General features: G+C 47.2%; 45 protein-coding genes, 1 other RNA gene and 2 pseudogenes. 33 read left to right on the top strand and 15 right to left on the bottom strand.

All coding sequences use genetic code 11. From position 1 onward, the window contains the following. Nucleotides 1-216: 216 nt before the first annotated feature. From ahpC to QOS07_RS04185, 5 genes and pseudogenes are all read left to right on the top strand, one after another. The gene (gene ahpC, locus QOS07_RS04205) at nucleotides 217-780 is read left to right on the top strand and encodes an alkyl hydroperoxide reductase subunit C (RefSeq protein WP_283587755.1); all 564 of its coding nucleotides are present in this window, start codon (nucleotides 217-219) and stop codon (nucleotides 778-780) included. 18 nt (nucleotides 781-798) lie between these two features. Further along, on the top strand, nucleotides 799-2,454 hold the full coding sequence (locus tag QOS07_RS04200; protein ID WP_283587754.1) for an FAD-dependent oxidoreductase: 1,656 nt from the start codon (nucleotides 799-801) through the stop codon (nucleotides 2,452-2,454). Nucleotides 2,455-2,636: 182 nt separating this feature from the next. Continuing rightward, nucleotides 2,637-3,506: pseudogene (locus QOS07_RS04195) on the top strand (glycosyltransferase family 2 protein). Nucleotides 3,507-3,589: 83 nt separating this feature from the next. Continuing rightward, nucleotides 3,590-4,066 (top strand): annotated as a pseudogene (locus QOS07_RS04190) (glycosyltransferase family 2 protein). 35 nt (nucleotides 4,067-4,101) lie between these two features. After that, complete coding sequence (locus QOS07_RS04185) at nucleotides 4,102-4,461, top strand: hypothetical protein (protein ID WP_283587753.1); 360 nt, start codon at nucleotides 4,102-4,104, stop codon at nucleotides 4,459-4,461. A 154-nt stretch (nucleotides 4,462-4,615) separates the two neighbouring features. On the opposite strand, the gene QOS07_RS04180 is transcribed toward QOS07_RS04185, so the two are convergent. Further along, entirely contained in the window at nucleotides 4,616-6,022 is a 1,407-nt protein-coding gene (locus QOS07_RS04180; protein WP_283587752.1) for a C69 family dipeptidase, read from the bottom strand. Between the two features lie 170 nt (nucleotides 6,023-6,192). On the opposite strand from QOS07_RS04180, the gene QOS07_RS04175 reads away from it, so the two are divergent. The 4 genes from QOS07_RS04175 to QOS07_RS04160 all read left to right on the top strand — a co-directional run bounded on the left by QOS07_RS04175 (nucleotide 6,193) and on the right by QOS07_RS04160 (nucleotide 10,392). Next, a complete protein-coding gene (locus QOS07_RS04175; RefSeq protein ID WP_283587751.1) occupies nucleotides 6,193-8,022 on the top strand; it encodes a monovalent cation:proton antiporter family protein in 1,830 nt (609 codons plus the stop codon). 58 nt (nucleotides 8,023-8,080) lie between these two features. Continuing rightward, the gene (locus QOS07_RS04170; protein ID WP_326521326.1) at nucleotides 8,081-8,284 is read left to right on the top strand and encodes a 2-hydroxymuconate tautomerase; all 204 of its coding nucleotides are present in this window, start codon (nucleotides 8,081-8,083) and stop codon (nucleotides 8,282-8,284) included. A gap of 64 nt (nucleotides 8,285-8,348) precedes the next feature. Then, on the top strand, nucleotides 8,349-9,854 hold the full coding sequence (glpK, locus tag QOS07_RS04165; RefSeq protein WP_283587749.1) for a glycerol kinase GlpK: 1,506 nt from the start codon (nucleotides 8,349-8,351) through the stop codon (nucleotides 9,852-9,854). Between the two features lie 19 nt (nucleotides 9,855-9,873). Further along, on the top strand, nucleotides 9,874-10,392 hold the full coding sequence (locus tag QOS07_RS04160) for a hypothetical protein (RefSeq protein WP_283587748.1): 519 nt from the start codon (nucleotides 9,874-9,876) through the stop codon (nucleotides 10,390-10,392). A gap of 191 nt (nucleotides 10,393-10,583) precedes the next feature. Here the strand turns inward: QOS07_RS04160 and QOS07_RS04155 are convergent, their stop codons facing one another. Next, nucleotides 10,584-10,826 carry a hypothetical protein gene (locus tag QOS07_RS04155; RefSeq protein ID WP_283587747.1) on the bottom strand — a complete coding sequence of 81 codons (243 nt, stop codon included), beginning with the start codon at nucleotides 10,824-10,826 and terminating at the stop codon, nucleotides 10,584-10,586. Nucleotides 10,827-10,846: 20 nt separating this feature from the next. Beyond that, nucleotides 10,847-11,380, bottom strand: a complete 534-nt coding sequence (locus tag QOS07_RS04150) for a sigma-70 family RNA polymerase sigma factor (protein ID WP_283587746.1) — start codon at nucleotides 11,378-11,380, stop codon at nucleotides 10,847-10,849. A 216-nt stretch (nucleotides 11,381-11,596) separates the two neighbouring features. Between QOS07_RS04150 and QOS07_RS04145 the strand changes: the two genes are divergently transcribed. From QOS07_RS04145 to QOS07_RS04135, 3 genes are all read left to right on the top strand, one after another. Beyond that, on the top strand, nucleotides 11,597-12,307 hold the full coding sequence (locus tag QOS07_RS04145) for a hypothetical protein (protein WP_283587745.1): 711 nt from the start codon (nucleotides 11,597-11,599) through the stop codon (nucleotides 12,305-12,307). A gap of 102 nt (nucleotides 12,308-12,409) precedes the next feature. Further along, nucleotides 12,410-12,808: a winged helix-turn-helix transcriptional regulator gene (locus tag QOS07_RS04140; protein WP_283587744.1), complete on the top strand. Its 399-nt coding sequence runs from the start codon at nucleotides 12,410-12,412 to the stop codon at nucleotides 12,806-12,808. A gap of 131 nt (nucleotides 12,809-12,939) precedes the next feature. After that, nucleotides 12,940-13,209, top strand: coding sequence for a hypothetical protein (locus QOS07_RS04135; protein WP_283587743.1), 270 nt, complete (start codon nucleotides 12,940-12,942; stop codon nucleotides 13,207-13,209). A 108-nt stretch (nucleotides 13,210-13,317) separates the two neighbouring features. On the opposite strand, the gene QOS07_RS04130 is transcribed toward QOS07_RS04135, so the two are convergent. The 5 genes from QOS07_RS04130 to QOS07_RS04110 form a co-directional block, all read right to left on the bottom strand. Next, nucleotides 13,318-15,510 carry a KxYKxGKxW signal peptide domain-containing protein gene (locus QOS07_RS04130; RefSeq protein ID WP_283587742.1) on the bottom strand — a complete coding sequence of 731 codons (2,193 nt, stop codon included), beginning with the start codon at nucleotides 15,508-15,510 and terminating at the stop codon, nucleotides 13,318-13,320. Nucleotides 15,511-15,883: 373 nt separating this feature from the next. Further along, a complete protein-coding gene (locus QOS07_RS04125; RefSeq protein ID WP_283587741.1) occupies nucleotides 15,884-16,744 on the bottom strand; it encodes a transporter substrate-binding domain-containing protein in 861 nt (286 codons plus the stop codon). 18 nt (nucleotides 16,745-16,762) lie between these two features. After that, complete coding sequence (locus tag QOS07_RS04120) at nucleotides 16,763-17,503, bottom strand: amino acid ABC transporter ATP-binding protein (protein WP_283587740.1); 741 nt, start codon at nucleotides 17,501-17,503, stop codon at nucleotides 16,763-16,765. An 18-nt stretch (nucleotides 17,504-17,521) separates the two neighbouring features. Continuing rightward, on the bottom strand, nucleotides 17,522-18,199 hold the full coding sequence (locus tag QOS07_RS04115) for an amino acid ABC transporter permease (RefSeq protein ID WP_283587739.1): 678 nt from the start codon (nucleotides 18,197-18,199) through the stop codon (nucleotides 17,522-17,524). Next, complete coding sequence (locus QOS07_RS04110; protein WP_283587738.1) at nucleotides 18,180-18,839, bottom strand: amino acid ABC transporter permease; 660 nt, start codon at nucleotides 18,837-18,839, stop codon at nucleotides 18,180-18,182. Before QOS07_RS04110 ends, QOS07_RS04115 begins: the two co-directional genes overlap by 20 nt. A gap of 540 nt (nucleotides 18,840-19,379) precedes the next feature. On the opposite strand from QOS07_RS04110, the gene QOS07_RS04105 reads away from it, so the two are divergent. Next, complete coding sequence (locus QOS07_RS04105; protein WP_283587737.1) at nucleotides 19,380-19,619, top strand: hypothetical protein; 240 nt, start codon at nucleotides 19,380-19,382, stop codon at nucleotides 19,617-19,619. An 85-nt stretch (nucleotides 19,620-19,704) separates the two neighbouring features. Here QOS07_RS04105 and QOS07_RS04100 read toward each other — a convergent pair whose 3' ends face one another. Continuing rightward, entirely contained in the window at nucleotides 19,705-20,517 is an 813-nt protein-coding gene (locus tag QOS07_RS04100) for a Cof-type HAD-IIB family hydrolase (RefSeq protein ID WP_283587736.1), read from the bottom strand. 137 nt (nucleotides 20,518-20,654) lie between these two features. Here QOS07_RS04100 and QOS07_RS04095 point away from each other — a divergent pair, with 137 nt between their 5' ends. Beyond that, nucleotides 20,655-22,025 (top strand): RsmB/NOP family class I SAM-dependent RNA methyltransferase, encoded by a 1,371-nt coding sequence (locus tag QOS07_RS04095; protein WP_283587735.1) that lies wholly within the window; start codon nucleotides 20,655-20,657, stop codon nucleotides 22,023-22,025. A 15-nt stretch (nucleotides 22,026-22,040) separates the two neighbouring features. Next, nucleotides 22,041-22,907, top strand: coding sequence for an SPFH domain-containing protein (locus QOS07_RS04090; RefSeq protein WP_283587759.1), 867 nt, complete (start codon nucleotides 22,041-22,043; stop codon nucleotides 22,905-22,907). A gap of 268 nt (nucleotides 22,908-23,175) precedes the next feature. Here the strand turns inward: QOS07_RS04090 and fni are convergent, their stop codons facing one another. The 4 genes from fni to mvk form a co-directional block, all read right to left on the bottom strand. Continuing rightward, on the bottom strand, nucleotides 23,176-24,219 hold the full coding sequence (fni, locus tag QOS07_RS04085; RefSeq protein ID WP_283587758.1) for a type 2 isopentenyl-diphosphate Delta-isomerase: 1,044 nt from the start codon (nucleotides 24,217-24,219) through the stop codon (nucleotides 23,176-23,178). Between the two features lie 206 nt (nucleotides 24,220-24,425). Further along, the gene (locus tag QOS07_RS04080) at nucleotides 24,426-25,538 is read right to left on the bottom strand and encodes a phosphomevalonate kinase (protein ID WP_283587757.1); all 1,113 of its coding nucleotides are present in this window, start codon (nucleotides 25,536-25,538) and stop codon (nucleotides 24,426-24,428) included. A gap of 25 nt (nucleotides 25,539-25,563) precedes the next feature. Next, entirely contained in the window at nucleotides 25,564-26,535 is a 972-nt protein-coding gene (gene mvaD / locus QOS07_RS04075; protein ID WP_283587734.1) for a diphosphomevalonate decarboxylase, read from the bottom strand. Beyond that, a complete protein-coding gene (gene mvk / locus QOS07_RS04070; RefSeq protein ID WP_283587733.1) occupies nucleotides 26,535-27,485 on the bottom strand; it encodes a mevalonate kinase in 951 nt (316 codons plus the stop codon). The genes mvaD and mvk overlap by 1 nt, the downstream gene beginning before the upstream one ends. 183 nt (nucleotides 27,486-27,668) lie before the next feature. Between mvk and QOS07_RS04065 the strand changes: the two genes are divergently transcribed. From QOS07_RS04065 to QOS07_RS04045, 5 genes are all read left to right on the top strand, one after another. Beyond that, nucleotides 27,669-30,518: a helicase C-terminal domain-containing protein gene (locus QOS07_RS04065; RefSeq protein WP_283587732.1), complete on the top strand. Its 2,850-nt coding sequence runs from the start codon at nucleotides 27,669-27,671 to the stop codon at nucleotides 30,516-30,518. Between the two features lie 67 nt (nucleotides 30,519-30,585). After that, the gene (locus QOS07_RS04060; RefSeq protein ID WP_283587731.1) at nucleotides 30,586-31,104 is read left to right on the top strand and encodes a cell wall elongation regulator TseB-like domain-containing protein; all 519 of its coding nucleotides are present in this window, start codon (nucleotides 30,586-30,588) and stop codon (nucleotides 31,102-31,104) included. A gap of 55 nt (nucleotides 31,105-31,159) precedes the next feature. Continuing rightward, the gene (locus tag QOS07_RS04055; protein ID WP_283587730.1) at nucleotides 31,160-31,870 is read left to right on the top strand and encodes a DnaD domain-containing protein; all 711 of its coding nucleotides are present in this window, start codon (nucleotides 31,160-31,162) and stop codon (nucleotides 31,868-31,870) included. Nucleotides 31,871-31,896: 26 nt separating this feature from the next. Beyond that, on the top strand, nucleotides 31,897-32,814 hold the full coding sequence (locus QOS07_RS04050) for a DMT family transporter (protein WP_283587729.1): 918 nt from the start codon (nucleotides 31,897-31,899) through the stop codon (nucleotides 32,812-32,814). A 178-nt stretch (nucleotides 32,815-32,992) separates the two neighbouring features. After that, nucleotides 32,993-33,481 carry an NUDIX domain-containing protein gene (locus QOS07_RS04045; protein WP_283587728.1) on the top strand — a complete coding sequence of 163 codons (489 nt, stop codon included), beginning with the start codon at nucleotides 32,993-32,995 and terminating at the stop codon, nucleotides 33,479-33,481. A gap of 231 nt (nucleotides 33,482-33,712) precedes the next feature. Here QOS07_RS04045 and QOS07_RS04040 read toward each other — a convergent pair whose 3' ends face one another. Both QOS07_RS04040 and recU read right to left on the bottom strand, forming a co-directional pair. Next, entirely contained in the window at nucleotides 33,713-35,983 is a 2,271-nt protein-coding gene (locus QOS07_RS04040; protein WP_283587727.1) for a PBP1A family penicillin-binding protein, read from the bottom strand. After that, nucleotides 35,970-36,608 carry a Holliday junction resolvase RecU gene (recU, locus tag QOS07_RS04035; protein WP_283587726.1) on the bottom strand — a complete coding sequence of 213 codons (639 nt, stop codon included), beginning with the start codon at nucleotides 36,606-36,608 and terminating at the stop codon, nucleotides 35,970-35,972. Before recU ends, QOS07_RS04040 begins: the two co-directional genes overlap by 14 nt. Nucleotides 36,609-36,691: 83 nt before the next feature. Here recU and QOS07_RS04030 point away from each other — a divergent pair, with 83 nt between their 5' ends. The 13 genes from QOS07_RS04030 (at nucleotide 36,692) to QOS07_RS03970 (ending at nucleotide 50,560) form a co-directional block, all read left to right on the top strand. After that, nucleotides 36,692-37,276 carry a DUF1273 domain-containing protein gene (locus QOS07_RS04030; protein ID WP_283587725.1) on the top strand — a complete coding sequence of 195 codons (585 nt, stop codon included), beginning with the start codon at nucleotides 36,692-36,694 and terminating at the stop codon, nucleotides 37,274-37,276. Between the two features lie 76 nt (nucleotides 37,277-37,352). Then, nucleotides 37,353-37,718: a cell division regulator GpsB gene (gpsB, locus tag QOS07_RS04025; protein ID WP_283587724.1), complete on the top strand. Its 366-nt coding sequence runs from the start codon at nucleotides 37,353-37,355 to the stop codon at nucleotides 37,716-37,718. Nucleotides 37,719-37,749: 31 nt separating this feature from the next. Next, nucleotides 37,750-38,123: RNase P RNA component class B (gene rnpB / locus QOS07_RS04020), an RNA gene on the top strand. 256 nt (nucleotides 38,124-38,379) lie between these two features. After that, complete coding sequence (gene pyrR / locus QOS07_RS04015) at nucleotides 38,380-38,910, top strand: bifunctional pyr operon transcriptional regulator/uracil phosphoribosyltransferase PyrR (RefSeq protein ID WP_283587723.1); 531 nt, start codon at nucleotides 38,380-38,382, stop codon at nucleotides 38,908-38,910. A 118-nt stretch (nucleotides 38,911-39,028) separates the two neighbouring features. Beyond that, a complete protein-coding gene (locus tag QOS07_RS04010) occupies nucleotides 39,029-39,979 on the top strand; it encodes an aspartate carbamoyltransferase catalytic subunit (RefSeq protein WP_283587722.1) in 951 nt (316 codons plus the stop codon). Next, entirely contained in the window at nucleotides 39,979-41,265 is a 1,287-nt protein-coding gene (locus QOS07_RS04005; protein WP_283587721.1) for a dihydroorotase, read from the top strand. Before QOS07_RS04010 ends, QOS07_RS04005 begins: the two co-directional genes overlap by 1 nt. A gap of 2 nt (nucleotides 41,266-41,267) precedes the next feature. Further along, nucleotides 41,268-42,356 (top strand): glutamine-hydrolyzing carbamoyl-phosphate synthase small subunit, encoded by a 1,089-nt coding sequence (gene carA / locus QOS07_RS04000; RefSeq protein ID WP_283587756.1) that lies wholly within the window; start codon nucleotides 41,268-41,270, stop codon nucleotides 42,354-42,356. Beyond that, the gene (carB, locus tag QOS07_RS03995; protein WP_283587720.1) at nucleotides 42,349-45,531 is read left to right on the top strand and encodes a carbamoyl-phosphate synthase large subunit; all 3,183 of its coding nucleotides are present in this window, start codon (nucleotides 42,349-42,351) and stop codon (nucleotides 45,529-45,531) included. The genes carA and carB overlap by 8 nt, the downstream gene beginning before the upstream one ends. Nucleotides 45,532-45,884: 353 nt before the next feature. After that, a complete protein-coding gene (locus QOS07_RS03990; protein WP_283587719.1) occupies nucleotides 45,885-46,256 on the top strand; it encodes a hypothetical protein in 372 nt (123 codons plus the stop codon). Nucleotides 46,257-46,283: 27 nt separating this feature from the next. Further along, the gene (locus QOS07_RS03985; protein ID WP_283587718.1) at nucleotides 46,284-47,102 is read left to right on the top strand and encodes an aldo/keto reductase; all 819 of its coding nucleotides are present in this window, start codon (nucleotides 46,284-46,286) and stop codon (nucleotides 47,100-47,102) included. 65 nt (nucleotides 47,103-47,167) lie between these two features. Next, nucleotides 47,168-48,301, top strand: coding sequence for a THUMP domain-containing class I SAM-dependent RNA methyltransferase (locus QOS07_RS03980; RefSeq protein WP_283587717.1), 1,134 nt, complete (start codon nucleotides 47,168-47,170; stop codon nucleotides 48,299-48,301). A gap of 263 nt (nucleotides 48,302-48,564) precedes the next feature. Then, nucleotides 48,565-49,416: a zinc ribbon domain-containing protein gene (locus QOS07_RS03975; RefSeq protein ID WP_283587716.1), complete on the top strand. Its 852-nt coding sequence runs from the start codon at nucleotides 48,565-48,567 to the stop codon at nucleotides 49,414-49,416. Nucleotide 49,417: 1 nt separating this feature from the next. Then, nucleotides 49,418-50,560, top strand: a complete 1,143-nt coding sequence (locus QOS07_RS03970) for a PrsW family intramembrane metalloprotease (protein ID WP_283587715.1) — start codon at nucleotides 49,418-49,420, stop codon at nucleotides 50,558-50,560. Nucleotides 50,561-50,735: the final 175 nt, after the last annotated feature.

Below are 50,735 nucleotides of genomic sequence, written 5' to 3'. Positions count from 1 at the left end.
CTTTTGTTTGTGGTTATTCAAAAGTCTATCACAAATGACTTTTTTATTTTTCTAACTTAATTTTACAAACCGCGATTTTAAAGGCATTAATCCGCCTTAATGTTTGCTACTCCTAAAAAATGCTTAGAATTATTCTAAGAAGGGTTGATTAATCAAAAAAGTGGGTTATACTAGTAATTGTAATTAAGAATCATTCTAATTAAGGAGAGGATATCTATGAATTTTGTTGGACACGAAATTGAAGACTTCAAGGTAAACGCATACCAAGACGGTGAAACTAAGGAAGTTACTAAGAAGGATGTTCTTGGTAAGTGGAGCATTTTCTTCTTCTACCCAGCAGACTTTTCATTTGTTTGCCCAACTGAACTAGAAGCCTTACAAGACAAGTACGAAGACTTCAAGAAGGCTAACGCTGAAATCTACTCCGTTTCTGAAGATACTGAATTCGTTCACAAGGCATGGGCTGAAGCATCTGACAAGATTGGTAAGATCAAGTACCACATGCTTGCCGACCCTGCTGGTAAGTTAGCCCGGATGTTTGACGTACTGGACGAAGATGATGGTCAAGCATACCGTGGTGTCTTCATCGTTGACCCTGATGGCAAGATCCAATCCTACACTATTAACAACATGGGTATTGGCCGGAGCGCTGAAGAAATTCTGCGGACGCTTCAAGCTGCTCAATTTGTTCGTGAACATGGTGACCGTGTTTGCCCTGCAAACTGGAAGCCAGGTCAAGACTCAATCAAGCCAAGCTTAGACCTTGTTGGTAAGCTTTAATCCAAATTGGTGATCGATATGGCAGATGAACACTTATACGACCTGATCATTGTTGGTGCCGGGCCGGCGGGACTATCTGCCGGGCTTTACGCTGGTCGTGCAACACTGGATACCTTGATTTTGGAAGGTGACACGGTTGGCGGTCAAGTAACCACAACGTCGGTAGTTTATAACTACCCCGCGGTGGAAAAGGTTGACGGCACGCAACTGATGAACCAGATGCAAAAGCAGGTTGCCGACTTCGGTGTGACGATTGCACATGATGAAGTGGAGAAGTACCAAGTTAATGACGAGGTAAAGGTCCTGGTAGGCAAGAGCGGTAAAGAGTACCATGCCCGGAGCGTGATCATCGCTACTGGTGCCCAGCCACGGAAGGTTGGTTTCCCTGGTGAAGATGAATTCCGTGGTCGGGGAGTAGCTTACTGTTCGACTTGTGATGGTGAACTCTTCACTGGCTTACAAATCTTTGTGGTCGGTGGTGGCTACGCAGCCGCTGAAGAAGCTGACTACCTGAGTCGCTTTGGTAAGCACGTCACTGTCCTGGTTCGTAAAGACCACTTCAAGTGTCCACCGTTGATGGCTGCCCGTGCTTTGAATAACCCGAAAGTTTCAGTTGAATATAATACTGAAATTAAGAAGGTTACTGGTGACGACTACGTTACTGAAGCAGTCCTGGTAAACAATAAGACTGGTAAAGAGACGGTTTACCATGTTGACAAGGGTGACAACACCTTTGGCATCTTCATTTACGTTGGTACCCAGCCTGCCACTAAGAACCTAAAGGGCATCATCGAACTTGATGACCGTGGCTACATTAAGGCCGACGAAAATGGAGCAACTAATGTCGATGGTGTTTATGCAGCAGGGGATGTTATTGTTAAGAACCTGCGGCAGATCATCACGGCAGCATCAGATGGTGCGGTTGCCGCTACTTCAGCTGAGCAATATATCACGGCACAAAAGCAAAAGCAAGGAATCCCAATCCATGCGGATACAGCAAAGAAGGCGGCCAAGACGGTTGGTCAAACAACGAACCTTGACCAGCAAGAACAAGTAGCACCGCATGAAGGTAACTGGCTCAGTGCTGATATTGATAGTCAGTTGAAGCCAATTTTTGAACGGTTAACCAAGAATGTTACCTTTGAAGTAGACCTTAATGGTAGTGACCTTGGCCAGCAGCTGCTCGGCTTTGTTACCGAATTTGCCGGACTTGATGACCACTTTACGGTTACCAGCAAAGAAGAGAGTGACGAAAAGCTTCCGTTATTACGGCTACTTGATGAAAATGGCAATGATACTGGCTTACACTATGCTGGTATCCCAACTGGCCATGAACTGAACTCACTTGTACTTGGTGTCTACAATGTTGCAGGACCCGGTCAAACTATTGATCCGGCGATGGAAGAACGGATTAAGAAGTTGCCAGCTGCTAACATTCACATTGGTGTTTCACTGACCTGCCACTTCTGCCCTGATGTAGTGGCCGCTTGCCAACGGATGGCATCGCTGAATCCAAACATCACGGCAACAATGATTGACCTTCAGCATGATCCTGAATTACGAAAGGATAAGAAGATCATGTCAGTTCCCGCAACGATGATTGATGATTCACCGGTTATCTTTGGTAGCCAATCACTTGAACAGTTAGTTGCGGCGGTTGAAAAGTACCAATAAAATAACATGCGATTAAAAAGCCAAGGACATAAATCCTTGGCTTTTTTTGTTATTAAAAAACTTATTTTTCAATAATTGTGAAAGGTGTATAATACTGGTGTATATTTATAGGTAGATATATTGTAAATAGAACCTAAGCTTAAGACTTGCTATTAAGACATTATTAGAAATGGAAGATTCATATGGATAAAATTAGTATCATCGTGCCTGTTTATAATGGTGGTGCAACCTTACTAAGATGTGTTAATTCAATTGTTAACCAATTATATACTAATTTAGAAATTATCTTGGTTAATGATGGATCAACTGATAGCTCATTTGCAATGTGTGAGGATTTTTCAAAACAGGACCAGCGAATTAGGGTAATTAACTAAGATAATACAGGACGAAACATTGCACGCAATCACGGGATGGAAGCCTCAACTGGGGATTTTATTTCCTTTATGGATCAGGATGACTTCCTTGATCCTAACTATTTTAAGGACTTACACAAACAGGTTGAGGAATATAATAGCGATATTGCAATCTGTGATTATAAGTTCTTTGATCAAAAGACGCCCCAAAACTTAGCCGTAATTACGAATGAGGCAAAGACTAAATCAACTGGCGTTTATAGTACTGATGAGTGGATGACTAGACTAGGTGACTTTTATCAAACAATCGAAATCCCAGTGATTGTCCCTTGGGCTAAAATTATCCGTCGTTCCTGCATAAAGGACGTATCTTTCCCACATGACCGCTCACTGGCAGAAGACATTAAGACAATGTGGAAATTTTACTTGAATGCTAAGCGAATTTCTTTTAAAACCAATCCTGATTACATTAATCAGCAACATCCAGATCCGGCTAAAAAATTAGCCGCAATGATGTATGGATCAGTCAATGCACTTGAAGAGCAGATCGCCTTCTTGGGAACAAGAGGGTTTGATGTTACGAGTTACTTTCCTGTCTACATTCATTACTTGAAGATGGCACTTAACTTTTCTAAGCAACTAGGCGATGTTGATATTTATGACCAAGTGTCGTTTAAGCTCAATCATTTGGAACATTAATAATTAAATTGGCATAGGCTAGGTAGTACCTACTTCTATGGAAAAAACCGCCAGGAATAATAAAGGTTATTTGGGGAGATTTTATGGATAAAATAAGCGTGATTTTACCAATTTATAATGTTGGCAAGGACCTAGAGCGCTGCCTTAATTCTATCGTGAGTCAAACTTACACCAATTTGGAAATAATTCTAGTAAATGATGGCTCCACCGATTCATCTTTTGCAATTTGCCGTGCTTTTGCGGACCAGGATTCACGGATAAAGTTGATCAATGAAAAGAACGCGTAACGTGGAATTGCTCGTAATCGGGGGATGGAGGCTGCAACTGGTGACTTCATTTCTTTTGTTGACCCTGATGATATTTTGAATCCGATTTACTTTGAACATCTTCACCAGCAGATTGAAAAGTACGATAGTGATATTGCAGTTTGCGGGTATAATATTATTTTAAACGACGATCCGAGCCAACTTCATTCACAACGTTTTCCCGACCAGGAAAAGCTGTGGGAGTATATACTTGGCAAGAGTGGTTTACCCAGTATGGAAGCTTATACAATCTGATTTGGCTATCGTTAACTGGTCCATGGGCAAAATTGATGAAGAAAAAATGCGCTAAAGGAGTCTTTTTTCCGACTGACCGAAAGTATGCTGAAGATACAAAGACAATGTGGAAGTTTTATTTGAATGCCAGCAAAATTTCTTATGAACAATTTGCGGGCTATACGTATAACCAGCCTACAAATTCGGAACGGAAAACAGGAATTCAGTTGTATGAACTGGTTCATGCCCTGGAAGAACAGATGAGTGTCACGTTAGGTCTAGGATTGAATATAGCTTCCACTTGTGATGTTTATTACACGGCGATTAGTACCGCCTGCGATTATACAAAACATGCCGGCTTAACCAAGGAATACCAGGAGCTTTCTTATAAGCTTAATCATCTTGAAAATGGATGATGAGAAAGACGTGGAACTGGTTTTGAGAGTTTCATGAACATAAAGGGAGTCAAGGTTCGACTTAATATGCCAAACCCTGACTCCCTTTATTTACGTTATTGAGTGTACTTTAGAAAATACTCAGGCGGGACTTCCTATTCGTACTTTTTCAACTTTATAAGTTCTCATCAGTATTAAAATTCAATGGCGAGTAATCGGTCATTTTAGTGATCAATTCCATTGCTAACTTTTTGTATTCATTCATTGTATCAACGGCAAAGTTGCTACTCTGACGGGTGAGGAATGTTTCGCGTTCCTTACCAGTATAATTTTTTAACTCAGCATCCGTCGTCCGTACTAAGCGAATTGCGGCAGCACGACGTTCTTTTTGAACATCTTCCAGTAAAGGTAAGAAATCATGTAAGTGGCTATCAACCAGCACACTTGCTTGCTTAAATACCCAGTAGGCAGAGTTGAGCTGGGCAGGTAGCTTTCCCCGCTTATATGGTGCAGGAACAGCAGTGATCCCGTTGAAGAATGGAACATAGGTACTCTGTGCCGCAACCCCCATTGCTAACCAATGGATATTAGCACCAGGCTGGCGGTTCATTTGCAGCACATGTGATTCCTGCGTCTTTGCCAGGCTGATTGGCCGGTACTTATGAGCATTTGGCCCCTTGCCTAGCGGGTCAAATTCGGTCCCCTCGAAGTGGTTGCTCAGAAAATTCTGTGCATCCAGGACGGAAAGCTTTTTTTCTGGCTTCATAATGAAGAGGAGTTCGGTGCTTTCTGGATATTCATCCTTTGCTGCCTGTGGACTGAACATTTGATGACCAGCCCATACCCGCGGTTCACTGTAAATAGCGTCAGACCGGTCTGCGGTTCCGAAGATTTTCCGGAAGTTAAAAGTATTGGCTGACGGATTTAAATGATTCTCGTCAACAAACTGCTTAATCTCTGGATGGTACATAAAGTTATCAGGATCGTTAAAATCGATTTCTTGAATTGCCATTTGGTTAGCAGCAACCGCGTAGCAATCATCCGGTATCCGTTGTGCAACCCAGTAGTGTCCGCTTCCGTTTTCAAAGTACCATGCTTCATCATTATCCGCAAAGAGAACCCCGTTAGTTTCGCCGGTCCCATAATGAGCGATCATGTCACCTAACCGCTGGACCCCTTCACGGGCAGACTTAATGAAGGGGAGAACGACGGTTACCATTGCCTCTTCATTCAGACCGTCATCTACGAGCGGGTCGCACCCGAGGACGAGTGGGTTAGCATAGGTACTTTCAGTTGCACTCATGGCAACGTCATATTCATTGATCCCATCTTCTTCAAATAGTCCATCTTTATCGGCCCATTCAGGAGTGGCGGTGTAACGAGCACTGTCACCCGGGAGGTCAATCTCTAACTTGGTATCTTTGGAAATGAACCGTTTACCGAGTTCACCATGCTGGTGGACAACCATGTGCTTCGGCCAGGCAGCTTTTGCGTCTTCATTCCGGCCAATCATGATTGTGCCATCAATACTAGCCTTTTTTCCAATTAAAATACTGGTACAAGCAGTTAATTTGTTTGTCATCAGTTAGTTGAACTCCTTTATTAGTATAATTTTATCAACGTTTAATAATTGTACCGCGAATTAAATCATAAGTCGAATACTGTGTTTATCCAATTGAAAAATTAATAGTTTGCAGCAAAAATACCTAATAATATAATGGAAAAGAGATATGTGATAAGGGAGAGAGTGTTATGGAGCAAGTCTCTGTATTAATTGTTATGGTCGCGGCCTTGATCATCCCGATCGCGATGGCCCGCCTAAAAGTTTCAACGATTCCCACAGCAGTTGCCGAGATCATTGTCGGTATTCTACTGGGAAAGAGTGCATTTAATATTGTTTCGCCAAATGAAACGTTGAGTATGATGTCGACCTTTGGGGTAATCATGCTGATGTTTCTATCGGGGATGGAAATTGACTTTGACCTGTTTAAACGCCAAACCGGCGAGCAACAGGATAACAAATCACCGGTCAAACTAGCGGCACAAGCTTTTGCTCTGGTAATTATCACGGCCGCCATTCTCGGTGGAATCTTGCATGCCGTTGGTTTATTCTCTGATATATTCCTTGCAACGATTGTTTTCTCGACCGTTGCATTGGGGGTGGTTATCGCAACCTTGAAGGAAAAGGAGATCCTTGGCCGACCGGCTGGCCAAACAATTTTATTGACCGCGGTCCTCGGTGAAGTCGTCCCGATGCTCTCGCTGACAATCTATGCGTCGATCAACGGGGGAAATGCCGGCCGACTCTGGTTAATAATTCTCCTGTTCTTAGCGGCAATTATCTTGCTGCGCCGGTTTAAGCAGCCCTATGTCTGGTTTAGCCGGATTTCAAAATCAACCACCCAGTTAGATGTTCGGTTAGCCTTTTGCCTTATCTTTGTTTTAGTAACAATTGCCGAAACGGTCGGGGCTGAAAACATTCTTGGTGCCTTCCTTGCTGGAATGGTAATGAAATTACTAGAACCAACAGAGGCGACGAAGGATAAGCTAACCTCAATCGGCTACGGTTTCTTAATTCCGTTCTTCTTCATCATGACAGGGGTACGGTTAAACCTCCGCGTCTTGGTTAGTCACCCGCAAGCATTAGCACTGATTCCAGTCCTGGTCCTCTGCTTTATCCTGGCGAAGATGCCAGTGATGCTGATTTACCGGCGTCGTTTTTCAACCCGTAATTCATTTGCCGGAAGCTTCCTGGTTGTAACAACGATCACGCTGGTCCTGCCTTCCTTGACCGTTGCTCGTAACCTCCATGCAATTACCAGCACCCAGTCCGACGCCTTTATTCTGGCGGCAGTGATCGTCTGCATTATCGCACCAATCATCTTTAATTCGGTCTACAAGCTAGATAAGTCCGACCTGATCAAGCAGCGGGTTGTCTTCGTTGGGACTAACACCTTCTCCGTCCCAGTAGCCCAGCAGCTGTCCAAGAACTGGTATGAAGTACGGATGGTAACTGATAATGAAGAAAATTACAAGACATTTAACAGTGAAGTAGTCGACTTGACCTATTTGCCAACGATTGATGAGCAATCATTAGCAGCCGGCAAGTTCTTCGATACCGATATTATGGCACTCTGCTTCCCAAGTGATAATAAGAATGCACGGCTGGCCAAGCTAGCAAAGGAGGAAGAAGTTGCCCGGGTAATTGCCGGTCAAAATGATCCTGGGCGAAACCAGGACAAGGTTGGTGAGCTTTACCAGCTTGGCGTTGAAATCTACAACCGTTTCAATGTTCAGATTTCGGTGTTGCGGTCACTGATTGAAACACCATCGATCCTTGAGATGCTGATGGATACCGATGCCGGCTTGTTTGAAGCCGTCGTTCGTAACCCTAACCTGGTGGGACAAGAGCTGCATACCTTGCCATTTATTGACCAGATTACGGTTAGCCGGATTTACCGGAACCACAAGGCAATTTCACCCCATGGCGATACGGTCCTGGAGGCTGGCGACCACGTCATCTTTACTGGTGAGCAGAGTGCTGCGGCAGAGGTCCGACGTCAGTTTAGGCGGCGGGGATAAAACTCCCGTGAAAGGGATTTCTTCACCGTTGCATTTGTGATAAGATAGAACAAGATTAATTGAGGAGGTTTCAGATATGCCTTTAGTTCATATCGACTTGATTGAGGGACGCACAGACGAACAGCTTAAGGGTCTGGTTAAAGACGTTACCGAAGCCATTTCAAAGAACGCCAATGTTCCAGCAGAACGGGTGCACATTGTCTTAAACGAAATGCGTAAGGACCGTTACAGTGTTGGCGGTAAGATGGTAAGCGACAAGTAATCAAAATTAGCCACCCTTAAAATTACCGGTGGCTTTTTTCTTTGCTGGAAAGGGTGAAGTTAGTTTGAACGAACAACAGTATATTATGGCCATTGATGAGGGGACAACGAGTGCCCGTGCAATCATTTTTGACCATTCAGGCAATAAGGTGGGAATGAGTCAAAAGGAGTTCCCCCAGTATTTCCCTAAACCGGGATGGGTTGAGCATGACGCCATGGAAATCTGGGACAGTGTCCAAGCTGTGATTTCTGACGTGATGATTAAGACCCAGATTAAGCCATACAAGATTGCCGCAATTGGGATCACTAACCAACGTGAAACCACGGTAATCTGGGATAAAAACACTGGTAAGCCGATCTACCATGCTGTTATATGGCAGTCGAAACAAACTAGTGACATTGCAGAACAGCTGATCAAGGACGGCTACAAGGACATGATCCATGCGAAGACCGGACTAGTAATTGATTCTTATTTTGCGGCCACGAAGATTAAGTGGATCCTTGACCGGGTCCCAGGTGCACGTGAAAAAGCAGCAAACGGCGACCTTCTCTTTGGCACGATCGACACGTGGCTATTGTGGAACCTTAGTGGTCGGCGGGTGCACGCTACCGATGTCACTAATGCTAGCCGGACGATGCTTTTTAATATTCATGATCTGGACTGGGATCAGGATATCCTTGACCTGCTAGATATTCCGCGGGCGATGCTGCCAGAAGTAAAACCCAGTTCAGCGATCTTTGGCTATACGGGTGACTACCATTTCTATGGCGTCCAGATTCCGATTGCCGGAATTGCTGGTGACCAACAAGCAGCCCTGTTTGGCCAGGCAGCCTATGATAAGGGTTCGGTGAAGAATACCTATGGGACCGGTGCATTTATCGTGATGAACACCGGGTTAAAGCCAACCTTGTCTGATAATGGCCTCTTAACCACGATTGCATACGGACTTGGCGGGAAGACTTACTACGCTCTGGAAGGTAGTATCTTCGTTGCTGGTTCGGCCGTCCAGTGGCTCCGCGATGGGCTCCGGCTCTTCAAGCACGCCAGCGAATCAGAAAAGATGGCGGTAGATGCTGAGTCAACCGGTGGGGTTTATGTCGTACCTTCATTTACCGGGTTAGGGGCACCATACTGGGACCAAGAAGTTCGTGGTGCGATCTTCGGCCTGACGCGGGGGACCAACCGGAATCACCTGGTACGGGCAACACTGGAATCGATTGCTCTGCAAACTCGTGATGTGGTTGACACGATGGTGAAGGATACTAAGCTGCCGCTGACTGCCTTGACCGTTAATGGCGGTGCTTCGCGGAATAACTTCATGATGCAGTTTCAAGCTGACATCCTTCAGACACCGATCAAACGGGCGGCAATGGAAGAAACAACTGCTTTAGGGGCTGCCTTTCTAGCGGGACTGGCCGTTGACTTTTGGAACGACCAGGATGAACTTCGGCGCCTGTCCAAGATTGGCGATGAGTTCGCACCACAGATGAGTGCAGAAAAGGCAGATCAGATTTATGCTGGTTGGCAACAAGCAATTAAGGCTGCACAATACTTTAGCCACGAAAAATAAAAATGTAAAAGGGGAAGCCATGAAACAAATGAAACCTGAACAGCTAATAACCGGGTTGGGCGAGTTTGTCACGACTAACCGTGAAGAAGAACTAGGCCCACACCAGTCACTATATGTCGAGATTTGGAACCAATGGAAGGCAATGAATGAGTATCCGATGTCGTGGGCTGATGAACGAAGTCAGAAATTGGCCAGGAAATACTGGCAGGGGATGAACCACTGGTACAAGCTTTTTGCAAAGTCACAAGATGAGATAATGAAGCTTGACCTGGCACCCACGTTTGCTGCTGCATCATTTTATGTCCAGCTGACCAACCAATATGCTGCGGATATTAAGAAACAATTGCCGCCGGTTGAGATGAGTCAGCGGGTAGTGAAAATTAATGACTTTTCTTTCCGTCTCCGCCAGCAGCTAGAGGAGTTTGGCAAGTTACAGATAAGCTACTTTACAATGATCGACTACCAGTTGCTAATTGAGTACTGGCATGAGCTGGCGGGATTAGTCGGTGTCGATTTGAAAGAAGAGGGAGCTAGTTAGTTTCCAACAAAAAGGGCCCATGACAAAACTTGGTTGTCACGGGCCCTTATTTTAGCTCCGAATATTGCAGAGATATCGCGTGCCACAACCCAGGGCCTTAGTATCTAGTTACGGATAATTGCTAGCTCGTTCCGTGTTAACGATCGTCCTATGCTAGCCATCAGGCCCTAACCGGGTTGTGGCACAACTCCCTAATTTTCTTCTAGCCACTTTTCCAGAAAAGTGACAATTTGCTGAGCATCGCGACGGTCGAAGCTAAACGTGTTGTCATGACTTTGCCCGTCGAAATCAACGTTACTCAATAGTAGCTGTAATCGTTTATGGTCTGGCTGACGGTATAAACTAAGTTCATTCTTGCAGCCGTCATCGGCATCTTCGCCATCGTAGCGAATGTTTAACCAGCCGTCTTCACTTTTTACTTGGTGCTTACTCATCTTTTCACCTCAAATTCCTATTAATTGTAATCTAGCCGGCGGGCCTTTTCAATTATCCCGCGTTTCCACTGGTAAACGGCGCTGGGGCTGACACCAAAATATTCCGCAATTTGGTGGTCAGAAAGCCTGAGAACCAGGCTAGCATGGAGGTAGCGCCGTTGGTTTAGTGAACAATGCTGGGCTAACTGGGTGAAATAAGTACTGTTAAGGGCACTTTCGATCCCAGTTGGCGCAAGTGCAGGCAGTTGTGCTTGTTCATTGCTATCGTCTTGGTCAAGGGAAAACTCGCTCAGCATAGTTCGGTATGATTGACGGCGCAGGAGGTCCAGCAGTCGCCAGTAAATGCGCTGAAAAGCATAGGCAGGGAAATTGTCTCGGTCACCCGGGAAGGCGAGGTAGGCATCGACATAGGCCAGACAACCTTCTTGGAAGAGGTCATCATAGTCATTTTGCCAGGGCTGGACGTTGAGTCGCTTTAGTACACCATAAATTATTCCAATTCGCTTATCGCTCAACAGTGATTTGAAGGCTGCTGAAGTTTTTTGCATTTCCATTTTGAGAACTTCCTTAGTGGTAGATTCCCAAGAGCTCCTGAGTGGTGCCTATGTTAAAGAAAAGTTCCTAACTAAGCGAACGATAAAAAGAGCGTTTAAGCCAGTAAAAAGGTGTTGACGGCAAGGGTTTAACATTGGTATCTTAATATTTGCTTAAGCGCTTTCATTGTTTACGTCAATAATTGCAAATTTAATTTTTGCGCTGGGAGGCGCCATGTGATTTTTAATAATGTTTACGATTTTGGGGATATTTCTTCACTGAAACTGGACGGTGAAATTGAGGGGTTTCAGCTACGTGTTGATAATTTTTTAGCGATGACTGCTTTGGATAAGGAACGGACGATTGTTCTTACCGTTCAGGGACACTTATTGCTGCTGCGTTGTACACTATCAAATTGTTTGAAACAATTTTGTGACTTGTACCACATCCGTTCTTATGAAATGGATGCGTATTACCAGCAGGTTCAATGCCGGACACAGGGCTTGATTGCGGGAAATTACCGGCTGGTGCCAAGCCAGGGAGCTAGTAATCCCCACGTTGTTTATTACAATGCTCATTTTCTCGATGCCAAGTATTACTCTGAAGATTTACAGCGAGTACTGATTATTTTTAAGACTGAGGACGGCTATTACCAGTTGCAAGTCGATGCTTGTTTTAGCAGCTTTGTCCACATTCTAGCAGCCGCAGAAAAAGTCAGCGCCTTTCAGCTGAAAAATTTGGAGGAGGAGATGTGGCGGCTGGGGGTGAAGAGTGAAGATAAAAGCTCAAGTGATATTTTTCAGTGTCATCGCGATGCTCTGCGGTTTAATGACACTATCCAGTCGGCAGTAATCCACAATGTTTTGGCAACCGCATTTGAGAATTCCTACGGTCAGAAGCCAGATGACGATTTTAGCAATTCGGTTGCAGATATAATCAATAATTAGAAAAATCTAAGAAAGTTGTCAAATAGTGGTCATAAGTGGGTGAGAAAAGTTATAATAAAACTGTGTCAGTAGTTTTAAGGCTGTAAAAGTGGGGGAAGTATTATGACTGAAGCAACAAATGAAAATGGGCTTAAGTATGCTACTAAGATTCTGCAGGATGAGTGGCAGCCAACGCTGATTTACTGGCTCGGTTTTCGGCCATTTGATATGGCTGAATTAGCCCAATTGATCCCTGAATTATCAGAAGACCAACTGGCAAGTAAAATCCATGATCTACAAAATTTGCGGGTTGTCGGCCCGGTTAAGAATAGTGAACAGCGTTACTCATTAACCGATGATGGTGAACAGCTCCGGCACCTGATGATTTCAACAAGTGTGTGGGGCGTCCAGCAGCAAGATGACAATGCTGACCGTCAGTCAATGCAAATTGTTGAACCAAAAATGGATGCTAGTATCAAGGACTTGGTTAAGTATACTGATACAGTTAAGAAGTACCTATAAAATTAACGAGGGAGTTAGGGAGTTTTCCTAGCCCCTTTTTTGTAATATGCAAAAAAGGCAAACTAAATCTGCGTAGTTTGCCACGGTAAAATGATTAAGCGACTATAATATGGGTGAGAAGAGGAGACGGTATGATGAACCGTACTTTCATGAATGGTTATTATCAAGGCGTAGTTGAAGTCGCACCGGCTTCGTTATCAGCCGCCCAGGTTGAGGAGCTGGCAGTGACGATGACAATCCAGCACCTTCGTCATGCAGGGGTGGCCATTACGACGATCCATGATTTCCTGGTTGATGATATCGGTGCAAATTCGCGGCTGGTTACCAAGTTTATTAACTTAACGGCTGATGAACTTGAAACTGCCCAGGCACGGATCATGGCAATTGCATTTGCTAAATGAAACTATATAAATGAAGGCCCAGAGCCTGGCTTATTTGACCGGGCTCTGGGCCTTCATTTGTGTACTGTGGCATTCACTTAAGCTCTAATGTCACGGTATTATTTTAAATTAAAAGTGGCTGGCTACCATGTTACTGTTAATTTGACCAAGGTGGAAGGTTAAATCGCTAGGGTTAGATTCATTATCGTCATTAGCATAGCAAACGATGATTGAGAAGTCATGGCCCCATGGGAAGCCTTCACCAAGAATCATGCTAGCATTAAAGCCAGCATTAATTGCGTCTGGATATTGGTTGCCATAGATTGCCGCAACGTCTGGCCGCTGGATTCCAGCGAAGTTCATCATTGGGTTGCTAATGGTAATACTCCGCCACTCACTATTAGTAGTATTATCCCAAAGAATTAAGTCATGGTAAGGCTTGCTATTGGCAAATTGCGATACTCGCCAGCCCTGAAGATTGATTGATGCCCGCTTTAATTGCCCATTACTGGAAAAGACAGTCCACTTGTCAAGGTGACCATGTCCTTCACCAACACCATCAGCAGACGAGCTGTTAGCTGGTTGCTGGGGTTGGATACTTGGAACTTGGTAGTTAAACGTTCGTGGTGCAAACCAGTAGTCAACAAAGTTTTCGTTGGCATCCGCAGTGGCGCTCCACCGGCTGATAAACTGAATCTGGTCATGAGCAAATTCAGGTGAAAGGTTAAAGTTGACGTTGAAGCCTGAAATGTCTGCATTGAAAACATGCGGGTAGGCGTTAGCAACATCACTCCGAACGGTGCCATGGTAAATGTCATCAAGGTTAACACTTTGCCGACCGATTTCGCGGCCTTGGGTAGCATCGTAAGCGATAATGGTGTGGTAACGGCGGATACCGCCTTGCGCAGCTTGGTTGGTGGCATGCCATCCTTGGACGTTAACCTGGCCGTTGGTGATAGTAGCACTATCTAAGCTGGCATAATTGCCCATATCGAAGGTAAATGGTGCAAACCAGTAATCAGTGTGGTTGCCTTCACCATTAACAGCATCATCGGAGTACCGAGCAATTACACTGATTTGATGACCGATTGACGAGTAAGGAATTTCAACACCAAGGTCAAATCCAGACTTATCACTTCCGTAGATGTTAGGGTAGACCCTTGCAACATCATTCCGGGTTACCGGTAAGTTAATTGGTGAACGACCAATCTCCCTATTCAAAGTCCGATCAAATACAATGATAAATGGGTGTGTTTCGACCATGCTAGCACTAGAAGCGTGCCACCCGCTAATAGCAAAGCGGGCAGCATCAGGTGCACTTGAATCGGCTAGGCGGTAGGCATCTAAGTGACCATAGTTGCCTTCATTATTAAAGAGGCGTTGTGGCGCAAACCAGTAGTCGACATAATCTTGGTTGCCATCAGCAGAGGCTGACCACCGGCTGATAAACTGAATTTCATCAGTTAAGAAGGCGGGATCTAAGTCAAAAGTGGCATCAAAACCAGATTCAACAGCATCGGTAATCGTTGGGTAGGCGTTAGCAACGTCTGGACGTGGATCAACCGTTGCATTCTTCCGCGCAATTTCCCGGTGTTGAGTTGCGTCGTAAGCGATAATGATGTGGTTTGAACGGCCAAAATTCTTGTTAGTAGCGTTCCATCCTGAAACGGTAACCTGACCGTTATTTACCTTAACGCTATCTAGGCTACCGTGGTTGCTCTGGTCAAAGTAGAGAGGGCCAAACCAATAATCGGTATGGTTGCCTTCACCATTGACACTGTCATCGGAGTAGCGTGAGATGACTGAAACAGAATCACCGTTAGCTACGACCGAGTATGGAATATATAACTTTTCGCTAAAACCAGAACGTGAGCTGTTAGCTATATTCGGGTATGCGCGTTGAACGTCTGGACGGTTGACAACTGGAGAAGTGGCCTTTTGCCGGTTAATTTCTTTGTTAGTTGTGTTGTCATAAACAAGGTAGTAGTGGTATGGTTCCGTTTGACTTGCATTAGTAGCGTTCCACCCGGAAACAAACAGGTGAGCGTCTTCATAACTATCGGAAGGTGCCACTGAGTAGCTATCAAGATGACCATAACTTGCGGTGTTAATTGCCGCAGCCTGTCTGGCAGTTGTATTTGCAGTAGCTTGTGGCTGCTGAATTACTTGTGCAGTGCTCGTTTGCTGTGCAGCTTGGTTAACGGTGGTTGTATCGGCGTGAACCGTGGTCCCCATGACTAAACCAGCAGCAATTGCCATTAATGAGGCAACCAACCATTGCTTGCCGGCTTTATACATCTTTTTATGTTGTTTGATGTTCATCAATCCTTCTCCCTTTCATTAAGCGGAATTCCCGCAAAGTACGAGCTTATTATACAACTTTTGTTCATTATTACAGTGAAAATATACTCGCTTGCCGTTACTTGTTGTGTTTTTTAAGTGAATGATGCTCGTTAATTAGTTTCTCTTTATTTAGTCTTAACTTTTTGTAAGTAGAAATTATTTGGGCGGTGTTCCGAAGTACCTGTTCAGTAAAAAAAGCCGTTAGCGGATAATGCCAACGACTTTTTAATGATAACGTGCTGCGCAGGGAGGGGCTAATGTCTAGCAGACAAAATGAATTACCGCGTACCGCGCTAACCCATTTTGCCATGCTAGTCTTACATCTCCTTTAATGCCGCTTCGCACTTCCTGATTACTTTCCTTGCTTCAGCACAATGTCTGATGGCTTTACTTCGCTACCGAAGTATGGCTTCAGTTGGTGGTTGTAGTCTTGTGTGAAGAAGCCTTCCTTGTTCAACTTCGTAATTTCCTTGTTGGACCAGTTGAGCAGTGAGCTGTTACCCTTCTTTACCGCCGGGGCAATGTATTGGTGAGGGCCTACACTCTTGATCCCAACAGTGTACTTTGGATTCCGCTTTACCCATGCGTACAGGTATGAATTGTCATCAGCCAATGCTGCACCACGGTTGTTCTTCAGTGCGTTAAACTGTTGCGTCTTTGAGTCAAACTTTAAAAGTGAAACGTCCTTTTGCTTGCTCGTGAAGTAGTTTTCTGCCGTTGTTCCCTTCGTTACAATCAGCTTCTTGCCCTTCAATTGGCTAACCTTTGTGATGGCCTTGTTCTTTGGTGAAACGACCCCAACAGAAACCTTCATGTATGGCTTAGCAAAGGAGACCGCTTGCTTCCGTTCCGGCGTAACCGTGAAGTTAGCCAATACGATATCCGCCTTGTTGGAGTTCAATGTATCAACACGGTTGTTGGCATTTACCTGAACGAACTTTGGCTTAACACCCAGGTCCTTTGCCATCCGCCGTGCTAATTCAACATCGTAACCAACACGCTTACCATCTTTGTTAACCCAGCCATATGGTGGAAGGTCACCGAAAACAGCTACCCGTAATTGGCCACGCTTCTTAATTGCTGAGACGGTTGCATCATTGCTTGCCGCATTAACATGAGTCGGCTTAACGGCGTTAGCAGCAACAAAGAGGGCTGCTGCTGAAACCAAGGTGACACCAGCAGTAATAACTTTCTTCCAATTAATTTTCTTCATAATCAATATCTCCTTTAATTAAAATTCCATACTATTAAGAAACTCGGCTGCCCGTGATGTTTGTGGCTTTTCAAAGAACTGTTTACCTGGCGTTTCTTCCAGTATCTTACCGCCCTCCAAGAAAAGAACCCTGTCAGCAATTTTAGCGGCGAAGTTCATTTCGTGAGTCACAATGATCATCGTCATGTGATCCCGGTCAGACAACTCCTTGATGATTTGTAAGACACCACGAACCATTTCGGGGTCCAGCGAGGCAGTTACTTCGTCAAAAAGCATCAGTTCAGGATGCATGGCCAGCGCTCGGACAATCGCAATCCGCTGCTTTTGCCCACCAGACAATTCACGGGGGTAAGAATCAGCGTGATTGCGAAGCTCAACCCGGTCGAGCAGTTCCAAGGCTTCCTTCTTAACTTCTTCCTTGTCCCGGCCTTGAACTTTGACCGGCGCAAGAAGGATGTTGTCCATCACTGTCAAGTTAGGGAAGAGGTCGTAGCTCTGGAAAACCATGCCGATCTTTTGCCGAAGTTCTTGCCAGTTCTTCTGGTCTTGTTCAATCTCTTTACCGTGGAAGTAAAGCTTCCCGTCACGGAATGGTTCTAGCCCATTAAGTGTCCGGATCAGGGTACTCTTACCAGAACCAGAAGGGCCAAGCAGAGTTACCACTTCGCCCTTATTAATACTGAAGTTAATATCATGAAGTGCTTGCCAGTCACCATAAAACTTGTTTAAGTGTTCAACTTTAAGTATTTCTTCTGCCATAAAAATTTTTCACCTACTTTAGTATTGCTGCTTAGCGGTAAGATGCTTAGCCCATTTTGATAGTGGGTAGTCAATGATGAAGTACAGGATAAAGATCAATCCGTAAACCCAGAAAACACCAGTGGGGTAAGTCTGGTTGTTGGCCTCAATAATTTGCTGACCAACGTTGATTACGTCCATAATACTGATCATCAACAAAAGCGACGTAGTTTTAATTACCCGGGTAGCGAGGTTAATCGTTGCTGGTAATTCTAGCCGAACCGCCTGTGGTAAGAGGACGTAACGGAAGAGCTGCCACTGACTAAGACCAAGTGCCAGACCAGATTCGCGCTGGTGCTCAGGAACAGATTCAAGTGCACCACGGACAATATCTGAAAATTCAGCTGATACCCAGAGCGTAAAGGCAAGAACCGCCATCCACGTTGCCGGCCAGTTAATATTAAACTGCCGGGGAAGAATATAGTAGGCCAGGAAAAGGAGGACTACCGTTGGGACAATCCGGAAGAATTCCAGGTACAGGACTAAGATAAAGCGGATGATTTTACTCTTCAGCGTCCGTAACATTCCCAGAATGGTTCCGAGAACGAGCCCCAACACCAGTGAAATTCCAGCGATCCAGATTGCTGTCCATAAACCGCCCATCAGCCGGGCAAAGTTGGTTCCTTCAAATAGAACGTTAATCCCCGAATGTGCCATAGCGAACCCTCCTTTCAAGCCAGTTCAAAATCAGAATCAATGGAATCAAGATGATTGCGTACGCAATAACTAAGACGAATAGGTATTCGTTTGATTGGTAGTACATCCCAATTAAGTCCAGTGCAGTATTGGTTAATTCGGGGATGGCAATCACTGAAAAGATTGAAGTTTCCTTGATCAAGAAAATGATGTTAGCGGCTAGTGCCGGCATGCTCAATGCGAATCCCTGGGGGAAGACAACGTAACGCGCTAGTTGGAGATTACTCATGCCTAGTGCACGACCACCATCAAGCTGCGTTTTGCTGACGCCGTTAAATCCACCAGTAAATCCTTCAGCCATGTATGCACCACCGAGAAAGATTAAACCAATGATCCCACACGTCTCCGCTGGCATCTTCCACCCAATTACCGGAAAAGCATAGTATAAGAAAAATAGCTGGATTAGTAGTGGGGTGTTTCTCGCAACTTCGACGTAGATATCAAAGATTCGACTTAATACCGGTACTTTAAAGTACTGGACTAGGCTGGCAATGATCCCAACGATGATAGCACCGATAATCCCAATCAAGGAAAGCCACAGTGTTAAGCGGAAGCCAGCCACAAAATTTGGCAGGCTTTGCTGGATTACTGTCCAACTCATCAATTATTCCTCCATTCTGTTTTAGTTGTGCCGAAAAATATAAAAAGGCCTACGATCCATCTCCAGAATCGTAGGCCTAGTTATCCACTCCGGGAATCTACCACGGGTGTTATTTCGACTAGTAAGTACGAATTACTGAATCAATGGCATGTCAAAAAGCATGTTACACATGGCGCAACATGGACAACATTGTTGACTTGACATGACAAAGTTCAGCATTGCTTCGTACTCCTTTCCTAAATTGATTGTTTATATCATAGCGGCGTCCTTACTAATTGTCAATAGTTTTTTACTAACTTTTTCTCAGTTAGCTGTTAGGGCGCGGCTAAATTCTCTCTTTCACTTCAATAAAAGAATGGTAAAATACATAAGGGAACCATGACACACGTGCCATAGTTCCCCTTGTAGAAGTATGTTGGCGAAGGTGATTGCAAAATCGCCTTCGCCATCATTATAACAAAATTTTTAAATAAAGTATCAATAGTTCCAATAATAATTAATAATATTTGCTTTTAGCTTATAAAGGAGTCGTACTTAAACATGCGTGCAAAAATGTCACTTGCCTTAGCGCTGGTAGGATTAGTTCTGATTGCGGTAGCTTTTACTCAGTCAGGCCAGGGGAAAATTGCAATGATTATTTTAGGGTTAATCATTGCCTGTGCAGGCTGCCTTTTTTATTTAGCGAACGGCCGGTTTGCTCAAGAACACCGGAGTTTTGTCCTTATTGTTTCAATCCTCTTCATTATCCTAGTAGTGGCTTACGCAATTAAGCTGATGTAGGAATAACGAGATCGACTATCATTTGAACATACCTAATAAAAGAAACGAGACTAGGAAGAGGAATTTCTTCCTAGTCTCGATTCGTTTAAACAGCTAATTTAAAGTAATCTTGCAAGTACTTTGCCAAGCCATTATGGTCATTATCGATACTGGTAACGTCATCCGCAACCGCCTTGATAGCCGGGATGGCATTCTTCATGGCCACACCACGACCAGCGGCATCAAGCATTTCGAGGTCGTTGTGTTCATCACCAAAAGCAATAATGTTTTGCTTGCTGATGTTATACTGCTTAGCAATGTAGAACATTCCGGATTCCTTGTGGGTACCACGGTGGATTAGTTCCAGGATGTTATAGGAGCCACCCCATACCCGCGGTTCAACAAAGTCACCGTATTTTTCGTTAACCGCCTTGATGATCTTTTGCTCTTCACCCGCATGGTACTCAATTGTCAACGCAATCGGGTCTTCTGTTAGGTTCCGGTGATTTAGCAGCTGGTCTTGGGTAAGGTGGTCCGGCAAAAATTCCGGCAGGTCCTTGGTTGGGTGGTTTGCCCACACATGGAACTTGTCCTCGACCGTGATTGTCTTAATCCCCAATTCTTGTTGGTGGTCAAGCAAGTCGAGCGCTAACTCCCGGGTTAGCTCAATTTCATATTCCTTATCCCAGTGTTCGTGGGGGATGTGGGTAAGAGCCCCGTTAAAATTAACCATGGGGGTCTTGATACCAATCTGATCATAGATATGCTGGGCAATTCGGTAGGGGCGCCCAGTGATGATGCTGACAATATGCCCCTCATCGGCTGCTGCTCGCAGCGTCTGAATTGTTTCTGCCGTTAACGCAGACTGGTTGTTCAACGTGGTTCCATCGAGGTCCAGCGCAATTAAGTGTTGATCCACTATGTTCACTCCTTCGCACAAATACGTTATCAAGTTATTATACGTGAATTTCTACCGAAAGTGAACAGATTAGTAGCTGCATTTGTTTTGTTGGAATGCAAAGTACGGTACAATGGATGAGAAATGAGGAGTGAAAGATGAACCTACCTAGTGAATTTATAAGTAAATACCAACGATTAATGGGCCCGGAAGCAGCCGCGTTTTTGGCTTCATTTGATGAGGATAGCCAGGGCGGCTTCCGGGTCAACCCGCTGAAGGCAAAGCCGGAAGAAACCATTGCCACTGTTACGGGGAAAGTCGAATACGTGCCAACCGGTTACCGTGGACCAGTTAATGGTAAGTCCTTGGACCACGTTGCCGGCGCGATTTATAGCCAGGAACCTTCTGCCATGTATGTGGGTGAAGTAGTTGATCCCCAACCGGGTGAACGGGTGCTGGACCTATGCGCGGCGCCAGGTGGTAAGACGACCCACCTAGTTGCCAAAATGGGCGACCAGGGCTTGCTAGTAGCAAACGAAATCTTTCGTAAGCGGGCACTGGTCCTAGCGGAAAACCTCGAACGGTGGGGAACCCGGTCGACCGTAGTAACTAATGAGAGCCCAGCCAACTTGGAAAAGCAGTTCCCCCTGTTTTTTGACCGAATCTTGGTTGATGCCCCTTGTTCTGGTGAGGGAATGTTCCGAAAAGAACCAGCCGGGATTGAGTATTGGAACCCTGACTACCCAGCGGAATGTGCTAACCGCCAGAAGAAAATTTTGGCGTCCGCACTTAAAATGTTGAAGCCTGGCGGGGTACTTGTTTACTCTACCTGTACCTTTGCACCGGAGGAAGATGAGCAAAACGCGGCTTGGTTGTTGCAAGAATACCCAGAGCTGTCGATGGTGGAAGTAAATAAATACGATGGGATGGATGATGGACGCCCAGAATGGGCAGACGGCAATCCGGAACTAACCAAAGCGGTCCGCCTATTCCCTCACCACATCAATGGTGAAGGGCACTTTATTGCTAAGTTCAAGAAAGCGGATAGCGGCGATGAAGTCATTGCCCGGCCAAAGAAAAAGTACAAGAAGCGAAAGGGCGGTAATAAGCCGCGGTTGACGAAGAAAGAGCAGACATTATTTGGTGACTTCTGCCAGTGGTTTATGCCTGAGTACCGTGCCCACCACCTGTTGACCTATGGTGACCAGCTTTACGACCTGCCAGCGGGGATCAATTCGGTTGATGGCTTAACTGTTTTGCGGCCGGGACTCCACCTGGGAACGTTTAAAAAGCGGCGGTTTGAACCTGCCTTGGCTCTGGCCCTGACGATGCGGCCGGGGGAGACCGAGCGTGAAATTGAGTTAACGGCTGATGAGTGGCGTAAGTACGTTCACGGCGACGTGGTTAACAAGGAGAGTGACCAGAAGAATGGCTGGTACCTCCTAACTTGTCGTGGCTTAACCTGCGGCTTTGGCAAGCTAGTCAACGGGACGATTAAGAACTTTTACCCGAAAGGACTTCGCTTTTAGAAAGGAAGATAAATGATGAAAGAAAAGAATGCTTTTCACGTTAATGGTTACCTGGGCTTATTACTAACCATCATCGGTGCCTTGCTTGGTGCATGGCTAGTTTGGACCGGCTCGCGCAATTCTAGCATGGGGATGATTGTCCTCGGTGGAATTATCTTGCTGGTGGTGATCATCTTTTGCACGACCCTGACAATTATTCAGCCAAATGAGGCGAAGGTACTGACCTTCTTTGGTAATTATATTGGGACAATCAGGGATGCTGGCTTGTTCATGACCGTCCCATTTACCGAGAAGCAACGGGTATCACTGCGGGTCTGCAACTTCAATAGTCAAATCTTGAAGGTTAATGATTCCAAGGGGAACCCGGTGGAAATTGCGGCCGTGATCGTGTATAAAGTGGTCGATACCTCAAAGGCCCTTTTTTCAGTTGATGACTACGAGCAATTTGTTCAGATCCAAAGTGAGTCGGCTATCCGGCACGTGGCTAGTGAATACCCATATGACACTTTTGAAAATGGGGACGCACTAACGCTGCGGAGCAACCCAACGGAGGTTTCGGACCGGTTAACGGCAGAACTCCAAGAACGGTTGAACGTTGCCGGGGTAAAGATCATTGAAACCCGGTTAACGCACCTGGCATACGCAACTGAAATTGCGAGTGCCATGCTGCAAAAACAACAGTCATCGGCAATTCTTTCAGCCCGGAAGATTATTGTCGAAGGGGCGGTCTCAATTACGGAAGATGCAATTGACCGACTGGCAAAGGAAGCTGACTTAAACTTGACTGATGAGCAGCGGCTACAGATCATCAACAACATTATGGTTGCCATTATTAGTGAACGTGGCACCCAGCCCGTTATTAATACGGGCACCCAACAGTAAGGTACGCGGCAAACAAAATTTAAATCTCTTGTAATGCTTCAAAGTGAAGTGCCTCATAATTGTTAGAATTTTGTCTAACAATTATGAGGCACTTCACAATTCTTGTTGGGCTATAAAGCCTTTATTTATCATTAATATACACTTGCTATGCTTATTTCAGTAGTAATTCAATCTTTTTACGGGGGCACTCACTGAAATCTGCAGAACTTTGTACTAAAAAGAGTGTCCGTAAAATGTTATTAGTAACTACTTGTTTACAACTATTTTATTATAGTAAGCGCCGCTGCTTGGCGTAATTCTGTAGGTCCGGGCTAAGAACGTATTCGGCCCACTGAAGACCTGAGAAGCTCTCTACGCCAAGAAGGGTGATGATCCGGGGAATTGACCCCAACCAGTCCACAAGCACCTTATCTAAGGCGTCAGGACCTTCTTTGATGAGGATATTTAAGAAGTAACCAGCGACGCCGACCGCTGATGCTCCGAGTACACCAGCCTTTACCACGTCTAACGGTGAAGTGATCCCGCCTGAGGCAATAATATGGGCATCAGATTTAGCCACGTGTGCTTCAAGCAGTGCCTCCGGGGTTGTCTGCCCCCAGTTAGCAATTTCCGCAAAATCCTGCTGGTTGTTTCGCCTGTTCTCAATCATAGCGAAATTGGTTCCTCCACGACCAGAAACGTTGATGCTAGTAACACCAGCGTTGGCAAGGCGCGAAACATCCGTTTTATTCATTCCAAAGCCAACTTCTTTAACGATGACTGGCACATCAAGGACTTGAACAAGGTGCTGGATGTTATCGAGCCAGTGGAAACTGCGGTCGCCCTCGGGCATTATCAGTTCCTGTGCAGCGTTCAGGTGTAGTTCCAGTGCATCGGCATTAAGCAATTCAATTGCCGCTCTTGCTTCTTCTTCGCTGGCACTAGCGCTAATGTTGGCAAGCACGATACCAGTTGGATTTTCCTCCCTAATCACCCGGAAGGAGTCGCGGCAGGCAGGCTCGTTGAGCGCCACGCTGACCGAACCACTCGCCATCGGAAGCTGATACTTAGCAGCCAGTCGGGCAAGCTGGCGGTTGACCTTCATTGCTTGTTTGCTGCCGCCCGTCATTGCTTCAATATAGAAGGGGACCGGGATCTTAAGCCCTGGTGCAAGCTCAGTTGAGATATCAACTTCGTCTACCGCTTCTTCGGGCAGTGCAGTATGAATTAACCGCACCTGGTCAAAAGGATGACCGGCGTGTGCTTGCTGGTAGTACTTAGTTGCCAGTGAAAGGTGTTCATTTTTTCGGTGTGCTTGTCGTGATTCCATAATTTTCTCCAAACTGGGACATTCTAAAACCGCCCTTTACCGTGTTTAATGCGAAATATTCGAGGATAAATGTAGGAGCAGAGAGTGAAAAAACAGTCTCTGCAAGCTCCTTAGCACAAATAGGGGCCCAGAGTTCAGCTTTGCCGGACTGTGGTCTCCAGTTGTTTTGTTCCATATAGTAAGACCGACGTCATTTCCCACATGTTGTGTTATTTAAGTGGCAGGTGTTCTTGAACACGTTGTTTGACATCAGCAATGAAGTGGACGTTTAGTGGCAGTTGTTCGATGTGGTTGCTGGTCCATGACTTGAGAACGCTCTTGAAGTCAGCGCTTCGGTCAATTGCGACAATACCGCAATCACCACCACCAGCACCGGATGTTTTAGCAGCACCACCAAATTTTTCTGCAATCTGGCATAGCTTATGGAGTACCGGTGTTTCAATATCAACACCGGAATTGTTCCCCAGCTGCTTTAACAAGTCACGGTTATACCGAATCTCCCGTTTAATACTTTCCAGATCTTGGCGGTGGAAACCATCAACCATCCGCTGAATACAGGCCTTGCTTTCATCCAAGAAGTGGTGGTATTCATCTTGACGGCGGGCCTTAAAAAGGGAAATCTTATCAACTAACTGGGAGGTTGAAGCAGGCTTGCCCGTCCAGCCAATTAGCAGCTCTAAGTTCTTCGGTGCGTGCAATGATTCGATCTTTAAATCTGGCCAGGGGAGGTCGATTAAGGATTTAATGTCAAGGTACTTCCGCTGTTGGGCCAGCCACTGCCGGTCAAAGGAGTGGTAGGAAATCCAACCACCGTAGACTGAAGCTGCAACGTCGCCGAGGGAACCATTCCCCTGGACCTCGAAGTGGGCAATGGCAGCCAGCTTAAAGATCTCATCCTTGGTAACGGGGAGGTTGTAAAAACGGCACAGTGCTTTGACTGTCGCAACCGTTACCGCAGCTGACGAGCCAAGCCCATACTTCCGGCCATTCTTGCTATCAAGCTGACTGTCAATTTGGAGGTCGTAGATCCGCAGTTCACGTTCGAAGCTCCGGGCATATTCTTCGGTTACTTGGATTGCCGAAAGAATGTATGAAAATGGGTTGTCTCGTTTGTCAACTACCATCTGGTCGCCCATCCGGCGCCACAAGAGCTGGTCATTATGATATTGGCGGCTAAAGATCTGCCCCATTTCGCGGGCTGATTCCTTAATTGAACAGGTAACAAACTGGTCGAGCGCAACGAGAATTGCTGGGTAGCCATTCTCAACGACCGCGTATTCACCTGCAATATAGAGTTTTCCTGGTGCTTTTTCAGTAATCAATTGCTGTTTTCCCTTCTCATCTAAATTAGTCATTCCAAATTTTAATTCCTGGTCCGGGCTTTGACACAACCAAGCGGTCTGCGCCAAATTCGGTTGCCAGGGCCTTAAAAATTGACTGGCGGTCTTGCCGGTCATAAATTACTTTTACGTTTGGCCCGGCATCCATCGTAAAGTAACAGTGGATGCCATTATCACGGAGGGCACGAACGGCGCGCATCGCCTTCAGCGTGTCACTGTCAAAGTAGGTGAAGCCTGGTTCAGCAGAGAGCGTTAAAGCGTGCATCCGCAGGGCGTTAGTCTCGGCAATTTCACCGATTGCATCGATGTTCCGCGCCGCGATCGCCTCTTTAATTGCTGCCATGTCATGGGCAACAATTTCTGGCCATACCTTGTAGTAGGGGGAGCTAGCGACACTTTGCTGCATCCCAAAACGACTCGAAATCTTTTTAGCAGTCGTATCGACCATAATTGCCAGCATTTCGAGTCCAAAGTCGACTTCCTCCATAATTGGCTTAGCATACGAAGTGGCATCGTCATGACCTCGTTGCCATTCGACCAGTCCACCATAAATAGACCGGGTGGCAGAGCCAGAACCGCGGCGGGCCAGACGCGATAAGTCACGACGGTCTAGGTTAAGTCCAGCAGCCCTGCTAGCTGCACCAGCCAATGCTGCAAAGGCTGAAGCTGATGAGGCCAATCCCGCAGCGGTTGGAACATGGTTTTGTGACTCCACCCGCGCAAAGGCAGTCGTGCCACTCATCTTCCGGACAAGGTCAAGGAAATTGCGGACCTTTTGACTAGCCTGATCACCGAGCAAGTTGCTGTTAATCGAGACCTGGTCTGAAGACAGCTGGTCATCAAAGGTAACCTTCGTTGTCGTGTAAAATTCGTCCAGTGTCAGCGACAGACTATCGGTTTGGGGGATGATCATATCCTGGTCCTTTTTACCCCAGTATTTGACAAGCGCAATGTTTGTGTGTGCTTTTGCTGTTGCCATTAAATTGCCCCCTGTGCATCTAGTGGTTGAATCCAGGTCTGCTTAGCGCCATTTTCCTTCAGTACGCTAGCTAAGCGGCGGGCACCCAGTGCCGTCTGCATAATCGCAAACATGCAACCACCACGGCCACCACCAGTCAGCTTGGCACCGCGAGCACCATTCTGGTTGGCGACCTTGATCAACTTGTCCAGGCTATCATCGCTGACGTTTAACGTTGCTAAGTCAACTTGGGCAGCATTTAGTGCGGTCCCCAGTTTATTTACTTCGTTGTTCTTTAGGAAGCTCTTCGTTTCCTCTACCAGTGTGCCAAGGTGGTTGATATGCTCATTAGCGGCAGCTGGGTTGTCGGCTAACAGTTGCTGAACATTAGCAATTGCCTCTTTGGTTGCTCCCTTGACCCCGGTATCGGCAATCACCATGGTGGCCGATAGGTTCATTTCAATCGGTTGGCCTTCTTGCCCCTTAATGTAGTAAAGTGGCTTGTCAGATGAAGTGGTTGCCGCATCCAGGCCGGATGGGCTCCGGTGGGTAACTTCTTCTTCAATATCGGCTAACTTAAGCAATTCGTCCCGGTCAAGGCCTTTTTCATAGTAATCAAAAAAAGCGCGGACAATCGCAATTGCGGTCGCTGCGGAGGAGCCCATTCCTCGCTCTGCCGGTAATTCGCTGGCAATTGTTAACTGCCAGCCATCATCGTGGCCATTAAATTTAGTAACCAACGCTGTAATTAACTTTTGAATCCCCCGCATGTTTTCCGGAAGGTCAGCTAATGGACCATTGAAGTAACGGCTGTTAATCAGTTGTTGCTTATCAGTCTGCTGGTCGATGGTAACCGTTAGTTTAACGTTGGGAAGTGGGAGGGCGATTGCTGGTTGTCCATAGACGACACTGTGCTCCCCCATTAAAATAATTTTTGCATGGCTCGTTCCAATCCCCTGTTGTTTCACCATCGTAACCTACTTTCTCAGATAAAAATTTCAAACTTCATAATAACTTACTTTCAGCAAATGTAAAAGGGCAGTACTTAACTTGTTACCAAATCTAAATATTTAGGGAAAGGTGAACGCGGACAAGGCTGGGCGAATGGTGTATGATATGGTTAACGATTAATATAGGAGAAATTCGGTGATAATTTGAATAAAAAGAGAGATAAACGGTCAAATAAGCGTGATAAGACCGCCCCAATTTATTCAGTCGTCGACCTTGAAACGACGGGGACGAGCATTAATCATGGTGACCGGATCATCCAGATTGGCTGTGTGCTAGTCCAGGATGGTGAGATTATTAACCATTTCGAAACTAAGGTAAACCCGCGTGAACGAATTCCGCGGTCGGTGGTTCAATTGACCGGGATTCGGGACCAGGATGTAAAAAAAGCGCCCCTCTTTGAGGATGTCGCGGGGACCGTCTACAGCCTGTTGACCGGGACCATTTTTGTTGCCCACAATGTCAACTTCGACTTCCCGTTTTTAAATTCAGAGTTAGAGCGGGCCGGGTATCCACCATTACCCATCCAGGCAATTGATACGGTAACCCTCAGCCAGATCTTACTGCCGACTGCCAAGAGCTTCCGCCTCCGCGACTTGACCAGTAGCCTGCGGATCGAACACGACCACCCGCACAGTGCAGTTTCAGACGCGGAGGCAACTGCCCACCTCCTTCTTGATCTCCTTAATAAGGTAAAGAAGCTACCGACAGTTACGCTCGACCAGTTAGTACAGATGAAGCTTGACCTGCCTCAGCAGACGGCAGCTGTTTTTGCCGAAGAGCTGAAGCGGCGGGTGGACCACCCATTGCCGCTAATTGAAGAGCTGTACGTAAGCCATGGGGTAGTCTTGCATAAGCTGCGGCCATTATCAGTCACAAAGACCGGCTCAAAGGTCCGCTACCCATCCACTAAGCGGGCCAAGTTAAAGCTTTACGGTGATCACTTAGACTTCCGTCCGGTCCAGTCAAAGATGATGAATAGTATCTACAACAACTACACCCATGACGAGCCGAAGAACATGGTGGTTGAAGCCGGAACCGGGTCGGGGAAAACTTTAGGCTACTTGCTACCACTAGCCTATGCGGCCCACCCGGATAAAAAAATTGTGGTAAGTACCGCAACTAACCTGTTGCAGGAGCAAATAGCAAGCCAGGCAGTTAGGCAGCTAAACCAGGTACTGCCGTTTACCCTCAACAGTGTGGTGGTGAAGGGCAACCAGCACTACCTTGACCTCGGGAGGTTCGTTCACTCCCTTAGTATTATTGAGGACTCCAAGCTGGTTCAATTACTGAAGGCCAAGATCCTCGTTTGGCTTCTCCAGACGACGAGCGGTGACCTTGACGAGTTGAACCTAACGTCGACCCGTTCGCCTTACTTTACAGAAATTCGGCACCGTGGTGTGCGGACCCTGAACCCGGACAGCGAATTTTATAAGGATGACTTCCTTGTTCGCCGGAACCAGCGGCTTGACCAGGCGGATATTGTTATTACCAACCATTCTTACCTGGTAGCCCATGCCGATGAATTAGGGGATGGCACGCGGCGACCTTACTTGGTGGTCGATGAGGCGCAGCACTTAAGCGCCAGCATCCTGCGCCAATCCCGGCGCCAGTTTAATTTCCAACAAATTCGGACTGCTGTTCATATTTTAGCCAGCCTCGTTAATAACGGTAGTGACCGCAACCTCGTTAACGTGTTTGATGACCACGCGCTTGGCGGCTATAACGTTGAGCTCCTCCGTGAAGACCTTACGCACGTTGAAGCAGCGGTTAACCAGTTTCAGCAGGCCCTTTACCGGCAGTTTGTTAACCAGGTTACCGGCAATACTGAAAACGAACTGATTGAGCAGCCACTAGAAAATGACCAGCTCCACGACCTACTGGATGTTGGCGGGCCGGTGATGATGGAATTGGAGCAAGCACTCGGGAGTGTCCAGCTTCATTATTCCGCCCTCCAGCACATCTTTACCCAGCAGGCAGGACGGTGGCTGATCAGTGACCGTTACCTGATGAGCCAGTTTCAGAGCCAGCTAGCGAAGTTAGTTGATGCGGATCAGACGCTGAACACCTTTAATGAAACCTTGCGGGAACATGGCGAGGAAGCGGCTTTTTGGCTGACGATCCGCCAGTCAACCGAACACAGTTCAATCGTGCTCAGCGGTGGCTTGCTTTCTGCTAACCACTTCTTGACGGAAAGTGTCTACCCGTACTTTGCCCAGCCGCTCTTTGTTGGGGCCACCCTATTTACGTCGACCCGGTCGATGTACCTTTACCACCAACTTGACTTGGACCGGCGGGGGACGCTAACGAAGCGGTTTGCCTCACCATTTGATTACGAGCACCATGCAAAAGTATTAATTGCTAAGGATGCACCGATGCCAGGTAATAAGGGAAACGCAGAGTACATTAACTACCTGGCACAGACCATCTACCGGCTGACAAAGAAGACCGATTGCCAGACGATGATCCTCTTTAACTCCTTAGTGATGATTGAGCAAGTATATAGCCAGCTTCGCGAAACGGACCTCTTTGACCAACGGGATATTCTTGCCCAGGGGATTACCGGAAATCGTGAAAAGATCCTAAAGCAATTTTCGACGGGGCAAAATTCAATCCTGCTTGGTGCAACTAGTTTCTGGGAGGGGGTTGACTTACCGCAGACCGCGTTGGAGCTGTTAATCGTTACCCGCTTGCCGTTTGACTCACCGGATGAAATCATGAACCGGGCCCACAATAACCTGCTGAAGCGGCAAGGGAAGAATCCCTTCTACCAGTCAGAATTGCCGAAAGCAACGATGCGCCTCCGTCAAGGGTTAGGACGGCTAATCAGGAGTGAAGAGGACACTGGGGTTGCAGTTATCCTTGACCCCCGGTTGTTTTCCCGCCGTTATGGGCAAACAATGATGAAGAGTCTCGAGAAGGACTACCCGGTTGATGTGCTACCGACAGGTGAGGCGGTCAAAGTTGCTAACAATTTTATAAAAAACGGCTATTAATGGACGGGAAATCTTCTTTTTTGGTATAATCTAAAAGATTGACATGAATGAGGAAGGTAATTAAAGAATGCAAAGTCGACGTGAAGTTCAACAGGCACAAAGCCGGGGGTCGGCAATTAAACGGCTCCGGAACATCCTCTTGGTAATTCTGCTAGTCCTGCTGGTCGGCTGGATTACTTACGCGGTCAGCAACCAACCACGGCACGCTGCTAAGCGTCAGGCAACCCAAATGGCGGAAAAGTACGCGCACCTGCAGGATCCAGACCGCTTCTATATTTTTAACCGGGAAAGCACCTTCTATACCGTTAGCGGTAAAAACCAGCAAGGGCAACCAATCCTGGTAATTGTTCCCCAGAAGGGTGGAAATATCCGGGTGGTTAAGCAAAATAGCGGTTTAACCGCGCAACAGGTTCGCAAGATGACGCAGCAAAACCGTCATCCCGCTGAGATTATGAAGGTCGCACCGGGCGTCTTTAACGATAAGACCGTGTGGGAGGTTACTTACCGCAACAAGAAGGGACAGCTTTGCTATGACCTGATCAACTTTAAGACCGGAAAGTATGTTCAAGAAATTAATAACTTGTGATCTTTAATGGGCTGGAACTATTCCAGTCTCTTTATTATACAAGGGAGGGATTGAGATGGCTGATAACGCTTTGCAACGTTACTTAGCAGCTGGCGAAACCCTGGTTAGCAACATCTTGCTGCACCACTATAAAGAGGTGGGTTTAACGACTTCTCAGCTAGTGATGTACTTGGAGTTCAAGTCTTACCAAGACCGGGGCGTTGCTAATCCGGATATTCGCCAGGTAGCTAAAAACCTGGGGACATCGGAAGTTCAGGTGTTTGACCAGCTCCACCAGATGATTACCAACGGTCTGGTGGAGCAAAAAATGAAACGGCAGGCTGACGGCAAGGAAGACGCATTTTATGACTTCAGCCCGCTGGTCAACCGGATCGCACTCTATGGTGAGCAGCAGGCAACGGCGGCAACGGCAAGCACCGCTGCTAATGAGCGGATGCAGACCTTTAACCAGCTGGAGGCCGAGTTTGGGCGGCCGCTATCGTCGATGGAAATGCAGATCGTCAATGACTGGCTGGACAAGGATAACTATAGTGCGGAAATGATTAAGCTAGCACTTCGCCAGGCGGTACTGAATAGTGCGCTAAACCTCAATTACATGGAACGGATTCTCCAGAGCTGGGACCACCAGGGATTGCGGTCAAAGCACGATATTGAGGAGCACGAACGTCAATTTGAAGAAAGACGGAGTAGCAACCAGGCTAACTCGCAGCCTGGCTCGAAAAAGCTACGTGGACCCAAGATCCCGATTTATAAGCTTGGGGAATGAGAGTGAAGAGAAAGGAATGATTAAGAATGGATAATGGGAATGTATCCCGCCGTGTACTAAAGGGAATTGGTTGGGCGGCCCTGGCCTCAGTAATGTGGGGGATCTCCGGGACAACCCTCCAGCTGATCTCGCAGAACCTTGCTATCCCGGCAACCTGGATGTTATCAACCCGGACACTGATCACGGGGGTAATCTTGCTGGTAATCAGCTTTATCTTGTATGGACGCCGCACCTTTGATGTTTTCAAGAGTAAGGACACCGCGATTTCGGTAGTTACCTATGCCATCTTTGGTTTGATGCTGAACTTATTAACTTTCTACTACGCGGTTCAAACGGGGAATGCTTCTGCAGCAACGATTCTCCAGTATTTGTCCCCACTATTTATCGTGATGGGAAACGTCATCTTCCTTCGGCAACGGCCATTGCGTTCTGATATCATTGCCTTTGTCCTGGCACTGGTTGGGGTGGTCCTCTGTATTACCCGTGGGGACCTTCACTCACTAGCCTTGCCGGTAACTTCACTCTTGTGGGGCCTGGGCTCTGGGATTACCGCCGCTTTCTACATTGTCTTGCCACGGCGGGCAGCGGCAAAGAACCCGCCACTAGTTGTCCTGGGATGGGGGACCATGATTGCTGGGGTCCTCTTCAACCTCTACCGGCCCATGTGGGTTAACCCGCCGCATATCTCAACAACACTTGTGCTGTCTGTTGGTACGGTCATCCTCTTTGGGACGATTTTACCGTTTGGCTTGCTGCTGCATGCATCGAACTTTGCACCCTCAGATGTGGTCAGCATCATGGATGCCTTGCAGCCAATTGTGACGTCGATCCTCAGTGTGATCTTCTTCCACCTCTTCATGAACTGGGTGGAAATCACGGGGATTATCCTTGTGCTGCTAGCCATCTACCTCCTGCAAGACGGACGGCGCCGAATAAAGATTTAATAGTAGTAATATTAAAAAAAGTGGATTATCAGATTTTACTGGTAGTCCACTTTTTTGTGTCCTAAATAAATAATTTTCTTCAGCTATCGGCAGCGGTTTTAGCATTCTATTTCGTAATTAAACGTTTTATAATTAAAGTGTATCCGTTACTATTGGCAGCCAAAAGAAGGGAAAAACGATGAAATATTGTAGTGAATGCGGTACCAAATTGATAATGAAGAAAAACGGAATTGATGGGCTGGTTCCGTATTGCCCCCAGTGTCAGCAGTTCCGTTTTATCAAATTCTCAAGTGCAATTTCCGCGATAATCTTTAACCCGCAAAAGGACAAGATTTTACTGCTAAAACAGTATGGCAACCCATCTTACATCTTGCTATCCGGTTATATTAACCCTGGTGAAAATGCTAAGCAGGCGTTGAAGCGCGAGATGGAAGAGGAAACCAAATTAAAGATTGCAGAATTCCACTACAACGATAATGCTTACTTTGCGGCTCATGACGTTTTGATTCACAATTATGTTGTCATTGCCGCCAGTGATAAGCTAGACCCGAATAACGAAATCGATCAGTACTCCTGGGTACCGGTTGATGAAGTGCTAGATAAAATAATGCCTAATTCTCTAGCAAAGTCCTTTGTGGAAGAATGGTTTCAAAAAGAGCATCTTTAAGTGAAGGGTGATCTGTCACCTGCTAGTAAATAAAAGGGGCTGTGACAAAACTCGGTTTTGCCACAGTCCCTTTGTTTAGTTCCGAATATTACAGAGATATCGCGTGCCACAACCCAGGGCCTTAGTGTCTAGCTACGGACAATCGCTAGCCCGCTCCGTGCTAACGATCGTCCCATGCTAGTTATATAGGCCCTAACCGAGGTTGTGTCACAGCTCTCTTTGTTTTATGAACTAGTTATTACTCTTGCCCATTATATTAGTAGGACCAGGTGCATTGTTGCCGTTATTGGTGGCACCAGAGTCAGAAGAACTGTTTGCATTACTAGTATCAGTAGAATTCTGGTTCCGGCTATCATTATTACCATTATTCCGGTCGTTTCCAAAGACGGTTTCGGAACTGGTAATGGAATCACGCAATGATGAGCTGCTTGAACTGCTTGATGAACTGTCATCGTCATCGTTATCATCATCAATAGCAGCATACTGCAGTGCCCACTTTGAATCCTTGATGACTAATTGCCGCTTACCATTTACCCGTACGGCTTCAACCGTATCTGGCATCTTCCAGTTGGAAGCATGGTTTTGACTATCAAGATATTCCATTTCATCCTTGTACAATTGTTGTGCAGATTCAGTGTACGTATCTGAAATCGGACTAGCAGCCATTGGGTGGTCATAACCAGTCCAAACCGCGATCGAATAGTTCTTGGTGTAACCAGCCATCCAGGAATCCATGACACCGGATTTACCGCTGTCACCTGGATAGTTAGTAGTACCAGTCTTCCCGGCCTGATTTACACCGTCAATCCGGGCTGCCGTACCCGAACCCTGGGAGTCAGTGAAGACACCTTTTAGCATATCGGTCATCATGTAGGCCGTTGCCTTGTTCATTGCCCGGTGACCATCAGCACTGTACCGCTTGACGTTACCATCCTGCGTCGTAATCGAAGAAATGTAGTAAGGCTTGTAGTAGGTACCACCGTTAGCAAAGGCGGCATAAGCAGAAGCAACCTGCAAAGGTGAGATGTAAAGGGCAATCCCGCTTTGCAGGGTGTATGGCTTCTTTTGCGAAATTCCTAAGCCTTTCAGGAAGGTCGTTGCCCGCTTGATTCCAACTTCTTGCAATGTCCGAATGGCCGGAACGTTCCGTGATTGAACGAGGGCGGCCCGCATTGTCATCGTCCCCTTGTAACGGTTATCGAAATCATGAAGGGCGATGTTGGTACCAGGGTAGTAGAACTTGGTATCTTGAACGGACTTGAAGGTTGGCCATTGTAAATATTCGATTGCTGGACCGTAATCCATCAGTGGCTTAGCGGTCGAACCAGAAGAGCGGTTTGTCTGAACAGCCCGGTTCAAACCATAAACCGTCTTACCTAGCTTCCGGCCACCAAGCATGGCAACCACTTGACCATTGTGTGGGTCGGTGACTGCCACCCCAGTTTGCATGGTATCACTCTGGAACGAAACGGTGTTGTTAGCAGCATTGTAAAGGTGTTTTTGGGCATCCAGGTCAATGTTGGTGTGAACCTGCAAACCATCGTTGTACGGGTTGTAGCCCTTTTCTTGAAGGTCAGCAAGTACTTCCTTAACGTATGGGTCAATCACCTTTTCATTGACGTTTACGTCACCATTAGAGGTGTTACCGTGGTCGGGGTCCAGGTCAGCGGTGATGCTATCCTTAGCGGCATTATCAGCCTGTGCCTGGGTGATGTACTTGCTCCGGACCATCGCATTTAACACTTCGTTTCGCCGGGTAGTGGCAGCCTGGGTGTTAGTCGTCAATGGATTGTAGTAGGTCGGTGATTGTGGCATCCCGGCTAAGAGGGCCAGTTGCGACAAGCTCAACTGGTTGAGGTTCTTCCCATAATAGTACTGGGCGGCCGTTTGCATACCGTAAACCCCGTTACCCATGTAAACCTTATTAATGTAGAAGTCCAAAATTTGGTTCTTGCTAAAGTGCCGTTCGACGTTGATCGCCAACCATGCTTCTTGTGCCTTCCGCTTGAACGTCCGGTCAGAAGCAGCGGTTGAGAAGACGGACAGCTTAACTAGCTGTTGGGTTAGGGTACTACCACCTTGCATCCCGTCCGAGTGGCCAAAGATGTTGGCGGTTGCCGCACCCATGATCCGGATTGGGTCAACCCCGTGGTGCTTGTAGAAACGCCGGTCTTCGATTGAAACAACGGCGTGCTTCAAGGTGTCAGGAACCTGACTATCCTTTGCATATTCACGCTTTTGTAGACCAAGTCGTGAAATGACTCGGTTTTGATTATCGTAGATGGTTGTACCGTTTTGACTAGCCAACTCGCTTTGGCTAATTTTAGGCGCACTTGACGCGTAGTAGAAGAATAGGGCGGCACCAGCCACGATTAGTAAGACAATCACACCAGCAATGGCGAGAATTATCTTCTTAGCTAAACCGCCACCGCTTTGTTCTTCGTCAAACTCTTCATCTTGTTGTTGACGGGAACTGCGGGTCGGTTGATCATTGTTTGACATGATAAACTCCTTTTTTCTTAGCAGCAATAATTTGATCAACTGCTTGAAGATATGGTAGGCGAGGGTTCAATTGATAATCAATTTTAAACCCTACCTGTTGGATATCGGTTAGCAGAATTGATTTGCGACCACCAGTGGCCTGCTCATCCCAATAGTGGAAAAGAATGCTTGCCGGTAACAGATAAACAAGGTCTAATTCCGTAAATTTAATAAAGGCGAAGCAAATTCCCCCCTGACGGACACATTCACGCATGTGCTTGATTTGGTGTTCATGGAAGTTCTTCAATGGGAAGGACCGCTTGTTGCGGGTCTCCTTAGCATCAAAGTCAATGTAGTAACCATTGTAGATACCATTGTAGTCGGTGGTTGAGGGACGTCTGAAATAAGCCTCCCGAATAACTGCCGCGCTCCGCTTTGGGTAGTCAATCTTGACTAACTGGATCGGGGTCGGCTTCTTATGAATAACTGCGATGTGCCGACTAAGGTAGTACTGGTTACTGTGGTTAATTTCATCTTCCAACGACATGCCCCGCTTAGCATAAATTGACTGGTGGGGTGTCGGTAAATCACGGTGAGCGTGATATGATTGTTGGGGATGCTGACCATTGGGATAGTGAATAGTCAATGTGCTCACTCTCCTAACTAGCAATATATTATACCAGAATTTTTTTAAAATGATTGATACAGAACGGTTACGGAGGCAAAATTATGCGGCGTTTATGGGTGACGGGCTACCGGAGCTATGAAATTAACACCTTTAAGGACGATGATCCAAAAGTAACAGTGATTAAAAATGTCTTAAGGCAACGAATGAAGAACCTCCTGGATGAAGACAATGATGAATTTTGGGTTATCACCGGTCCGCAGCTGGGCACCGAACAGTGGGCCGCCCAGGTCGCGGTTGATTTACGAAAGGAGTACCGCCAGCTGAAAGTGGCGATCATGCTGCCATTTGCTGACTTTGCTGAAAAGTGGAACGCTGACAACCAGCGGAAGCTAGCAGAATTGCGGCAGCAGGTGAATTTTTCTAAGGAGGTCACAGCCAAGCCATATGAATCACCGGAACAACTACGTCTGTACCAGCAGTTTATGGTTACCCATACTGACCGGATGCTAATGGTGTACGACCCGGACCATCCTGGCAAGCCAAAGTATGATTACCGCCTGGCGAAGGAATATGGTGAACGGACGAATTATCCGCTCGACTTGATCGACTTTGATGAACTCCAGGAAGCGGCAATCGAGTGGAGTGAGCAAGAACGTGAACGGAAGCGGGCGGAGAGTGATTTTTAATTAAGCCTTGCATTCAACAATAAGTTTGTTAAAATTATTATGTATTACGCAAACTAAACGATTGAGGTGTTCAAGGTTGGATAACATTAATTACACGCCGCAGGATATCCTGCATAAGCAATTCAAGGAAAAGAGCATTGGTAAGGGTTATGACATGGCCGATGTTGATGAATTTCTCGACAATGTTATTAAAGACTACGATGCCTACAATAAGGAAGTAGACCGCCTGAACGATGAGAACGAACGTCTGCGGGCTAAGGTTGATGAGCTCAACCGCCAAGTAGAAGTCGGTGCATCAATGCCATCTCGTCCTGCTGAAAACCAACCAGTTTCCAACGCCACTAACATGGATATCCTGAAGCGGTTATCCAACCTGGAACGGCGGGTTTTTGGCTCCCAAATTGGTGAAGGCGAAAATAACAACGATTCACACTTGCTTTAGTGCGCGTTATCAAATAGAATAGTATTTTGCAAGCTTTGGGTAATTGAGCACAGCTTTTGTTGTGTTAGGAAGGTCCATGCTCGCACAGGCTGCGATGCCTGTAGTGTTTGTGCTCGCTGAAAAAATAAGGCGGGGCACCGGCTAGTCCGGTGACGGCGGAAAAAACGGCTACGGTTTTACTATGCCCGAGTATTCCTGAAAAGTGCCACAGTGACGATACAGGATGGGAAACCATCTTGGTGGAACGCGGTAAACCCCTCAAGCGGTAAACCCAAACTACGGTAGGGGAGCTTTGGATAGCAAATTGAAGCGATTCCAGGGGAGAGTTTTTACTCTGAGATAGATGATTACCTCGGTTTAGCCATTGCCTGGTGGTTAGACTACGACAAAACATGGCCTACAGATGCTTGCAAACAGGTGCCCGGTTCGCCGGGCTTTTTTATTTTTAAATTTTCGATCAGTCCTTGACATTTTAAATTAAGCTGGTATCTTTATAGACAATCAATGTCCTTTAAGTTAGTCCCGTGAGGCTAGTAAGGTGCGGAATAATGATAGTACCAGTAGACCATACTGGATACCAGAGCCCCTAGACTACACGGATGAGTCTAGGGGCTTTTCTTTTGGGACATGAGGTTGACGCAATACCAAAAGAGGTGTAACTGTGAATAAACAAATTATCGATGGGATGGCAATGAAGCGGGCACTCACCCGGATCACCTACGAAATCATCGAACAGAATAAGGGAACTGAAAACCTAATTCTGGTCGGGATTAAGACCCGCGGTGAGTTTATCGCCCGTCGGATTGCCAGCCAGATGGCTAAACTGGAAGGCGCAACGGTTCCAGTATTTGGACTTGATATTACGGGTTACCGTGATGACCTTCAGGATGACCAAACAGCGACCGAGAGTAAGGTTGCCGGCCAACTGCCAGTTGATATTGATGACCAGCGGATCGTGCTGATCGACGATGTCTTCTTCACTGGCCGGACGGTTCGCGCGGCAATGGATGCCTTGATGGACCAGGGACGGCCGCAAAGCATTAGTGTAGCGGTTCTAATTGACCGTGGCCACCGTGAGATGCCAATTCGGCCGGACTTCGTGGGAAAGAATGTCCCAACGGCCAGCCAGGAAAAGATCAAGGTCAACATGACCGAGGTCGATGATGAAGATAACGTTGAATTAATTAAATAAGTAACCATTAATCTCGCTCCAGAGAGGGCAGGATGGTTTATTACCCGTCAAGAGGCGGGGACCAGACTGCCCGGAGCAAACTTTTGCCCCAGGCTTTTTTATTAAAAGGAGAAAAAACATGACTGAATTTGTAAAGTTGTCGCATTTTGTCAGTGTCGAAAAACTGCCCGTTGACCAGATCAACGCCCTGATTGACCGGGCCGAATACTTTAAGAACGGTGGTGCAACCCCTGAACTGAAGCAACCGGTCTATGTTACCAACATGTTCTTTGAAAACTCAACCCGGACCCATACCAGTTTCGCCATGGCGGAAAAGAAATTAGGCCTGACTGAAATTCCATTTGACGCGGCACACTCTTCAATGACCAAGGGTGAAACGCTCTATGACACCTGCCTGGTAATGAATGCACTGGGCGTCAACTTGTCAGTTATCCGGGCCAGCGAGAATGCCTACTACGAACCACTAATCAACCATGGTGACGAACAACACCTGAACCTTGGTATTGTCAACGCTGGTGACGGAAGTGGTCAACACCCATCCCAAAGTTTACTGGATATGATGACCATTCATGAACACTTTGGCCACTTCAAGGGCTTGAAAGTTGCTATTGTCGGTGACATTACCAACTCACGGGTTGCCCGGTCCAACATGGAAATTTTAACCCGGCTGGGTGCTGAAGTTTACTTCTCCGGTCCTGAATACTGGTACGACCACGCTTTTGACAAGTATGGCAAGTTTATGCCGGTTGATGAGCTGGTTGATAACGTAGATGTAATGATGCTCCTCCGGGTACAACATGAACGTCACGAAGGCGATGCTAACGAATCAAAGTTTGATGCCGCTAAGTACCATGAAGAATACGGGATTAACCATGACCGTTACAACCGCCTGAAGGATGACTGCATTATCATGCACCCAGGTCCGATTAACCACGACGTCGAACTTGCTGGTGACCTGGTTGAATCACCAAAGTGTGCTTTCTTTAAGCAAATGCAAAACGGGGTCTTCATGCGGATGGCAATGTTGGAAGCAGTTGTTCGCGGTCGTCACCTAGGAGGTCTTGAATAATGAAAACTTTAATCCAAAACGGGACCGTCTACACAAACGGTCAATTGATCAAAGCAGATGTATTAATTGATGATGATCAGATCCAGGCAATTGGCAACCTGGCTGACATGGCAGATGAAGTTGGCAAGGTAATCAATGCCAGTGGCAAGCTGGTTAGCCCAGGCTTAGTTGACGTCCACGTCCACTACCGCGACCCAGGTCAAACGCAAAAGGAAACGATTAAGACCGGTGCTGCCGCCGCTGCTCACGGTGGCTTTACAACTGTCGGCGCCATGCCAAATGTTAACCCAACGCCAGATACGCCGGAACGCGTGGCCCACATGGTTAAGCGGAATAAGGAAGAAGGCTGTGTCCACATCGCCCAGTACGCAACGATCACGACTGGTCGTACCGGGGACCAACTGGTAGACTTTGAAGGCGTTAAGAAGGCGGGCGCTTTTGCCGTCAGCAACGATGGCTCTGGTGTTCAAACTGCCGGCACAATGTACAAGGCCATGGAAGGCGCTGCTAAGGCGGGCCTGCCGCTGGCCGCCCACGTTGAGGATAATTCATTGCTCTTCGGTGGGGTAATGAACGAGGGTGAGCGCTCCCGTGAACTCGGCGTCCCAGGCGCACCAAGCGTTTCTGAATCTGCTCAGGTTGCGCGGGACCTAGTTTTGGCCAATGCCACCGGTGTCCACTACCACGTTTGCCACATTTCAACGAAGGAAAGTCTGGCAATGGTGCGCTTTGCCAAGCAACAAGGGGTTAACGTGACCTGTGAAGCATCACCTCACCACCTGCTCCTGGCCGACAAGGATATTCCTGCTGGCAACAGCAATTACAAGATGAACCCGCCGCTACGGAGTGAAGCTGACCGCGAAGCACTGGTTGCGGGCTTGACTGATGGAACGGTGGACATGATTGCCACCGACCACGCACCTCACACGGTTAGCGATAAGCCAAGCGACTTTACTAAGTCCGCCAACGGGATTACAGGGAGCGAAACGGCCTTCTGTGAGCTCTACACCAAGCTCGTTAAAACCGGGATCATCAGCTTGACGCGGCTCCTTGACTTGATGACCGCTAAACCAGCCGACCTTTTTGGCTTGACGGAAGCAGGGCACCTTGAACCAGGCAAGCCCGCTGATATCGCCATTTTTGACCTGGACCACGAATTTGAAATTAAGGAAGAGGACTACCAATCAAAGGGGATTAACAACCCATTCACTGGCGACCACGTCTATGGGGAAACCGTGATGACCCTGGTTGATGGCCACGTTGTATACGAACGAAAGGAAGATTAATGATGGAACGCTACCTAGTATTAGAAGACGGCAGTGTTTATGCTGGTGAAGCATTTGGCGCTGATCGTTCCACCCTCGGCGAAGTGGTATTTACCACGGGGATGACCGGTTACCAAGAAGCCATTACTGACCAATCCTATGCCAACCAGATCCTGGTATTTACCAACCCCCTGATCGGTAACTACGGGGTTAACCTGGATGACTATGAATCCCTGGAACCACAGATTAAGGGAGTGATTTGCCACCAAGTTGCCCGCCGTCCAAGTAACTGGCGGATGCAGGACACCTTGCCAAACTTCCTTGATCAGCGGGAAATTCCTGGGATCCAGGGAATTGATACCCGTGAATTGGTCCGCAAGCTTCGTCAGCACGGAACCCTCCGCGGTGCCATCGTTGACAACGTCGATGAATTGGCTGACCTGCTCAAGAAGATTAAGGCGTCACACCCGACGGCCAACATTATCAGCCAGGTTTCAACCAAATCACCATACCCGAACCCTGGTACGAAGCGGAACATCGTGGTAATTGACTTTGGAATCAAGCACAGCATCCTTCGGGAGTTAGCGGAACGGGAATGCAACGTCATCGTCCTGCCATACACGGCCACGGCACAACAGGTCCTCAACCTCAAGGCAGACGGAATCCTGCTGAGTAACGGCCCTGGTGACCCTGAAGAAATGGAAGGGGCTGCTGCGATGGTAGCCGAGGTCGAAAAGCACTTGCCGCTATTTGGCATCTGCATGGGGCACCAAGTCTTTGCCCTGGCTAACGGTGCTAAGACCTACAAGATGAAGTTTGGCCACCGGGGCTTTAACCACCCGGTCCGCAACATTGCCACTGGTGAAATTGACTTTACCTCGCAAAACCACGGTTACGCAGTTGATCCACAGTCGATTGACTCCACCAAGCTGCTGGTTACCCACGAGGAAGTAAATGATGGGACGGTGGAAGGACTGCGCCACAAGCAATACCCAGCCTTCTCCGTCCAGTTCCACCCGGATGCAGCACCGGGTCCCCACGATGCGGACAGCTTATTTGATGACTTTATTAGCATGGTAGACCAACAAAGGAGTGAACGGACCAATGCCTAAACGCACGGATATTCATAAGATTTTAGTGATTGGGTCAGGGCCAATCATCATTGGTCAAGCGGCTGAATTTGATTATTCAGGAACGCAGGCCTGCTTAGCCCTGCGTGAAGAAGGGTACGAGACCGTACTGGTGAACTCCAACCCAGCCACCATCATGACTGATAATGAAATTGCTGACCACGTATATATTGAACCACTGACGGTCGAATCGGTTTCCCGGATTATCCGGAAGGAATACCCTGATGCAATTCTGCCAACTTTAGGTGGACAGATCGGCCTAAACCTGGCCGTAGCCCTTTCCAAGACCGGGCTGCTTGATGAATTGCACATCCAATTATTAGGGACCAAGCTGGACTCAATTGATGAGGCCGAAGACCGGGAAAAGTTCAAGGAACTGATGCAACGGCTGGGCGAACCAGTGCCAGCCTCCCAAACGGTTGAAACCGTCGATGGGGCGCTTGATTTTGCGCACAAAATTGGTTATCCCGTAATTGTCCGGCCAGCCTTTACCATGGGTGGTACCGGTGGTGGGATGTGCCACAATGATGAAGAATTGAAGGCCATCGCCGCTAACGGTCTGGACCTCTCCCCAGCAACCCAGTGCTTGATTGAAAAGTCAATTGCCGGTTACAAGGAAATCGAATTTGAAGTAATGCGGGATGCCAGTGACAACGCCATGGTAGTCTGCTGCATGGAAAACTTCGACCCAGTTGGGATCCACACCGGGGATTCAATTGTCTTTGCACCGAGCCAAACGCTGTCGGACCGTGAATACCAAATGCTCCGTGACTGTGCCCTGAAGTTAATCCGGGCGCTGAAGATTGAAGGGGGATGCAATGTTCAATTAGCCCTCGATCCAAATTCATACCATTATGATGTCATCGAAGTTAACCCCCGGGTCTCCCGTTCTTCCGCACTGGCTTCTAAGGCAACTGGTTACCCAATTGCCAAGATGGCTGCTAAGATTGCGGTTGGCCTGAACCTAGATGAGATCAAGAACCCGGTTACCGGGACCACATATGCTGAGTTTGAACCAGCCCTCGACTACGTTGTCTGCAAGATTCCACGCTGGCCATTTGATAAGTTCACCCGTGCCGACCGCCGCCTGGGCAGTCAGATGAAGGCCACCGGTGAAGTCATGGCCATTGGGCGGACTGCTGAAGAAGCCCTGCAAAAGGCCGTTCGGTCACTGGAAATTGACCAAAAGGACCTCTTCTCGGCACCGGCCCACCAGGCAACTGATATCCAGCTGGAAGACAAGCTGGTCCACGCCGAAGACGACCGCCTCTTCTACGTTGCTGAGGCCTTCCGCCGGGGCTATACAATTGAGGATGTTCACGAATTAACCAAGATCAACGACTACTTCCTCGATGTTGTCCACCACCTGATCGAACTTGAAAAGCAAATTGAAGACCATCCTGAAGACGTTGCCACCCTGCGGACCGCAAAGAAGTACGGTTTCAGTGACCCAACGATTGCTAAGCTTTGGAAGACCACGCCGGAAAAGGTGCGGGCACTTCGTAAGCAGGAAGGCATCCTGCCGGTCTACAAGATGGTTGATACTTGTGCGGCTGAATTTGATTCTTCAACACCATACTTCTACAGTACCTACGACCGGGAAAACGAGAGTCAGCGAACTGGTAAGGAGTCAGTCCTGGTTATTGGGTCCGGCCCAATCCGAATCGGCCAGGGGGTTGAATTTGACTACGCGACCGTCCACTGTGTTAAGGCTTTGCAGTCAATGGGTTATGAAGCAATCGTAATGAACTCTAACCCCGAAACAGTCTCAACTGACTTCTCCGTTTCCGATAAACTCTACTTTGAACCGCTGACGCTGGAAGACGTCATGAACGTAATTGACCTCGAACAACCAATGGGGGTCATTGTCCAGTTTGGTGGGCAAACCGCCATTAATCTGGCTGCGGGACTGGCAAAGAACGGGGTTCAAATCCTTGGGACCAGTGTCAAGGACCTGGATGCTGCGGAAGACCGGCGGATTTTCGATGAAATTATCAAGAAGCTTGAATTGAAGCAACCAGTTGGCCTCACTGCCACAACACACCAGGGGGTAATTGATGCGGCGGAAAAGATTGGCTACCCAGTGCTGGTTCGGCCAAGCTACGTTCTCGGTGGTAAGGCAATGGAAATTGTCTACAACGAAGGCGAATTGCGTGAATACCTGAAGGAAAATGCGGACGTGGCCGCTGACCACCCAATCTTGATTGATGCTTATCTGGAAGGACGCGAATGTGAAGTTGACGCCATCTGTGATGGTACCGACGTTCTCTTGCCGGGGATCATGGAACACATTGAGCACGCCGGGGTCCACTCTGGTGACTCAATGGCGGTCTACCCACCACAAAGCTTTGATGATGACATCAAGCACCAGATCGTGTCTGCAACGAAGAAGCTGGCAATTGCTTTGAAGTGCCAGGGGATCATGAACATCCAGTTCATCATTCACGACCACGAAGCTTATGTTCTTGAAGTTAACCCACGGGCTAGCCGGACGGTACCATTCCTGTCTAAGATTACGGGGATCGAGATGGCCCAGGTGGCTACCCGGGTAATCCTGGGCAAGAGCCTTGCCGAACAGGGCTACAAAGATGGTTTATACCCAGAAAGCAAGACGATTCATGTTAAGGCACCAGTCTTCAGTTTCAACAAGCTGGATGATGTTGACTCCTACCTGGGACCAGAAATGAAGTCAACCGGTGAAGTAATGGGCTCTGACCAGACCTTTGCCAAGGCACTCTACAAGGCCTTTGCTGGTGCCAAGATGCAGCTGCCGGATAACGGGAGTGTCCTGTTGACGATTGAGGATAATGATAAGCAGACAATCCTGCCACTGGCCAAGCGCTTTGCATTAATTGGCTGGCGTTTGTTGGCGACTAAGGGGACAGCGGACTTCTTGAAGGAGAACGGTCTCCACGTTGAAACGGTGGGTAAGATTGGTGAAGAAGACGGTGAACACAATATTCTCCGGGTAATTAAGGATAATAAGGTTGACCTGGTAATCAACACGATGGGTCACGATTACGCCAAGAACTCGGATGGCTTCATCATTCGGCAGACCGCGATTGAACATAACGTACCGCTGCTAACCGCCCTCGACACGGTTGGTGCATTACTACGGGCACTTGAGAATCGTTCGTTCTCGACAACCGCTTTATAATAGGAAGAAAGGGAGCGAAACAGAAGTCGTTTGCGACTTCGTTTTTGAGCCCCTGCGAGCACAAATAGAGGTCCAGAGTTCGTCAATATTGACGAGCTCTGGACCTCATTTGTGTACCGCGTTGTTTACTTTTGATCTATATAAAATTTATTTCACGATTCCTTTGACAAAATAAGCGTTAACCAAACGGCTAACGCTTAGTAAAAAGCAATCCTAATATTAGGCAACAGCAAAAAGGGTGGGCGGTGCAACGCCTGCCCTTTTTGATTACAATTTTAATATACCAGCTAATTTCTTGATTATCCATTTATTTATGGATAAGGTGATAGTATCGACAAAAAGGATGTGGGTAGATGAAGTTAATTGTAACAAAACGGGCAGCAGACTGGCTGGTTAAGCAGGCCCAACTACAGGCGGGTGACATGGTCGCAATTTATGCCCAAAAAGGTGCTGATGGTCAAATTAGTTTAAACTACCGGAAAGCAGCACCATCTTATGCGGTGGCCACTGATGAACACCAAGGGGTCACCTTTTACGTTGACTTTGCTAAGGAATGGTTCTTCTCCGGCAAGGTAACGACCGTTGATTTTCAAGATGGAAAGTTAACTTACCAACAAGTAAGAGAGACACCGGATGAGCAGCCTGTACCGGTTAAAGAACCAGCATCGACAAAAGCTGATGCCAGCACGGCGGCATCGCGGAAGTACGAAGAATACTGGGAGTAGTATAATTAGCTGTGGAGGTATTTTAGGATGAAAACAGTTAAGTTGAATAATGGAATTGTAATGCCAGCAGTTGGCTATGGGACCTACCAAACGGCGCCGGCACAGACTACCGAAAACGTCCTGCAAGCGCTGCGGACGGGTTACCGGTTGATCGACACTGCCCAGTACTACGGCAACGAAGCCGAGGTCGGGGAGGCCTTGACCGAAAGCGGCCTGCTGCGAGACCAAGTCTTTGTAACGACCAAGGTACAGACCAGTGGCTATGCTGAGACTAAGCAAGGCTTGGATGAGTCATTGCGCCGCTTTAACCACGATTACTTTGACTTGGTGATCATCCACTGGCCGACCGGGAATGACGCGGAAACTTACCGGGCCCTAGAAGATGCTTACCACGATGGTAAAGTCCGGGCAATTGGCCTGAGTAATTTCAATGCTGACCAGGTGCAGGAAATCATTGACGGGGCTACAGTTGAACCAGCAATTGATCAGATTGAAACCCACTTGATGTGGCAGCAGAAACGGATGCATGCTTACCTGACTAGTCGAGGGATGGTTCACGAATCCTACGCACCACTTGGCGAAGGGCAACCGGGCTTCTTGGATAATCCAGTTTTGGTTAAGATGGCGGCACGTTACCACGTTACTCCTGCCCAACTGACTCTGCGGTTTATGAACCAAGAAAATATCGTGGTGATCCCAAAGACGTTGAACCGTAAGCACATGGCTGAAAATTTGGACATCTTTGGTTTTACGATTGACCAGGACGACTTGCGGGCCTTGGAAGGGCTTGACCAGAAGAGGGCAATTGATGGTTGGCCGGCAACAATGCAAGAAGACCAATATTAACTTTGTCATTTGCCGGTAATCAGGTAGAATGGTTAAAGAAGATTTGACGAAGAGGAGTTGCTACTTTGCAAAAATATCAGTTAATGGCGACGGCAGCGGCCGGAATTGAAGCCTTGGTTGGTCGTGAGTTGCGGGACCTTGGCTACGAGACGAAGGTTGAAAACGGCCGGGTTCGGTATACTGGGGATATGAAGGACATTTTAACGACTAACTTGTGGCTACGGACGGCGGACCGGGTGAAGGTGATCGTTGGTGAGTTTGAGGCCCGGACGTTTGACGACTTGTTTGAACAAACGGCTGACTTGCCATGGGAAGACCTACTGCCGGTTGACGCTGAATTTCCGGTGGAAGGACGCAGTCACCATTCGCAGCTGCATAATGTGCCGAGCGTGCAGGCAATTGTGAAGAAGGCAATTGTCCAACGGCTGAGTCGGGTGTACCACCGGCGGACGCGGCTCCCAGAAACCGGTGCATTGTACCCGCTGGATGTGGCGATTAATAAGGACCATGTGATGTTGACCCTGGATACGACGGGGGAAAGCCTGTTTAAGCGGGGCTACCGGAAGAATAAGGGTGGTGCACCGCTGAAGGAAAACATGGCGGCGGCACTGGTGATGCTGGCCCACTGGTTTACGGACAATCCGTTTGTTGACCCAGTTTGTGGTTCAGGAACCATTCCGATTGAAGCGGCGCTGATGGGGCATAATATTGCGCCGGGGACCAACCGGGCGTTTGCCTGTGAGCAGTGGACGAACTTGACGCCGGATGGCCTGTCCGATGAAGTGCGGGATGAGGCTGACGCAAAGGCCGATTATGACGTGGAATTGGATATTCACGGGTATGATATTGACCAGAATATGGTTGAAATTGCCCAGGAAAACTGCCGGGCTGCAGGGTTGACTCATGACATTACTTTTAAACAGTTAGCGCTGAAGGACTGGCACACGGATAAGATCAACGGGGTCATTGTTGCCAATCCACCGTACGGGGAACGGTTGAGTGACCACGAAGCCGTCCATGAATTGTACCGCCAAATGGGTGAACTCTACCGGCCGATGACGACCTGGAGTAAGTACATTCTGACCGCGGACCTAGAATTTGAAAAGTATTACGGCAAAAAGGCTACTAAGCGGCGGAAGCTGTATAACGGGGCCTTGCGGACAGATTTGTTCCAGTTTTGGGGCAAGAAAAAGAGATAAAATAAATAGGCCTTGCTTCAATCGTTAATTCGGTGCAAGGCCTTTTTGCATGGGACGTAAAGCGAACACTTGTTTATCGCTTAGCTGTTTGTTTTAACGGTGCTAAGGGTACTGAATATTCTATGGATCCTGCACTAAGAAGTGTTGGATTAATTAACACAATTCTCCACCAATACTTATAAAACAAATAATTGACTTTGACTAATCATATAACTAGCTTTATAATTTTAATCTGTTAATTTTATTATTAGGGGGAGAATTTGATGAATAAGTTTTGTCCAAACTGTGGGACAAAGGTGCCGGAAGAAGCGGCCTTTTGTCCTAACTGTGGTGCTAACTTGAAATCGGCTGAAGAACGGCCAGCAGCAAGCGAAGCACCAAGGGAAGCACCTAAGCAAGCGTCCACAGTAAAGAAGAAAGAACAGCAGACAGCCGAACCTGCCAAGTCTGCTGCACCGGCTGCCGCAAAGACAGCCACTGCCACGAACGCAAGTGACATTGACAACAAGCCGGTCCATGACGTTAAGGGTGAAAAGGTGACCAAGCAAACACTTGGTAAGTTGAAGAAGTTCAAGCAGACCCGGTGGATTGTGACTGCAATTATCATCCTAATCGTAATCTTTATTGGTTACCGGCAGGTTTACGTGCCACACACGATCGAGTCTGCGATCAACGCCAACAACTTTTCCAGTGCGCAGGGTTACCACCAGTCAATTGACACCGGAAAGCACACGGTGATCCTGATTGCTAGTGACAGCCAGGAACGGCAATACGTCCAAGCAATGCAAAAGAATGAATTTGATACTCGGCGGATTAACGTTGAAAATCAACTTTCTGGACTTGCACATGACCTATCTAGTCGTTTGGCTGGTAAGTGGAAGGTTGCTATTTGCACCAAGGATGGACAAAGTGGTAAAGTTGGCGTCTTATGGGAGTACGACGATAACAAGGAAGTCAAGCGGTTCCAAACGTCTTCTGCTGGTCAGCAACTTCGTGAAGAATACGAAGAGAAGCAGGAACAAGCTGAAGAAGAAGCCAAAGAAGCAGACACCACTGAAAAGATCGGTGCTGGTCTTCTCGGTGGCGGTATCGGCCTCATGTTAGGGAGCTTGTAAGATGGCAGAAGAAAAGCAAGATTTCGTTTTTTGTACGCAATGCGGTGCTAAGAATAGTGCGAGCGCTAAGTTCTGCACCCATTGTGGACACCCATTAACCCATTTGGATGGTACTTCAACGAGTGCCGCTTCTAATGCGGAAGAGCCACAGCGTAAACGCAAGAGTGTGATTGATAGCACCACCTCGAAAATTAATGAATGGACCGGTGGTAAGGGTGCCGTGAAGGTTAGTCTGAAGGGCTTCTTTGGTCAAGTGTTTAAGCACCACACCGAGCAAGAAGCTGAGGACATCTTTGCCGTGGGAACCGAAAAGACAACGCCTTCACTTGATGAAGTTGTTAACGACCAGGTTCAGCCGTGGTTGTTCTCACGGATTCTATTGTTTATCTTCTTGGTGGCAGTGCTTCTGGGAGTCCTGTCCGAGTTTAATCCGCGGATGGGAGTTGTGGTTTCATTAGACACGACGATCACGATTGCGGTGCCTGTTTCCGCCCTGGTCCTCTTCTTTGAAACCAACGTTTATAAGAATATCAGTTTCTATCAGGTGATGAAGATCACACTGGTCGGTGGGGTGTTATCGCTAATTGCAACGATGATTCTTGATAACTTGCTGGGTGATAACGGCCAACTTGATCTTGTTGGTGCCCTCCTTACTGGGGTATCGGAAGAAGTGGCAAAGGTGCTGGTTGCGGCTTACTTTATTTATAAGCTCAACATTAAGCGGATCTTTAATGGAATGTTAATCGGTGCCGCGGTTGGTTCCGGATTTGCCGCTTTTGAGAATGTTATGTACATGATTGATGATCAAACGGGTCAGCTTAGTACGATCCCGGAAGTGCTGATTCGGACTTTATTTTCCATTTCTGATCATACAGAATGGTGTGCAATTTCGGCAGCCGCTTTAGTCTTAGCAAAGGGAACGGCTGATTTAACCAGTAGCGACTTCTTCAAGGCGACCTTTCTCAAGTTCTTGGGTTCAGTTATTCTGATCCACGCACTATGGGATTGGGAGTTTATTACGACTGACTTGAAGAACATCGTGCTTGCCATCATCACCTGGTTGTTTGTCTTCGTGCTAATCCATGCGGGTCTCCGCGAAGTGAAGGAATTGCAGATGAAGACTAAAGAAAAACAAACTGAGTAACTTATCGGTTAAAAGGGATTACTTGTGAATAGTAGTAATCCCTTTTTCTGTTAAATGATTTGAAATTCAGCTGCCGCAAGGAATAATGTTTATCAATGTGGCAGATTGCAAGAAATAACTTGAACGAATTTAATGACGTAAATTAAGCAGGAAGATCTCGATTGGTGTGCGCCAG

Source organism: Limosilactobacillus viscerum (assembly GCF_947387525.1).
GTDB classification, from domain to species: Bacteria; Bacillota; Bacilli; order Lactobacillales; family Lactobacillaceae; genus Limosilactobacillus; species Limosilactobacillus viscerum.
The sequence above is the reverse complement of the archived record's forward strand: the minus strand, read 5'-3'. Positions and strand labels throughout refer to the sequence as shown.

Excerpts from the sequence above, each read along its gene's own strand:
- ahpC (WP_283587755.1), top strand. The coding sequence starts at position 217 with ATGAATTTTGTTGGACACGAAATTGAAGACTTCAAGGTAAACGCATAC.
- QOS07_RS04200 (WP_283587754.1), top strand. The coding sequence starts at position 799 with ATGGCAGATGAACACTTATACGACCTGATCATTGTTGGTGCCGGGCCG.
- QOS07_RS04185 (WP_283587753.1), top strand. The coding sequence starts at position 4,102 with ATGAAGAAAAAATGCGCTAAAGGAGTCTTTTTTCCGACTGACCGAAAG.
- QOS07_RS04180 (WP_283587752.1), bottom strand. The coding sequence starts at position 6,022 with ATGACAAACAAATTAACTGCTTGTACCAGTATTTTAATTGGAAAAAAG.
- QOS07_RS04175 (WP_283587751.1), top strand. The coding sequence starts at position 6,193 with ATGGAGCAAGTCTCTGTATTAATTGTTATGGTCGCGGCCTTGATCATC.
- QOS07_RS04160 (WP_283587748.1), top strand. The coding sequence starts at position 9,874 with ATGAAACAAATGAAACCTGAACAGCTAATAACCGGGTTGGGCGAGTTT.
- QOS07_RS04155 (WP_283587747.1), bottom strand. The coding sequence starts at position 10,826 with ATGAGTAAGCACCAAGTAAAAAGTGAAGACGGCTGGTTAAACATTCGC.
- QOS07_RS04150 (WP_283587746.1), bottom strand. The coding sequence starts at position 11,380 with ATGGAAATGCAAAAAACTTCAGCAGCCTTCAAATCACTGTTGAGCGAT.
- QOS07_RS04140 (WP_283587744.1), top strand. The coding sequence starts at position 12,410 with ATGACTGAAGCAACAAATGAAAATGGGCTTAAGTATGCTACTAAGATT.
- QOS07_RS04135 (WP_283587743.1), top strand. The coding sequence starts at position 12,940 with ATGATGAACCGTACTTTCATGAATGGTTATTATCAAGGCGTAGTTGAA.
- QOS07_RS04130 (WP_283587742.1), bottom strand. The coding sequence starts at position 15,510 with ATGAACATCAAACAACATAAAAAGATGTATAAAGCCGGCAAGCAATGG.
- QOS07_RS04125 (WP_283587741.1), bottom strand. The coding sequence starts at position 16,744 with ATGAAGAAAATTAATTGGAAGAAAGTTATTACTGCTGGTGTCACCTTG.
- QOS07_RS04120 (WP_283587740.1), bottom strand. The coding sequence starts at position 17,503 with ATGGCAGAAGAAATACTTAAAGTTGAACACTTAAACAAGTTTTATGGT.
- QOS07_RS04115 (WP_283587739.1), bottom strand. The coding sequence starts at position 18,199 with ATGGCACATTCGGGGATTAACGTTCTATTTGAAGGAACCAACTTTGCC.
- QOS07_RS04110 (WP_283587738.1), bottom strand. The coding sequence starts at position 18,839 with ATGAGTTGGACAGTAATCCAGCAAAGCCTGCCAAATTTTGTGGCTGGC.
- QOS07_RS04105 (WP_283587737.1), top strand. The coding sequence starts at position 19,380 with ATGCGTGCAAAAATGTCACTTGCCTTAGCGCTGGTAGGATTAGTTCTG.
- QOS07_RS04095 (WP_283587735.1), top strand. The coding sequence starts at position 20,655 with ATGAACCTACCTAGTGAATTTATAAGTAAATACCAACGATTAATGGGC.
- QOS07_RS04090 (WP_283587759.1), top strand. The coding sequence starts at position 22,041 with ATGAAAGAAAAGAATGCTTTTCACGTTAATGGTTACCTGGGCTTATTA.
- mvaD (WP_283587734.1), bottom strand. The coding sequence starts at position 26,535 with ATGGCAACAGCAAAAGCACACACAAACATTGCGCTTGTCAAATACTGG.
- mvk (WP_283587733.1), bottom strand. The coding sequence starts at position 27,485 with ATGGTGAAACAACAGGGGATTGGAACGAGCCATGCAAAAATTATTTTA.
- QOS07_RS04060 (WP_283587731.1), top strand. The coding sequence starts at position 30,586 with ATGCAAAGTCGACGTGAAGTTCAACAGGCACAAAGCCGGGGGTCGGCA.
- QOS07_RS04055 (WP_283587730.1), top strand. The coding sequence starts at position 31,160 with ATGGCTGATAACGCTTTGCAACGTTACTTAGCAGCTGGCGAAACCCTG.
- QOS07_RS04050 (WP_283587729.1), top strand. The coding sequence starts at position 31,897 with ATGGATAATGGGAATGTATCCCGCCGTGTACTAAAGGGAATTGGTTGG.
- QOS07_RS04045 (WP_283587728.1), top strand. The coding sequence starts at position 32,993 with ATGAAATATTGTAGTGAATGCGGTACCAAATTGATAATGAAGAAAAAC.
- QOS07_RS04040 (WP_283587727.1), bottom strand. The coding sequence starts at position 35,983 with ATGTCAAACAATGATCAACCGACCCGCAGTTCCCGTCAACAACAAGAT.
- QOS07_RS04030 (WP_283587725.1), top strand. The coding sequence starts at position 36,692 with ATGCGGCGTTTATGGGTGACGGGCTACCGGAGCTATGAAATTAACACC.
- QOS07_RS04010 (WP_283587722.1), top strand. The coding sequence starts at position 39,029 with ATGACTGAATTTGTAAAGTTGTCGCATTTTGTCAGTGTCGAAAAACTG.
- QOS07_RS04005 (WP_283587721.1), top strand. The coding sequence starts at position 39,979 with ATGAAAACTTTAATCCAAAACGGGACCGTCTACACAAACGGTCAATTG.
- carA (WP_283587756.1), top strand. The coding sequence starts at position 41,268 with ATGGAACGCTACCTAGTATTAGAAGACGGCAGTGTTTATGCTGGTGAA.
- carB (WP_283587720.1), top strand. The coding sequence starts at position 42,349 with ATGCCTAAACGCACGGATATTCATAAGATTTTAGTGATTGGGTCAGGG.
- QOS07_RS03990 (WP_283587719.1), top strand. The coding sequence starts at position 45,885 with ATGAAGTTAATTGTAACAAAACGGGCAGCAGACTGGCTGGTTAAGCAG.
- QOS07_RS03985 (WP_283587718.1), top strand. The coding sequence starts at position 46,284 with ATGAAAACAGTTAAGTTGAATAATGGAATTGTAATGCCAGCAGTTGGC.
- QOS07_RS03975 (WP_283587716.1), top strand. The coding sequence starts at position 48,565 with ATGAATAAGTTTTGTCCAAACTGTGGGACAAAGGTGCCGGAAGAAGCG.
- QOS07_RS03970 (WP_283587715.1), top strand. The coding sequence starts at position 49,418 with ATGGCAGAAGAAAAGCAAGATTTCGTTTTTTGTACGCAATGCGGTGCT.